Source organism: Pseudanabaena sp. SR411, from assembly GCF_002251945.1.
In the GTDB taxonomy this organism is placed as follows: Bacteria; Cyanobacteriota; Cyanobacteriia; order Pseudanabaenales; family Pseudanabaenaceae; genus Pseudanabaena.
Genome location: NZ_NDHW01000082.1, coordinates 1 through 45,831 on the forward strand (window position 1 = coordinate 1; position 45,831 = coordinate 45,831).

General features: G+C 42.2%; 35 protein-coding genes and 1 pseudogene. 21 read left to right on the plus strand and 15 right to left on the minus strand.

The genetic code is table 11. From position 1 onward, the window contains the following. The first annotated feature begins 242 nt into the window (after positions 1–242). From B9G53_RS07215 to B9G53_RS07265, 11 genes are all read left to right on the plus strand, one after another. Complete coding sequence (locus tag B9G53_RS07215) at positions 243–2,411, plus strand: CHAT domain-containing protein (protein WP_094530666.1); 2,169 nt, start codon at positions 243–245, stop codon at positions 2,409–2,411. A gap of 33 nt (positions 2,412–2,444) precedes the next feature. Continuing rightward, positions 2,445–3,254: a leucine-rich repeat domain-containing protein gene (locus B9G53_RS07220; RefSeq protein WP_094530669.1), complete on the plus strand. Its 810-nt coding sequence runs from the start codon at positions 2,445–2,447 to the stop codon at positions 3,252–3,254. A gap of 311 nt (positions 3,255–3,565) precedes the next feature. Beyond that, the gene (locus tag B9G53_RS07225) at positions 3,566–4,399 is read left to right on the plus strand and encodes an ABC transporter ATP-binding protein (protein ID WP_176453137.1); all 834 of its coding nucleotides are present in this window, start codon (positions 3,566–3,568) and stop codon (positions 4,397–4,399) included. 5 nt (positions 4,400–4,404) lie between these two features. After that, complete coding sequence (locus B9G53_RS07230) at positions 4,405–5,718, plus strand: MlaD family protein (protein ID WP_094530671.1); 1,314 nt, start codon at positions 4,405–4,407, stop codon at positions 5,716–5,718. A 134-nt stretch (positions 5,719–5,852) separates the two neighbouring features. Further along, positions 5,853–6,287 carry an NfeD family protein gene (locus tag B9G53_RS07235; RefSeq protein WP_094530673.1) on the plus strand — a complete coding sequence of 145 codons (435 nt, stop codon included), beginning with the start codon at positions 5,853–5,855 and terminating at the stop codon, positions 6,285–6,287. A 449-nt stretch (positions 6,288–6,736) separates the two neighbouring features. Next, on the plus strand, positions 6,737–6,973 hold the full coding sequence (locus B9G53_RS07240; protein ID WP_094530675.1) for a DUF2811 domain-containing protein: 237 nt from the start codon (positions 6,737–6,739) through the stop codon (positions 6,971–6,973). A 105-nt stretch (positions 6,974–7,078) separates the two neighbouring features. Further along, the gene (gene hemG, locus B9G53_RS07245) at positions 7,079–8,518 is read left to right on the plus strand and encodes a protoporphyrinogen oxidase (protein ID WP_094530677.1); all 1,440 of its coding nucleotides are present in this window, start codon (positions 7,079–7,081) and stop codon (positions 8,516–8,518) included. A gap of 69 nt (positions 8,519–8,587) precedes the next feature. Next, complete coding sequence (gene thrB / locus B9G53_RS07250) at positions 8,588–9,496, plus strand: homoserine kinase (RefSeq protein WP_094530679.1); 909 nt, start codon at positions 8,588–8,590, stop codon at positions 9,494–9,496. Positions 9,497–9,635: 139 nt separating this feature from the next. Continuing rightward, positions 9,636–9,923: a hypothetical protein gene (locus B9G53_RS07255; RefSeq protein ID WP_094530681.1), complete on the plus strand. Its 288-nt coding sequence runs from the start codon at positions 9,636–9,638 to the stop codon at positions 9,921–9,923. Positions 9,924–10,179: 256 nt separating this feature from the next. Then, entirely contained in the window at positions 10,180–11,172 is a 993-nt protein-coding gene (locus tag B9G53_RS07260; RefSeq protein WP_094530683.1) for a Gfo/Idh/MocA family protein, read from the plus strand. 302 nt (positions 11,173–11,474) lie between these two features. Then, a complete protein-coding gene (locus B9G53_RS07265; RefSeq protein WP_094530685.1) occupies positions 11,475–14,534 on the plus strand; it encodes a COR domain-containing protein in 3,060 nt (1,019 codons plus the stop codon). 350 nt (positions 14,535–14,884) lie between these two features. Here B9G53_RS07265 and B9G53_RS07270 read toward each other — a convergent pair. Then, a pseudogene (locus tag B9G53_RS07270) lies at positions 14,885–14,986 on the minus strand (lipid kinase); the annotation flags it as partial. A gap of 182 nt (positions 14,987–15,168) precedes the next feature. Between B9G53_RS07270 and folD the strand changes: the two are divergent. From folD to B9G53_RS07285, 3 genes are all read left to right on the plus strand, one after another. Then, positions 15,169–16,038: a bifunctional methylenetetrahydrofolate dehydrogenase/methenyltetrahydrofolate cyclohydrolase FolD gene (gene folD / locus B9G53_RS07275; RefSeq protein WP_094530687.1), complete on the plus strand. Its 870-nt coding sequence runs from the start codon at positions 15,169–15,171 to the stop codon at positions 16,036–16,038. Positions 16,039–16,187: 149 nt separating this feature from the next. Next, positions 16,188–17,090 carry a geranylgeranyl diphosphate synthase CrtE gene (crtE, locus tag B9G53_RS07280; RefSeq protein WP_094530689.1) on the plus strand — a complete coding sequence of 301 codons (903 nt, stop codon included), beginning with the start codon at positions 16,188–16,190 and terminating at the stop codon, positions 17,088–17,090. A 51-nt stretch (positions 17,091–17,141) separates the two neighbouring features. Next, the gene (locus B9G53_RS07285; RefSeq protein ID WP_094530737.1) at positions 17,142–17,576 is read left to right on the plus strand and encodes a divergent PAP2 family protein; all 435 of its coding nucleotides are present in this window, start codon (positions 17,142–17,144) and stop codon (positions 17,574–17,576) included. A 51-nt stretch (positions 17,577–17,627) separates the two neighbouring features. Here B9G53_RS07285 and urtE read toward each other — a convergent pair whose 3' ends face one another. The 7 genes from urtE to ureG form a co-directional block, all read right to left on the minus strand. Continuing rightward, complete coding sequence (gene urtE, locus B9G53_RS07290) at positions 17,628–18,350, minus strand: urea ABC transporter ATP-binding subunit UrtE (protein WP_254923585.1); 723 nt, start codon at positions 18,348–18,350, stop codon at positions 17,628–17,630. Then, entirely contained in the window at positions 18,350–19,099 is a 750-nt protein-coding gene (gene urtD, locus B9G53_RS07295) for an urea ABC transporter ATP-binding protein UrtD (protein ID WP_094530691.1), read from the minus strand. The genes urtE and urtD overlap by 1 nt, the downstream gene beginning before the upstream one ends. Next, a complete protein-coding gene (gene urtC / locus B9G53_RS07300; protein WP_094530693.1) occupies positions 19,074–20,264 on the minus strand; it encodes an urea ABC transporter permease subunit UrtC in 1,191 nt (396 codons plus the stop codon). Before urtC ends, urtD begins: the two co-directional genes overlap by 26 nt. Before the next feature lie 36 nt (positions 20,265–20,300). After that, positions 20,301–21,470 (minus strand): branched-chain amino acid ABC transporter permease, encoded by a 1,170-nt coding sequence (locus B9G53_RS07305; RefSeq protein ID WP_094530695.1) that lies wholly within the window; start codon positions 21,468–21,470, stop codon positions 20,301–20,303. 139 nt (positions 21,471–21,609) lie between these two features. Beyond that, entirely contained in the window at positions 21,610–22,944 is a 1,335-nt protein-coding gene (gene urtA, locus B9G53_RS07310) for an urea ABC transporter substrate-binding protein (protein ID WP_094530697.1), read from the minus strand. Between the two features lie 574 nt (positions 22,945–23,518). Continuing rightward, the gene (locus B9G53_RS07315) at positions 23,519–26,080 is read right to left on the minus strand and encodes an EAL domain-containing protein (protein WP_094530699.1); all 2,562 of its coding nucleotides are present in this window, start codon (positions 26,078–26,080) and stop codon (positions 23,519–23,521) included. A 284-nt stretch (positions 26,081–26,364) separates the two neighbouring features. Further along, on the minus strand, positions 26,365–26,958 hold the full coding sequence (gene ureG / locus B9G53_RS07320) for an urease accessory protein UreG (RefSeq protein ID WP_094530701.1): 594 nt from the start codon (positions 26,956–26,958) through the stop codon (positions 26,365–26,367). Positions 26,959–27,037: 79 nt separating this feature from the next. Between ureG and ureE the strand changes: the two genes are divergently transcribed. The 3 genes from ureE (at position 27,038) to B9G53_RS07335 (ending at position 29,307) form a co-directional block, all read left to right on the plus strand. Then, entirely contained in the window at positions 27,038–27,508 is a 471-nt protein-coding gene (gene ureE, locus B9G53_RS07325) for an urease accessory protein UreE (RefSeq protein ID WP_094530702.1), read from the plus strand. Continuing rightward, entirely contained in the window at positions 27,498–28,229 is a 732-nt protein-coding gene (locus tag B9G53_RS07330; protein WP_094530704.1) for an urease accessory protein UreF, read from the plus strand. Before ureE ends, B9G53_RS07330 begins: the two co-directional genes overlap by 11 nt. 229 nt (positions 28,230–28,458) lie before the next feature. Continuing rightward, positions 28,459–29,307: a diguanylate cyclase gene (locus tag B9G53_RS07335; RefSeq protein WP_094530706.1), complete on the plus strand. Its 849-nt coding sequence runs from the start codon at positions 28,459–28,461 to the stop codon at positions 29,305–29,307. A gap of 44 nt (positions 29,308–29,351) precedes the next feature. Here the strand turns inward: B9G53_RS07335 and B9G53_RS07340 are convergent, their stop codons facing one another. Both B9G53_RS07340 and B9G53_RS07345 read right to left on the minus strand, forming a co-directional pair. Further along, a complete protein-coding gene (locus B9G53_RS07340; protein WP_094530708.1) occupies positions 29,352–30,365 on the minus strand; it encodes a 2-hydroxyacid dehydrogenase in 1,014 nt (337 codons plus the stop codon). A 190-nt stretch (positions 30,366–30,555) separates the two neighbouring features. Further along, a complete protein-coding gene (locus tag B9G53_RS07345) occupies positions 30,556–33,090 on the minus strand; it encodes a glycogen/starch/alpha-glucan phosphorylase (RefSeq protein WP_094530710.1) in 2,535 nt (844 codons plus the stop codon). A 493-nt stretch (positions 33,091–33,583) separates the two neighbouring features. Between B9G53_RS07345 and B9G53_RS07350 the strand changes: the two genes are divergently transcribed. Beyond that, a complete protein-coding gene (locus tag B9G53_RS07350; protein WP_094530712.1) occupies positions 33,584–35,398 on the plus strand; it encodes a SpoIIE family protein phosphatase in 1,815 nt (604 codons plus the stop codon). Positions 35,399–35,548: 150 nt separating this feature from the next. Here the strand turns inward: B9G53_RS07350 and B9G53_RS07355 are convergent, their stop codons facing one another. Then, complete coding sequence (locus tag B9G53_RS07355; protein WP_094530714.1) at positions 35,549–36,202, minus strand: Uma2 family endonuclease; 654 nt, start codon at positions 36,200–36,202, stop codon at positions 35,549–35,551. Positions 36,203–36,346: 144 nt separating this feature from the next. Between B9G53_RS07355 and B9G53_RS07360 the strand changes: the two genes are divergently transcribed. Beyond that, a complete protein-coding gene (locus tag B9G53_RS07360; RefSeq protein WP_094530716.1) occupies positions 36,347–37,813 on the plus strand; it encodes a deoxyribodipyrimidine photo-lyase in 1,467 nt (488 codons plus the stop codon). Between the two features lie 103 nt (positions 37,814–37,916). On the opposite strand, the gene B9G53_RS07365 is transcribed toward B9G53_RS07360, so the two are convergent. Then, positions 37,917–38,630: a phosphoribosylanthranilate isomerase gene (locus B9G53_RS07365; protein ID WP_094530718.1), complete on the minus strand. Its 714-nt coding sequence runs from the start codon at positions 38,628–38,630 to the stop codon at positions 37,917–37,919. Positions 38,631–38,678: 48 nt separating this feature from the next. Here B9G53_RS07365 and B9G53_RS07370 point away from each other — a divergent pair, with 48 nt between their 5' ends. Both B9G53_RS07370 and B9G53_RS07375 read left to right on the plus strand, forming a co-directional pair. After that, entirely contained in the window at positions 38,679–39,350 is a 672-nt protein-coding gene (locus B9G53_RS07370; protein ID WP_254923586.1) for an SRPBCC family protein, read from the plus strand. Between the two features lie 71 nt (positions 39,351–39,421). Next, complete coding sequence (locus B9G53_RS07375) at positions 39,422–41,158, plus strand: ATP-binding protein (protein WP_094530722.1); 1,737 nt, start codon at positions 39,422–39,424, stop codon at positions 41,156–41,158. Between the two features lie 120 nt (positions 41,159–41,278). Here B9G53_RS07375 and B9G53_RS07380 read toward each other — a convergent pair whose 3' ends face one another. The 3 genes from B9G53_RS07380 to B9G53_RS07395 form a co-directional block, all read right to left on the minus strand. After that, the gene (locus B9G53_RS07380) at positions 41,279–43,510 is read right to left on the minus strand and encodes an NADP-dependent isocitrate dehydrogenase (protein ID WP_094530724.1); all 2,232 of its coding nucleotides are present in this window, start codon (positions 43,508–43,510) and stop codon (positions 41,279–41,281) included. Positions 43,511–44,028: 518 nt separating this feature from the next. Next, positions 44,029–44,295 carry a hypothetical protein gene (locus B9G53_RS07390; protein WP_094530728.1) on the minus strand — a complete coding sequence of 89 codons (267 nt, stop codon included), beginning with the start codon at positions 44,293–44,295 and terminating at the stop codon, positions 44,029–44,031. A 212-nt stretch (positions 44,296–44,507) separates the two neighbouring features. Beyond that, complete coding sequence (locus tag B9G53_RS07395) at positions 44,508–44,942, minus strand: transposase (protein WP_176453138.1); 435 nt, start codon at positions 44,940–44,942, stop codon at positions 44,508–44,510. Positions 44,943–45,831: the final 889 nt, after the last annotated feature.

Consider the following 45,831-nt stretch of genomic DNA (forward strand, 5'->3'; position numbering starts at 1 on the left):
ACTAATCAGCTAGAGCAGTTTTTTGAATCCAGTCAATTTCTCTCAAAAATACAATTACGAAAAACACTGGATTTTATCTTTTCATTAATTCACTGATCTTATAGCGGGAAGGGAGTAGACTAACGAGCCAACGTGAAATCAATTTTGATAAAGCTGGACTTTCTTCTGCTGGTGCTTCTGGTTCTATTTATGATGCTGGGAATATCATCGTTAAAGCGGGTACTTTCATTGAAATAGGGATATTGAATGCTTCTGGCAATGAAAATGGGGGCAATATTAACCTATCTGCCAATGGAGATATACAAACGTTAGGTATTCGCTCTACTTCATATGGAAAAGCAGGCAATATCACACTAGTAAGCACTCAAGGAAAAATCAACACCACAAATAATACGGTTATTCCTGATAACAGTATATATATCAGTGCCATTGGAGCGAATGGAAATGGAGGATCAGTAATTCTGAGTGCGTATGGTGATATTGTCACGAATGATATATATGCTGAATCTTATGCAGGAGGTGTGGGTGGTTCGATTAAACTTACAAGTGAGACAGGCAAGATTGATACTAATGGTAAGCAAATCTCAACCTATGCTAATAACGGTAAAGCTGGCAATGTCACTCTTAAATCCGTAGAGGATATTAAGGTGGGTGATATTGTTGCTAATTCGAGAATGGGTGGAGATATAGTTGGGAATGGTGGTGTTGTCAAACTAACTTCAACATCTGGCAATATTGAGTCAGGGAGTATCACTACTTCATCTCAAAATGGCGCGGCTGGTAATGTCACGATTGATGCGGGTGGTGAGTCAATCAAAATTGTTAATTCGCTTTCACAGAATGGCACTGATTATAGTATCTATTCTGCTGGTGCAACTAAAAATGGCGGAATTACAATTAACCGCAAGTCTGGATCGACTGGTACTTTCTTTGCAGTGGGTGATGCTACTTACAATGGGACTAAGGGTGCGATCGGTGGTGGGAAGGATGCGAATGGTGTTGAGAATAGTCTGCTCACTACAACTATCGTCACGGGAACCTATGTTGATGGCAATATCAGAATTTTGACTCCAGATATTCCTGCGTCGAGTCTCTCAAAACCTAGAACCATTCCTGCTGAAACTCCAACTACGACTAACAGTTTTGCTCCTGTTGATTCAAATAAAGTTCAAAACTTAATTAATTTAGGAAAGTATGAGCAGGCAATCGTTGCTCTGGACAATTTGCGAACAATTGAGTTCTATCAGAGTCAAGGCAATACTAGTCCCACAGTGCCACAGCTAAATTCTGTAAATCCAATCAAGAATTTCTTGAATGCTGGTGATACTGCCACAGGCTCAAAGTCAGCGATGATTTATACCTTTTTGTCAGGCACAACGCTAAATAACCCGTCAGGTACAAGTCTACATCTGTTTGCTGTCACTTCAACAAGCGATGTTATCTACAGAACTATTCCATTAATTAACGGTCAATATCAAGGTCTTACTGTAAAAGATACTGCTACTGACTTTAAGACCGATTTACAAGATTTTAGTAGTGAAGATTACAAAGATTCGGCCTCACGTTTATATGATTTGATCTTCAGACCGATTAAAGATGCTTTATCTCCATATCAGGTCAATAATTTAATCTTCTCAAATGACAGTCTATTTCGCACTATACCTTTAGCTGCTTTATACGACAAGCAGACTCAGACGACTGGCAGGCATTTAGTGCAGGACTTCAGCAGTTCTGTTACTCCCAGCTTTCAAGTTATTGAAAAAGATAAATATACCTCTCTTAAAAGCGCTAATGTTCTAAAAATGGGTGCTACATCGTTTGGATTTGTAAAAGATCAAATACCAACATCTTGGTCAGCTTTGCCGGGTACTAGAGCAGAGCTTGAGAATATTGCTCAGATTGAGTTGCAAACTTCCCCTAATGTTAGACACAGTCCAATTTATTTGAACAGTCAATTCTCTAAAGAAAACTTCCAAACATTAATATCTAAAAATGATGCACCCATAATTCATCTTGCCACTCATGGACGAAAAAATGCTGTTGTTTTGGGAACAATTAACTCTAGTAAAGAGTCCAATGAAATATCTGCATCAGAACTTCGACAGTTGAAAGGATTGAGTAATAAAGATCTACTCGTATTTAGCGCATGTCAGACATTCCTAGATGATAATTTTAGTTATGGAATGGCTGGAGCAGCATTGGTTGCTGGAGTCAAGTCAACGATCGCTTCTTATTGGGATGTAAGCGATGATGGCACAGTGCCAGTCATGACAGGCTTTTACCAACAACTACTTGGGAATGGCTTGCCAAAGACAAAGGCTTTACAAACAGCACAAATTGCTATGCTAACAAGCAATTATAATCATCCTATGTACTGGGCATCATTTGCTTTAGCTGGTAATCCTTGGTAAATTCAGTAAAAGTTAATTCATATATAGCAAACTATGATTAAATCAATTGCCAAATTTATTCTTTTTAGTGGCTTCAACTATTTTGCGATATCATCATCGGCTTTAGCTATCAGTTTTGTCGATCTTTGCCAGGAAAGAAACAATTTGTCCCCAGAGGTGAAACTTACGATTGAAAGCATACTAAAATATGCTCAAACATCTAGTTGTTCTCAAGCAGAGACAAATATCATGCGTTCCAAACGACTGGAAATTAGAGCCGTAGGGATCCAAAATTTGAGTCCAATCAAATTGCTACCTAGTATAGAAGTTCTATCCCTACCTAAAAACAAAATTTCTAACATTGCAGATTTGCAATACCTAACAAATTTAAAAACTCTTGAACTTAATCACAATCAGATCTCAGACATTAATCCATTGAGTTCTCTCTTAAATTTAAATAATCTTAATTTAGATAAAAATAGGATTTACGATACTACTCCACTGCAATCACTGACAAAATTAACTGATCTTTATCTTTCTGACAACCTGATCACAGATATTAAGCCACTAGGAAGTCTGACAAAATTAACTATTCTTGGACTTACTGGTAACCGTATTACTGATATCAGTTCTCTAAGAAATATGACAGATTTAATTGCGCTAAGTGCCAATCGCAATCAAATCTCTAATATAAGCCCTTTAAGGTTTCTGACAAAACTTGAAAAACTCTTTCTAAAATATAATCAGATTACAGATATTATGACGTTACAATCTTTAATAAATTTAAAAGTTGTTTCATTTAGAGGTAACCCAATAGCTAATAAAACTTGTCCATTTACTGATAAAGACTTTTGTAGATTCTAATGTGAATAATCGCTAATCTCAGACCAAATTATAAGGAGTACATCTAAAAAAAGGTGAGTTTGTGGATCATGCTTTAGCCCTTATGAAAGATTGCAGACACATTTCAAAAAGCAGTGATCGCAACTTAGACGATCACTTGTTTAGTAGGTAAGACTGTTGTATGGAAATGTATAGAGAGATTTTGCCACGTTTAGATTTTTTGTCTTTGGGCTTTGTAATGCAAATTGCTGATTTAGAGTTTTTTTAGGAAAAGTTTCTGAAAAAATGTTAGTTTTTGGTAGAGCGATTTTTTCAATCAGAAATACATGTCGATGGAGCCAGTCCGATCTCTGATCAAAAATAGTAGCAATGTGGTCACACCCTTGCTAGAACTGCGTGATATTCATAAAAGTTTTGGATCTAATGCCGTATTAAATGGTGTTGATCTCACTGTGCATACAGGTGAAGCGATCGCCATCATTGGCCCCTCTGGTACTGGTAAATCGACAATCTTACGCATTATTTGCGGACTACTTGCCCCTGACCAAGGTGAGTTATACATCAATGGCAACCTTGTTTCATCTGAAGATGATATCCAAGAAGGAGGTTACGGCTTAAGTATTGGGATGGTATTTCAAAATGCCGCCCTCTTTGACTCGCTTACGGTTGCCGAAAATGTGGGATTCTCGTTATTTGAGCATTCCCGCTTGTCACGCCGCGAGATTTATCGACTGGTCGAACATAAGCTTGCCATGGTGGGTTTAGATAACATTAGTGATCGCTATCCGAGCCAACTGTCAGGCGGGATGAGAAAACGGGTGAGTTTTGCCCGTGCGATTATGGATGACCCCACCGCCAAAACGCAAACCAAAAAAGTGCTGCTCTATGATGAACCAACCGCAGGACTTGACCCTGTGGCTTCGACCATTATCGAAGACCTAATGCGATCGCTCCGAGAGCAACAGGTCTGTGATAGCTATATTGTCGTTACTCACCAAGACAGCACGATCCGCCGTACAGCCGATCGCTTGATCGTTCTTTATCGTGGATCGGTGCGCTATGCAGGAAACGTGAGTACAATTGATACTGCCGACAATCCGTATGTCAGACAATTTTTTAGTGGCAGTACTGAAGGTCCAATTCAACTTTTGACTAGGGAGGTATAAGGCTCGTGCAGCGAAAAACATTACGCGACGGTGCGCTTGGCTTATTTATCATTGGTGGAGTAGTGGCGCTTGGGGGCGCATTGCTATGGTTGCGCGGGTTGCAACTCAGTAGTTCTAAGTTTACGTTTACGATCAAAATAGCTGATGCAAGTGGATTAAATACTGGCTCAGTGGTTCGATTTCGTGGTGTGGAAGTGGGACGGGTAACAGCTCTGACCGCTCAAACTGAAGGCGTTGATGTGCAAGTAAGTATTGAAAATCCTAAATTGATTATTCCTAAGCAATCGGTTGCTGAGACTAACCAAAGTGGTTTTCTGGGCAATACCAATATTGATATTTTTCCGCCTCAAGATAAAGTAGCCATTGATCCACAGATGAATCCGATCGCTAAGGATTGCAATGCTGATTTGATTATTTGTCAGGGTGGGCAGATTGACGGTGTGCGTGGTGTGAGCTTCATTGCTTTACTTAAGGATTCGAGTGCAGCCTTACGCAAAATCAATGATCAAAATCTCGTCGATAACCTCAATGAATCCTTAATTGCGGCTAAAACAACAGCTAAAAGCATCCAAAAACTGACAGATTCAGCGAATCGATTAGTTGGCAATTTTGAAAATCAACTTACTAAGTTTGGCGACACAGCCGACGCAATTAGTGGTGCGGCGACTAAGGTGGGCAATGTGGCAAATAGCGCCCAAGACTTGATTGAGGTTAATCGCGAAAAACTAGCCCAAACCCTTGATGGGATTGCGGCTACTTCCAAAGAAGCACAATCGCTGCTAGCCAGTGCCAAACCTTTATTAAATGATGGCAAGATGATCGCCAATTTACAGCAGCTAGCTGAAAATGCTGCTGAAACCTCGGCGAACCTCCGCAAAGTATCGGGTGAACTAAACGATCCTGCTACCATCACAGCGTTACGCGAAACTCTAGACTCGGCTAGGGCGACTTTTGCCAATGCCAAGAAAATTACCGCTGATCTCGATGAACTGACAGGAGATCCGAAACTGCGTAGTAATATTCGCAACTTGATTAATGGTTTAGGTGGGTTGCTATCCAATGCGCCAAATTTGGACTCAATTGCACCAACGGCAACTAATTCACGTCCTAGCGAACCGACAGCAGGCGATCACCCTAAATTACCAGAAACGGTAGAAGTCGCTCGCAATAAAGTGATTAAATCTGCGCCAGAAGATGCTCGCTTCAAACGCGAAAAAGAACTGGACTCTCAAAAAATCAAAATCAATAGCCCCAAACCCAGTAGCACGATTGTTAAATCAGAAATAGCCCCTGAGACAGAGGCTACAGTTAAGAATTAGTAGCGCGCGGTGAAGCTACGCATTACTAATTCCTGTGGTAGGAAGAAAGTAAAATAAAGAACAGTTTTTGTGGCGCAACGAATTTGCGCTAAAAAAACTGTGTTTTGGGATAATTCTGATAAATCAGGTGTGCAATGAATTTACTACCTAGTCAAGTCTGGCTACTGATCGGTATTGCCCTTTGCATTATTGAGTTGCTAGTGCCATTGCCAACCTTTTTGATTGCTGGGGCAATGGGCTTAGCTGCGTTACTAGTAGGTTTGATCGCGCTGATTTTGCCGATTCCTGCCTTGCAAATCCTTGCTTGGATGCTGATCTCAGCAATGTTAGCAGTGGCTTCACGACGATTTATTCCCAAGGATTCACACCAACTGAAAGAGGCGAGTGAAGGGGTTACGCTTACGGAAATCCCCGCTGGAGAAACGGGAAGAGTCCATTATGAAGGCGGTTCGTGGAAAGCAAAATGTGATAATCCACAAATCGCGATCGCGGCTCAACAAAAAGTCATTATTCTGAGGCGACAAGGCACAACATTAATCGTTGTTCCTGAAAATTGGCTGAGTCATTAGCGGCAAAAAACGTAAAGTAACGTAAATTGTCGGTTTTTGCTGATGTATAAATCGCCATAAATATTAAGAAAAAAATAATTTTCAACTTAGATCCCCAAAAGTTTTCCACAGACTTTTCCACAGATATCGCGACTTTTTCCACAGATAACTGTTAGTTTTCCACAGGTGCTTTTGACGATAAAAATACTGCCGCCTTACTGGTTAAGGATTCGTTAATAGAATGAGCATTTCACTTGGGAAAACTTTTAAGACCCTTTAACTATTAAGATATGTAAATCAAATCACCCTAAAATACTGATTCTATCAAGCTGGTTTCATTTATTTATCATCAATACTTAACACTTCGTTACGTTGACAAGAACAGCTAGTTGCACGCACAATTAAAGCCCGACCTCTGAAAAATGGTTGCGTCACTTCTATCAAACTTGTTTAAGAGTTGAGGTTTCAGCATGAGTACGACCGTCAGTATATTGGCAGAGATTCCTGAAGAATTGCACGAAACCCTCAAAAGTTACCTAGAGTCACATCCTGACTGGGATCAGGATCGTGTATTTGCTGCTGCTTTGTCTTTGTTTTTGTTGCAAAATGGTGGTAGCGATCGCCACGGCACATCCCACAATGCATCCCATAGCTATCGCAGTACTGCCAAAGTGTATTTAAACGCTTTATTTCAGCACTCAGTATAAACAAGCCGCCTATGGCGGCTGCACAATTCTAAATAAAGCTTTTACCGAACTATAGGAGCTTTGTTGTACTAGACTGAAAATTGCTGCCTTTAAGTCCTTTTAGTTATGTCCCTAACACCTTCCTCTGCAACCAATCAACCCTTAGATGTTCTTGTCGTTGGCGCAGGGATATCAGGCTTAACGATCGCCCATGAACTGGCGATCGCCAAAAAATATCGCGTCTTGGTTGCGGAAGCACAGGATCGGGTGGGCGGTGCGATCACCAGCGCTAAAAATGATGAAGGTTATCAATGGGAAGAGGGTCCAAATAGTTTTCAGCCTGCGCCTGAGCTATTGCGTTTAGCAGTACAGGTGGGACTAAAGGACGAATTGGTATTAGCTGATGGCAAATTGCCCCGTTTTGTCTTTCTCAATGGCAAGTTAAACGCTTTACCCATGAGTCCACCGACAGCGATCGCCTCCAAAATTTTGACTTGGGGAGGCAAAATTCGTCTGGCTTTAGGTGCGATCGGCTTTGCGCGTCCCGCAATGGCTGGCGAAGAATCCGTTGATCAATTCTTTTCGCGCCTTCTAGGTAAACAAGCGGTTGAAAGATTAGTTGCACCGTTTATCTCAGGTGTATACGCAGGTGATCCTAAACGACTCAGTGCCAAGGCAGCCTTTGCCAAAATCTTTCGGTTAGAAAATAGCTATAACGGTTTGCTCGCAGGCGCGATTCTTTCGGCAAAGGAACGTAAAGCCCAAAAGCTGAGTGATCCCAATATTCCTAAAGTTAAAGCTGGTGAATTGGGTTCATTTCGGCAAGGGATTAAGATGTTGCCTGAGGCGATCGCCACGAAATTGCGAGATCAAGGTACAGCCGTCAAGCAGCAATGGACTTTGCGATCGCTAGAAAAGCAAGACGAAATCTATATTTCTAAGTTTGATACGCCTACGGGTGAAGAAACGGTGCGATCGCGATCGGTAGTACTCAGTACCCCCGCCTATGTCACTGCTAAGCTATTGCAAGACTATCTACCAGCAGCTAGCCAAGCCTTAAACGAGATTTTTTATCCGACTGTAGCCTGTGTAGTGATGGCATATCCTAAGAGCGAATTTGCCTATGACATGAAAGGATTTGGCAATCTCATTCCCCGCACTCAAGGCGTGAGAACTCTAGGCACAATCTGGTCATCCAGTCTATTTGCAGGACGCGCCCCTGAAGGTTGGCAACTGTTATTAAACTTTATCGGCGGCACGCTCGATCCTGCTTTAGCTAAGCTATCAGAACCTGAAATCATTGCTGCCGTTCATCAAGATCTCAAGAAAACCATCCTGCGTCCTGATACAAAAGCCGAACCGAAGGCGATCGCAGTCCATGTTTGGGATAAAGCCATTCCTCAATACGAGATTGGACATTTAGACCGCCTTGCGACGGTAGAAAAAGAATTACAAAAATCTCAAGGCTTGTATATCAGTGCCAACTTTATTGGCGGTGTGGCTTTAGGTGATTGCATCAAGCGGAGTTTGCAAGAAGCTACTAAAATTGATGCATTCTTAAAATAAAGAGCAGTTTTTTGTGGTTCGGCGAAGCCGAACCACAAAAAACTGCTCCACATATTCTAGTTGTTCAATATGACCATTTTTGAAGTTTCCGTTCCCGCCACCACTGCTAATATTGGTCCTGGATTTGACTGCCTTGGGGCAGCCCTATCGCTCTATAACCGTTTTGAATTTTCCCTCGCTGATCGTTTAACCATCACTGCATCGGGGGAAGGCGCAGACAAGGTGGAACGAGACGAAACCAACCTTGTATATCAAAGCATAGCTAAGTTTTATCAGCATATTGATCGCCCCATTCCAGCGATCGCCTTTCATACAGATACAGCCATCCCACTGTCGCGAGGTTTGGGCAGTTCCGCAACAGCAATTGTGGGCGGCATTTTTGGCGCAAATCTGTTAGCAGGATCGCCCCTCGATCGCATGGCTTTATTAGATCTTGCGATCGAGATGGAAGGACATCCTGATAATGTGGCTCCTGCGATGTTGGGCGGATGTCAACTGATGGCTTCCAATCAAGTGGGGGGATGGGAATTTTGTGATTTGCAATGGCATGAAGATATTGCGATCGCCGTTGCCATACCTGCCTTCGAGTTATCGACCGCCGAAGCACGCAAGGTTTTGCCAAAACAATTTTCCATGCATGACGCAGTTTTTAACGCTTCACATTTGGCATTGTTAACGCACGGGATTCAGTCAGGAAATGCTAGTTGGATCAAGGCTGGACTACAGGATCGTCTGCATCAACCCTATCGCCAAAGTTTGATTACAGGTATGGCGGATGTGCAGGGAGCCACGATCGCCGCAGGAGCCTATGGCACAGTGATCAGTGGTGCGGGGCCAACACTACTTTCTTTAGCCCCAATGGGTACAATAGAGTCAGTCGCCCAAGCTATGCAACAAGCATGGCAATCAATAGGTGTTACGGCTATAACTAAATGTCTAGCGATCGCTAAAGATGGTACAACGTTTAAAACTCGTTAGGTACAGTGCTTTGCGCTCAACCCAGAACCAAGAGGTTTTTTGAAAGTGTTGCGAAAAATCTCTTGTGGTTGGTTTGGTCGGTAATTGCTGTAAATGGCGCTTTGCGCGATTTATTTAATAGAAATACTGTAGGAAATATATGTCTAAATTTCAATTTTTACTGATCTCTGCACTGATTTCCGCAGTTGTGCTGCTATTTGTGGGTAGCCGCGATGGAAATCCCTTTGATTCAGTATTCCCGATCGCTGTCGTTATTGGTCTAGCGATCGTTGCTCAGAAATATCTATCTGAAAAAGTGTGGAGTCGCTTTGCCCGTTGGGTAAATGAGACGACAGGACGCAAAATCTTTTATGTGCGATCGCCAAGGCAAAAAGTTGTCCCAGAACGCAAACTATTACCACCGTCTAAACTGCATCGCCTCAAGTAAAAAAAGGCGGCGCAATACGCCGCTTTTTTTATAAAGTGAAAAAATAAAAGCGGTGCATCGCGACGCCTTTATTATGTATAGGACTTATGCAAATAAACCAAAAACTCAAGTTCTTGGCTAAAAGCTCAAGTCCACTGAATTGGACTACAGAATACTATTAATTAACCCGTTTCAACGGGTTTGAGCTTTTAGCCCGCACTTGAGTGCAGGGCTACTGCGTAAGAATGTATTTACATAATTAGAGAACTTCCAAATCATGACTAGTTACGCGATCTCTCATCAACCTTTGCGAGTTGGTATTGTTGGATCTGGCTTTGTTGCCAAATTACGCGCTGAAATATTCAGTCAAGATCCACGTATTACGGTGGTGGCGATCGCAGGTAATCCCGAAAAAACACAGGCGATCGCCCAAGAATTTGCGATTCCCCATGTGTATCAATATTGGTCAGAACTAGTTGTGCGTTCTGATATTGATCTAGTAGTGATCTGTAACGTCAATCGCGATCATGGGGCGGTAGTGGGACAAGCCCTGCGATCGGGTAAGCACGTAATTGTCGAATATCCTCTTTCTTTTAATCTGGCTGAAGCTGAGGAATTAGTAAAACTTGCCCAGCAACAAAATTTGATGCTCCATGTCGAACATATTGAACTATTGGGCGGTGTGCATCAATTAGTAATGGAGCATCTAGCTAAAGTTGGTAAGCCTTTTTATGCTCGATATTCCACCAAAAGTCCACAGCGTCCTGTCCCAGATAAATGGACATACAAGCCAGATTTGTTTGGATTTCCTCTAACTGCGGCAGTTTCACGACTGAATCGAATAATTGTTCTTTTTGGGAAGGTGAGGGCTGTATCTTGTCAGTTGCGCTATAGGGGTGATCATCTACCACGTCATTTTACTTCCTGTGTCTGCAATGCTCAACTTCAGTTTGAGAATGGAGTTCTGGCTGATGTTAGCTATAGTAAAGGTGAAGACTTTTGGCATCCAGAGCGAGTTATGGAGTTGCAGGGCAGTCAAGGAGCGCTAATTTTTTCTGGTGATAAGGGGAAATTAGTTACAGCAGATGGAGAAATGGAACTTGATGCAGGAACAACGCGAGGTTTATTTAAGAAGGATACTGAAAATGTTCTCTCGCATCTGTTTACAGGTACGCCACTCTACACTAGTCATGAGAGTATTTTGCATTCCCTTGCAGTTGCTAATGCTGCCGAAAAGTCAGCGAACACCAATCAAATAGTCACTCTCTAAACATCAATTTTTACTTTATACTGACATTACTTGGTAGTTTCTAAAGTAGGGGCAATCCCCCCGTGATTGCCCTTCTCGGCTATCCCAATTTTTTCCTTGTTTCCTATCGCCTTTTATGGCGGAAATGGCAGAAGATTTTGCAAATAACAAATAAATCATAGATAATTACCTAAAAGCCCAGATCCCCGACTTTTTTGTGAATTTGTAAATTCCTTTTGCTTGAGTAGAAAAAGTCGGGGATCTCAATCTCCCAACCCTAATCCAATTTTCTCCTTTTACCTTTTTACTTTTTCCTTGAAATTATGTTGCCATCGGAATTAGAAGAACTTATTGAACAGGCGGCGCGGGAGGAGTGGGAAGAACTCGATCTGTCGGGGAAGGGGATTGAGGTATTGCCAGCAGCGATCGGAAATTGCAAAAATTTAAAGAAATTGATTTTAGGAAAAATTACTGAAAAAACAATTCACTTCTCTCATGCGCGCTTTATTACTGAAGAAAGATATCGCTTGTCTCATGCAGATTTTATTACTGAAGGAACTGTTTTAGGTAATCGTCTCAAGACTTTACCTACTGAACTAGCAGAATTAACCAATCTCCAATCCCTTGACCTTAGCTCTAACAGTCTCAAAACTTTTCCCAACTCGGTCACTAGACTAACCAATCTCCAATCTCTTAATCTTAGTGGCAACCGTCTCAAAACCTTTCCCAACTCGGTCACTAGACTAACCAATCTCCAATCCCTTGACCTCAGATCCAACAGACTCAGCGCCATTCCCGAATCGATCGCCAGCTTAAACAATCTCCAATCCCTTGACCTTAGCGACAACATTCTCAGAGCTTTCCCCCACTCGGTCACCAGACTAACCAATCTCCAATCCCTTAACCTTAGCGCCAACAGTCTTATAGCTATTCCCAACTCGATCTCTAGTCTAACTAATCTCCAGTCCCTTATACTTATTTACAATAGACTCAGCGCTATTCCTGATTTGATCGCCAGCCTAATCAATCTCCAATTCCTTTCTCTTAAATTCAACAATCTCAGCACCATTCCCGATTCGATCACCAGCCTGATCAATCTCCAATCCCTTGACCTTGGATGCAACAGTCTCAGCACCATTCCTGACTCTATTATAAGGTTAACCAATCTTCAATCCCTTGACTTGGGAGGCAACAGTCTCAGCGCCATTCCTGACTCGATCGCCAGTCTAACCAATCTTCAATCCCTTGACCTTAGCGACAACAGTCTCAGCGCCATTCCTGACTCGATCTCCAATCTAACCAATCTCCAATCCATTGACTTAGGAAATAATCAAATAACTAAAGTGCCAGCAGCGATTTGTCAGCTAATTAAGTTATTCAATCTAGATTTAAGTGGAAACCCGATCGCAGAACCACCCTTAGAAGTAGTTGAAAACGGTATCGAAGCTATTCGTACATACTTCCAACAACTAGAAGCGGAAGGCGTAGACTATCTCTACGAAGCAAAACTCCTAATTGTCGGCGAAGGCGGAGCAGGCAAAACTTCCCTTGCTAATAAAATCATTAACCCCGATTATCAACTCTGCGAAGAAGACAGCACCAAAGGCATCGAAGTATTACATTGGTCATTTCCCCGCACCGATCGCAAGCAATTCAATGTCAATATCTGGGACTTTGGTGGACAAGAAATCTATCACTCCACCCATCAATATTTCCTCACCAAGCGCTCCCTCTATCTCCTCGTTGCCGACACCCGCAAAGAAGACACCGACTTTTACTATTGGCTCAACGTCATCGAACTCCTCAGCGACAACAGCCCGATCCTGATTATCAAAAACGAAAAACAAGACCGTCAACGGGAAATTAATGTCAACCAATTGCGCGGAGAATTTGGCAGTTTTAAAGCAGTCTTTGCCACCAATCTCGCCACCAACCGCGATTTAGATAAAATCCTGAGCGAAGCCCAACATCAACTCAGTCAACTCCCTCACATCGGTCAAACCCTACCCAAAACATGGGTCAAAGTCCGCCATGCCCTAGAGAACGAGCCGCGCAACTACATCAGCCTCAATGAATATCTGCAAATCTGCAAGGACAACGGTTTTAAAGAGAGTAAAAACGCATTGCAACTTAGCGAATATCTGCATGACCTCGGCATCTGTCTGCATTTCCAAGACGATGAAATGTCTCCCCTTTATCAAACCGTGATCCTCAAACCCAAATGGGGAACCGATGCTGCCTACGCCGTTCTCGACAATTCCGAAGTAATCCGTAACTATGGACGCTTCAGTAACAAAGAACTTGCCCAAATCTGGAGCGCAGACGAATATACAGGAATGCATAGCGGCTTATTGGAACTAATGAAAAAGTTTCAACTCTGCTACGAAATCCCACAAGAAAAAGGCAGTTACATCGCCCCCCAACTCCTCACCGAAAACCAACCCGAATATACTTGGGATGAATCCGAAAACCTGATCCTGCGCTATACCTATGACTTCATGCCCAAAGGGCTTGTACGCCAGTTCATCGTCGCCATGCACGAAAGCATCGAATCCCAAATCGTCTGGCGTAGCGGTGTAATCATTCATAAGCGCGAATATGCCAACAACCGCGCCGAAGTCATCGAAAACTACGGCAAACGCGAAATCAAGATCCGCGTCTCTGGCAAAAACAAGCGCGACCTGTTAACCATCGTCACCCACGAACTCGACAAAATCCACAACTCCTACAAACGCCTCGCCGACAAATATCAAAAGCTCATCCCCTGCAACTGCAACACCTGCGGAGGTAGTCAAAATCCCCATTTCTACGAATTCACCAACCTCAAACGCCGCTACGCAAACCGCAAATACACCGTTGAATGTGACATTAGCTATGAAGATGTCAATGTATTAGGATTAATCGACGATGTAGGCGAAAAGCCAAATCTATACGATAGAGATGAAGATAAACGTTCTGAACTCCAAAGATCAAATTCAGCATCTGTTAACATTTACGTTAATCAAAATCAAGAGGAAACCGTGAGCAATTCTGAAACCACTTTAAACTTCCACAACTCAGTCGGACAAGTTAACACAGGCAATCTAACAGTTGCAGGTGACAACATCGGCATACAGAACAACTATTCTCCAAACCTTGCCCAAGCCGCCAAAGAAATCAAAGAGTTACTTGAGCAACTTTCTGATGAATATAATCCCAACACCGAAAAGGGACAAAACTCTATAAAAAATGAAGCTCTCAAAGTCATCAAAAATGATTCCACACTTCAACAAAAAATAGTCAATGCTCTCAAAGAAGGCGGCGTTACCGCACTAGAAGAAGCCATCAATCATCCAGTTGCAAAAATTGTAATTGCTGCAACCAAAGGCTTTCTAGAAGGTTAGAGATTGAGATCCCCGACTTTTTTATGAATTTATAGCTCCCTTACGATCGCCAAGAAAAAGTTGGAGATCTGGACATTTACAGGTTTGTTGAGCGATCGCCTCTCCGAGAAAAAATTTATCGAATTAATTAAACCTGTTATTGCCTAACTTCCATTAATCACCAATAGTAGCGCTAACTCAAGGATGGTTATAGCTAGGTATAGGCACAGAGGATTCAATGTTTAATTTTTAAGAATCTCAACGTTTTGCAGCGATCGCCTTGTAATTAAGCTTTACTCAAGATATAGCAAATTTTTAAAGATCTAAGATTATGTTCCAACAAGTTTTATTAGCTGTCGATGGTTCGGGGCGATCGCAGGTTCGAGAATAGACTTAATTAGTGCCAAATCTTGTTCGGGGTTGCCTTGACCAGCGACAGGATTAAAAATCAAACACATAGATTCTAGCTTCATTTTTATCAACCTAATTAATTAACTTAAATACCATCAAAACTAATGTTGAAGTTTGCAGCGCTGCAAACTTCAACATTGGCTTTATACAGGAATTGCTATCGCGATCGCCATCATTTCACATCAAGCGATACAATCGTTTAGATAGTAGGTAACGATCGCAAAGTAAAACTTTATAGCAGTCTATGGCAATAATTATTGATGGCAAAGCACTTGCAAAGAAAATGCAAGCGGCGATCGCCGAAGAAGTCGCGCAGCTACAACCAAAGTATGGTCGTCCTCCGGGGCTAGCAGTGTTGATGGTGGGGGACAATCCTGCTAGTGCAGCCTATGTCAAAAACAAAGAAACAGCCTGTCATAAAGCGGGGATTACCTCCTTTGGCAAACATTTTCCTGCAAGCGTTACTCAGACTGAACTAGAGCAAATTATTGATGAATTAAATGCTGATGATCGCGTCGATGGTATTTTGATTCAGTTACCTTTGCCCGATAAATTTGATGCGATCGCCCTCCTAAATCGCCTTGATCCCGATAAAGATGCCGATGGTTTGCACCCAAATAATTTAGGTAAACTGGCGCGGGGTGAATCAGGTTTGCGGAGTTGCACACCTGCGGGAGTGATGGAGTTATTAGCCGAAGCTAAAATTGATATTGCTGGTAAAAACGCTGTGGTGATCGGTCGGAGTATTCTGGTGGGTAAGCCTGTTGCCTTAATGCTTTTGGAAGAAAATGCTACCGTTACGATCGCCCATTCCCGCACTAAAAATCTTGCCGAAATTACCCGCAAAGCTGACATTTTAATTGCGGCGATCGGTCGTCCTGAATTTGTGACAGCCGAGATGGTCAAGCCAAACGCAGTAGTAATTGACGTGGGCATTAACCGTATTACTGACTACGAAGGCAAATCACGCTTAGTAGGCGATGTAGACTATGCTAGCGTCAGCGAAGTCGCCTCCCACATTACCCCCGTCCCTGGAGGTGTTGGTCCCATGACCGTGACTATGCTGCTGCACAATACTCTCTGGAGCTATAAACAAAAGTTTTTTACCTCCTAAGATTTTATTGATTTCACTGCATACGGCAGTGAAATCAATAAAATCTTAGGGTAGAGATCGCAAGACATTGCATAATATACATTCTGGATATAGTCAGAAATTCTGCCCCAACTTCTGTGCCTATTTATTGTCGAAATCATTGCTAAGCCATGCCATCACCAACAGTTGCATTCAATTTAGATAAGTATTTACGCGATCTCAAGCAAGAGGTTGAGGCGGCTCTTGATGCCTCGATCGCTGTTACCTATCCCGAAAAAATTTACGAATCCATGCGCTACTCGCTGATGGCTGGTGGCAAGCGTTTACGTCCGATCCTTTGTCTTGCCGCTTGTGAATTGCTTGGTGGTGAGCGTTCTTGGGCAATGCCCACAGCATGTGCGATGGAAATGGTACATACCATGTCCTTAATCCATGACGATTTGCCCTCCATGGACAATGATGATTTCCGACGCGGCAAGCCGACTAATCACAAGGTTTATGGCGATGATATTGCGATTTTGGCGGGGGATGCTTTACTTGCTTATGCCTTTGAATTTATTGCTGCTCAAACAAAGGGTGTACCTGCGGAGCGTGTTTTAAAGGCGATCGCGCATTTAGGTCATGCTGTAGCTGCGACGGGGTTGGTTGGCGGTCAAGTTGTTGATCTAGAATGTGAAGGTAAGGCAGATGTTACTGCTGACACGCTCACGTTTATTCATATTCATAAAACAGCCGCTTTACTGGAGTCCTGTGTTATCTGTGGAGCATTGCTAGCAGGTGCAAATGATACCGACATTAAGCGTTTATCCACCTATGCTAATAATATTGGTTTGGCTTTTCAAATCATTGATGACATCTTAGATATCACAGCCACTTCTGAAGAGCTTGGCAAAACTGCGGGTAAAGATATTGCTGCCCAAAAAGTTACTTATCCTAGTTTGTGGGGTATTGAGACTTCACAGCAAAAGGCTCAGGAACTGGTAGAACAGGCTAAGGCTCAACTTGTCAGTTATGGTGATGCGGCTCAGCCACTGATGGCTCTTGCTGATTACATCACTTCTCGAAAAAACTAAACTCTAAATTTTCAATCCTATTTTCTTCTAATTCTTGCAATTGATATGAACATACATCCTGTTGGCGAAATCCTCGATAACCAAGTTCTGCTAATTGCTTTATGTTCTAGCCTAACTGCTCAGATGCTCAAAGTGTTTATTGAGCTTGCCCAATTTGGCAAAGTTAGACCAAAGGTGATTTTTGAGACAGGTGGTATGCCAAGTTCCCATTCGGCGTTAGTATCAGCATTAGCGACTGGGATTGGTCGCACTCAAGGATGGGACACCCCACAATTTGCGATCGCGACAGTTTTCGCTTTTATTGTGATGTACGATGCCGCAGGTATCCGCCGCGCCGCAGGTAAGCAAGCCAAAGTTCTCAATCAAATCATGGTGGAAGTATTTGAAGAAGAACATGATCCACTTAAGGAGTTATTAGGTCATACCCCAGCCCAAGTCGTCGCTGGTTCTATCTTAGGTATCTTGCTGATGTGGTGGTTCTTATAGAATTCACAAAAAAAAGAGGACTGCATAGCAGTCCTCTTTTTTTTGTGAATTCTACACAGCTAGGAATTTCTGAATAACTTCGTTACTTAGTTCTGCTGTTTTGCCCGAAGCGACAATACCGCCTTTTTGCATGGCGTAATACCAATCTGCTTGGCGGACAAAGTGCAAATGCTGCTCTACTAACAAAATCGAAATTCCAGTAGTTGCCACAATATGCTTAACTGCCGATTCAATTTCTAAAATAATTGATGGCTGAATTCCTTCTGTCGGTTCATCGAGAATCAATAATCTTGGTTGTCCCATTAAAGCACGGGCGATCGCTAATTGTTGTTGCTGACCGCCGCTAAGGTCGCCACCCATACGATTTAGCATCGATTTCAATACTGGGAATAGCTCATACACCATATCTAACAGGTTTTGGCGCACTGCAGGACTGACAGGACGTGATTCTAAACCAAGTAAAAGATTTTCTCTGACGGTCATACGGGGCATTACTTCCCGACCTTGAGGTACATAGCCCACACCCATTCTGGCGCGTTGATCGGGAGTAAGTTGGGTGATATCTTTCCCAAAGAAAGAAACATCCCCTTGTCTAGGTTTTAGCAATCCCATGATCGTTTTTAACAGAGTTGTCTTACCTACTCCATTACGACCAATTAGACAAACCATTTTGCCAGAAGCCACACCCATATCCACATTGCGGAGAATATGGCTTTCACCGTAATAAACATTGAGATTATTAATTTGTAAAATCGGATCGTAAGTATCTTCCACTATTCTTCCTCCTGATGACCAAGATATACTTCAATTACTCTTGGATCGTTCTGCACTTCTTCAAAATTGCCTTCACAAAGTACACTGCCTTGATGTAAAACGGTAACCTTGCGCGCAATTTGACGCACAAACTCCATATCATGCTCAATGACAATAATGGAATGGGATTCCGCTAACGACATCAAGAGTTCACCAGTTTTTTCGGTTTCTTCGTCAGTCAAACCTGCAACAGGTTCATCCACTAATAACAGATCTGGAGACTGAGCAATTAACATGCCAATTTCTAGCCATTGTTTTTCACCGTGGGAGAGATACTCTGCTTTCATCCCCGATTTGTGGCTGAGTCCGATGGTTTTCAAAAGATCATTGACTTTCTGCTTCTCAACGACTGTTGGGGGTTTAAACAATGTTGAGAAGACATTCTTGTTCGGATTACTAGCTAGCTCTAAGTTCTCCCTTGGTGTGAGATTGAGATATACACGCGGTGTTTGAAACTTACGTCCCACACCCATTCTGGCTATTTTATGCTCAGAAAGCGATCGCGTATTTTTGCCTTTAAATCTGACTTGCCCTTGGGTAGGTTTCACTTTGCCCGTAATCACATCTAGGAATGTGGTTTTACCCGCACCATTAGGTCCAATAATGACTCTTAGCTCACCTTGTTCCATATCAAAGTTCAAGTTATTAATGGCTTTAAAACCATCAAAACTAACTGTGACATCTTCAATTTCTAGGATTTTCCCTTTCACTTTGCACCTCTGGATCTAACTCAAGACTAGGATATGTAACCGTCGGTCTGCCAAAAAAGATTCTCTTAAAAAGCAATACGCCGCTTGTGCGACACCAACCAACTAAACCATCGGGTAGTACCATGACCACAATCAAGAACATTGCTCCCTGAAAGAATAGCCAAATTTCGGGGAATTGCTCACTCAGTAAGCTCTTAGCAAAGTTGACTAAAATTGTGCCAATTAATGCACCGATCAATGTAGCGCGACCGCCCACAGCTACCCAAATTACCATTTCAATGGAAAGAGCGATATCCATTGATTTGGGGGAGATGATTCCAGTTTGCGGCGTAAATAATGCGCCGCCAATGCCTGCTAAAACGGCTGAAATCGCAAATACTAATACTTTAAATCCCGTGGGATCATAGCCAGAGAAGCGAGCGCGGTTTTCATCATCTCTCAAAGCAACTAACAAGCGCCCAAACCTGCCACTAGTCAGCCATCGGCAAAGCGCATAGGCTAGTCCTAAAAAGACCACAGTTAAAATATAGAAAACTCTTTGGGTTTCAGGAGCATTGATATCGTAGCCAAAAATGGTCTTGAAATCAGTTAGTCCATTTGTGCCATTAATCAGTTGCTGCTGACCGTTGAAGAAGTTGAAAAAGATGATCGTAGTGGCTTGGGTGAGAATCGAGAAATACACACCACGAATCCGATTTCTAAATACTAAATATCCTAAAATTGCACCGACGATCGCAGGAATAAGGACGATCGCTAAAACCGTAAATTGGAAAGAATAAAATGGTTCCCAAAGGGCGGGAAGTTTATTAATGCCATAGAGAGGCATAAATTCAGGCAGCTTTTGCGTAGACTCAGCAGGGAATTGCAGTTTTAAGTGCATGGCAAGGGCATAGCCTCCCAAGCCAAAAAACACCCCGTGACCTAAACTTAAGAGTCCAGTAAATCCCCAAATTAAGTCAATTCCTAGTCCAACGATCGCTAAAGCTAAGAATCGACCTAACATGGTAATTCTGAAAGCTTGACCAGTTGCTGTAAAAATTGCGGGGATCACAAAAACAAGGATCAGAGCGATCGCTAAGCCGACACCAACTTCAATCCCTAGCGATCGCCAATTTTTCTGAGATGTCGATGGAGTTGGAATAGTTTGAGAAATATCTTCTATCATGCTCATTTGTCTATTACATACTGATGTTCAGGACACTTACAACTCTACTGATCGACCTTTTTGAGGGAACATGCCCGCAGGCTTATACTGTAAGAATGCAACAATCGCAAGGAAAAGCAGTACTTTTGCCATGCTGGTAGTACCAAAGAAAGTGAAAAATCCTGCTACGGGACTTGTGGGGCCAAACAAAGTGACAAAGGTTTGTGAACCAAATAGATAGCTGGTGATCCCAATCGCCATCGCTGCCGCAATACTGCCAATTAACTTACCGACACCGCCAACTACTACCACCATAAAGGTATCAACGATATAGTTCTGTCCAGTATTTGGTCCAACCGATCCAAGGAAGCTAACTGCACAGCCTGCAATTCCTGCTAGTCCTGAACCAAGAGAAAAAGTAAGTGCGTCAACGGTTTTGGTAGGAATGCCCAAACAAGAACTCATTTGACGGTTTTGCATAACCGCACGGATGCGTAAACCCCAAGGTGATTTCTCTAGAAATAGATAAATACTAATTACGCAAACAATTGTGAGAACAATGATAAATAAACGTACATAGGGAAACTGGATTGAGCCAATCTCCATACCACCGCGCAACCATTTCGGAGCAGTTACATCTACGTTTTGCGCTCCAAACCAAGGTTGAGTCACCGCAATCTTATAGGTTTGAGCCATCAATACAGCTACAGTACCTGAAATGGCTAGGGACAGGGGTAAGAGAATCGCGATCGCCCAGTTACGAATAGATTCCCAATTTGGTCTTTTCTGGAGAATCCACACCCCCACAAAATACAAAATGCTAAAAACTACTAAACCAACTAAGATGACCCAATTGACGCTACGGACAAATTGTTGAAAAATCAGGCTCACGCCCCAAGTTGCCAAAAGCGTCTCAAGCGGTCGTCCATACAGATGGCGAATTACTCCTTTTTCTAAAAGGAAGCCAATCCCTGCGGTCACGAGAAAAGCAGCAATTAGTGCGGCAAAAACATAGAAATCTGTCCAAGGTTCTCCCAACTTTTTGAAGCCATTCTGCACCACAAAAGTTGTATAGGCTCCAAACATCATCAGTTCGCCATGAGCCATATTAATTACGCCCATCAAACCAAAGACGATCGCTAAACCTAGTGCAGCCAGTAACAAAACAGAACCTGTACTGATGCCGTTAAATACTCCTTGAAGAAGTTGAAGAAGATTCTCTGTCATGTTTCTATCAACATTATTTATCAGTATTCGGTATTGAAATCAATAGTACAAAGTGTAGAGGCAGTTCATGAACTGCCTCTACACTTTGTACTTAATGCATAAGTCTTAAGCGTTTAAATACACTTAAGCAAACAGAAGCTTATGCCTTCTTAAATTTGCCACCTTTAGCTTTATCAGAGTAATCACAGTAGTAACCTTTAGTTTCGGCAACAAATTGGTTCCAAGGTAATGGAGCAACTGCTTCTTTAGTCTCGTTAACAACCTTAAACTGACCATCGGCTGTAACTTCGCCAATACGCACAAACTTGGAAAGGTGATGGCTGTTTTCCATTGTCACCTTACCTTCAGGAGCATCAAAGGTTTGACCAAGAGCAGCCATTCTTACAGCTTCGAGATCATCAGCTTTACCTGCTTTCTTGACAGCTTGCGCCCAAATGTTGACGGCAATATAACCAGCTTCCATGGGATCGTTAGTAACGCGATCTGCGCCATACTTAGCTTTGAAAGCTTCCACAAACTTCTTGTTAGCAGGGTTATCAACAGTCATGAAGTAGTTCCAAGCTGCATAGTGACCCTTCAGGAATTCAGGACCGATCGCCTTAACTTCTTCTTCAGCGATACTGACGGACATCGAAGGATATTTATCAGCAGTTAGCCCAGCACCTTGCATCTGTTTGAAGAAGGCAACGTTACTATCACCGTTGAGTGAGTTGTAAATTACACCACCATTTGGCAAAGCTTGCTTGATCTTGGCGATGATTGGAGTTACTTCAGAGTTGCCCAAGGGTAGGTAATCTTCGCCAACTACCTTACCACCAGAAGCTTCTAATTGAGCCTTGATGATGGTATTAGCTGTACGAGGGAATACATAGTCAGAGCCAACTAGGAAGAATTCTTTGCCCTTGTTCTTGAGCAACCATTCTACAGAAGGTTCAATTTGTTGGTTAGGAGCAGCACCAGTGTAGAAGATATTCTTCGAGCATTCTTGTCCTTCATATTGGACAGGATAGAAGAGTAAATGATCCTTGGATTCAAATACTGGTAGTACGGCTTTGCGACTTGCTGAAGTCCAGCAACCGAAGACAACTACAACTTTGTCTTGGTCAATTAATTTCTTGGCTTTCTCGGCAAATGTTGGCCAGTCAGAAGCGCCATCTTCAACGATCGCTTCAATTTGCTTGCCTAGTACACCACCAGCCTTGTTAATTTCTTCGATCGCAAGTTGGGTGGCATCTACGAGGCTCTTCTCGCTGATCGCCATAGTGCCACTCAAAGAGTGCAAAATACCAACCTTAATCGTGCCACCACTAGCTGCGGCTGTGCTTGTGGCTGTAGGTGATGCAGCAGCAGTAGTTGCGGCAGTGGTTGTAGTGGCTGGGGGAGTAGCTGGCGCACAGGCTTTAATTAAACTACTAATTCCAAGGGCAGCAGAGCCATAAACGATAAACTTACGACGATTCATTTGACTGCTCATTAAACTTTAACGCCTCCAAACTATTGAATTCTATTTAAAAAAATTGACTTAACAATCTAGGATGGAGGTTAAACCTCACTCCTCTCACACTGATCAATCAAAGATGATAGCTTCACAATCCTGATATAGTTAATCTCAACAGGTTGTATCGCAGGATACTTTTTTTGACCATTGCTTTTCTCATAATTCACCTCTGACAGCAATTTGCGATTGCATAAAACAACCAAACTTTTTGTTAACAACTTTGCTATACAGCGCTCTTTTTTGTCTTTTAATGAAAAACTAAGTTTTTCGTCAGAATTAATGCTACAGCTGTAGTCACTTGATATTAGGAAAAATCAAAACCCAAGAAGCGAGTAACGGTGCTTTGCGCCGCCATTTGTCTTCTGGGTTTATGTACTAACAAGATTGGCGACAGCTTCCCACTAAAGAAATAGGCATATAAAGCCAAGAAATAGCGGGGCTTTGCCCCGCTATTTCTTGGCTGTGAAGGGAGTAACTACTAATTTGGTATTGTTACTACTTTTCCACTCAAGAAGTTAGTGCGTGGGAAAGTAGTAAATGATGGTGATATTTAGGGAAATAAATATAGATTAGTAGCCTCTAGTAGTTCTTCCACTTCATCTTGACTAAGAGGCTTTGAGAATAGATATCCCTGACCAAATTGGTATCCAAGTTCTTGTAACCGTTTTAATTGCTGCAATGTTTCAATACCTTCAGCGATCGCCTCAAGCTCTAATTGTTCACTGAGAGTGGCAATTGTTTCTACAATTCGATGATTTTTTTTGCCTTCTTGTATTTGGTTTACAAATGAGCGATCAATTTTTAAGTTATTCATTGGTAACCGATGGAGGTAATTTAGCGATGAATAGCCTGTACCAAAATCATCCAGACTAATTTGGATGCCTTTTTCTTTCAATCGCGTCAGTATCATAATTGTTGATTCGATATCTTCAATTAACATACTTTCAGTAATCTCTAAGGTTAGACAGCTTGCTTTTAATTGGGTTTGAGCAAGAATGTCACCAATTTCCTCAACTAGTTCTGATCTTCGTAAATCCTGAGCTGAAAGATTAACACTGATCTTTAAATCCGAGATATTAGGAAAAGTAGTTTGCCATTTTACAAGTTGCTGACAGGCTGTCTGTAATGCCCAATAGCTTAGACTTGTAATCAATCCAATCTCTTCAGTTACGGCAATGAATTCTAGAGGATATCGCAAGCCTTGATTGGGGCGTTGCCAGCGAATCAGAGCCTCAAATCCCATCAGATATCCATTACTCAGAGACACAATTGGCTGATAGTGCAGTATAAATTCTTGGCTATCGATCGCCCGACGCAAATCATTTTCTAGATGCATTCGGTTGAGAGCTTGCTTGTGCATCTCTACATCAAAAATTTCATACCTTGCTTTTCCTTTTGTTTTGGCTCGATACATGGCAATGTCGGCATCTCGTAGTAGGTGAGATGCTTGTTCATAATCTTTAGTGCTGACTACAACACCAATGCTAGAGGTCGTATATACATTGCGATCTTCAATGATGGTGGGGATTTTTAACTCAGCAAAGATCCTTTCCGTAGCATTAATAACTTCTTGAATATCCTTAATTTCTTCGAGTAGAATAACAAACTCATCGCCCCCTAAACGTGCCACAAGATCAATCTCACGAAATGTTGCTTTTAGTTTCTTTGCGATCGCAATTAGCAACTTATCGCCTGCTAAATGCCCTAGGCTATCGTTAATGACTTTAAAGCGATCTAGATCGAGAAATAAGACTGCAAAGTGATAATTTTCAAGACGTTTAGAGCGATGAATTGCTAATTCCAATCGTTCTATCAACAGATGACGATTAGGTAATCCTGTTAAGGAATCATGGAGAGCATTGTACTTTAGCTTGGTCTGGACTTGAATCCGTTCAGTAACATCACGGGAAGTCGTTTGGAGTTGGACAACTTGTCCTGTTGCATCAATGATGGTCTTGGTGAGTGTCTCAAACCAAATATAATTACCAGATTTCTGGCGCATTCGATAGGTAATCGGGATTGGGTTGCCACGGATTGCCGATTCATGGGATTCATGACGAATGCGATCTCGATCATCGGGATGAAAAAAACTATAGGGATCTTGATCGAACATTTCACTGTAATGATAGCCAAGCAAAGGCTCACAGGAAGGACTTACATAGAGGTATCGACCATCGGGATAATGAAGACAGACCAAATCATTAATATTTTCTGCTAGTAATCGATAGAGTCTTTCACTCTCCCGCAAGCCGATTTCTGCTCGCTTACGGTTCGTAATATCACGAATTAAGATAATCGCTTCGTTATCGCCACTGACCACAATACGAGCTTCTTCGTAGCGACATTCACCATTAATTAAAATTTGATATTCATGAAATTGGATTTTCCCCGTTTGAAACGCCTGCTCGACATAGTACATGCGTTGTGGTCCAAGTTCTGGTGAAAGAACATCCAATATACATTTGCCAATCAATTGATCGGGTGGAATCTCAAACTTGAGTTCATCAGATGAAATTGCATCTAGATAAACCCCATCGCGAGTTACACGCAAAATCAGATCGGGGATTGCATCGAGCAAAGCTTGATTGGTAGCAACAGCTTGACGTAAGTTTTCTTCAGCTTGCTTGCGATCGCTGATGTCCTGAAAAGTAGCGATCGCATAAATAACTTGTCCTTGATTATTAAAGATTGGAGTTGCTGTCACCTCCAAAGGAACTACCTGATCAAGACGATGAATTTCTAAATCTCTGACCTGAACCGTTTCACCAGCAAAAGCACGATTACTAGGTAAGTTTTGAATGGGATAAGGTTCTTGACTATCCACATGGTAAATCTGGAAGGCTTCAGAAAGGCGATCGGTTTCCGACTCTGAGAAACGATTTGTGCCTAGTAATGCTCGACCAATATTATTAATATAAATTAGTTGTCCCGTTGAGTCATGGACAGCAATCCCAATAGGTGTAGCATCTAAAAATTGAACCAGACGGCTTTCACTTTCTAATAAAGCCACATTCGCCAGTAGTGAATCTACAAGCTGCTTAACTTTAATCGGTGTGTTTTCCCAATCTTCTGGAGAAACTTGCTCAAGCAATGAAGGAGACTGTTTTTCCATAAACACAAAATTGATAAAATCTAGTAATTTAGATGTCTATCAATTGTATATATTTTATAAGCTAATAGTTTTTAGATTATCACTTTATTGTTAGTTCTAAAAAAGTGATAAATTGCTGAGTAGCGCAAGGTAATTCATTACTCCTTTAAAGACTTTTTCGTAAAGTATGTAATCAAGCAAAAAATTTACTAAATTTAAGAGATATTATGAAAGGATACTCTCTAAAAGTCAGCTCTTCATCAAATTTAGGATTACTATACGAGTTCACCTCAAAGTCATTAAAATTACATTCTCTTGATAATAAATTCTGTAATTTTGACTAATCCTTCTTGAGTTTTAAGATTACTAAATATAAAGGGTTTATCACCTCGCATTTTTCGAGCATCGCGATCCATGACACTTAGATCTGCACCAACATAGGGGGCAAGATCAATTTTATTAATTACTAATAAGTCAGATTTTGTAATCCCTGGCCCACCTTTGCGAGGGATTTTGTCACCTGCGGCAACATCGATCACATAAAGCGTCAAATCTACAAGTTCAGGGCTAAAGGTAGAAGCGAGATTATCACCGCCGCTCTCAACAAAAAGTAAATCTAAATCGGTAAAGCGAAGTTCTAATTGCTCGATCGCCGCCAGATTCATCGAAGCATCTTCACGAATAGCGGTATGCGGACAACCACCTGTCTCTACTCCTACAATGCGATCGCGGGATAGAGCCTCACTGCGAACTAAAAATTGCGCGTCTTCTTGGGTATAGATGTCATTGGTGACAACAGCAATCTGGAAATGCGATCGCATGGATTTACAAAGAGAATCAACAAGAGCCGTTTTTCCAGAACCAACGGGACCAGCTACTCCAACACGAAATGGTGACATGGGGATTTATCCTGCTTATATATGAGGTAAAGTAGAGACGACGCTTTGCGTCGTCTCTACTTTACTGTAATTTTAGCTAATGCACATTGTTACACAACGTTTATCAAGAACGGGTTTATCGACAGAAGCAAAGCAATTGGTTGATCGCAATTCTCTCTTAACACTTGCACTCATTGCTGAAGATAGAACCCGCAGCCGTCAACGATTTACGACTGTTGAAGGAGAAGAGATTAATTTACAGCTTCAGAGAGGCACAGTGCTTAGAGAGGGTGACATTCTTACTGATGAGCATAATCAAGCGATCGCCATTGTCGTCGCTAAGCCTGAGCCAGTGATTACGGTTACCGCGAAGCATCCCCTCGAATTTTTAAGAGCCGCCTATCATTTAGGTAATCGTCATATTTCCTTAGAAATTACGGAAACCTATCTACGCCTATCACCCGACTCAGTTTTAGAAGATATGGTTTTACAAATGGGATTGACCGTAACTCACGAAACTCAACCTTTTCAACCTGAGTCTGGTGCTTATCATCATCACCATGATCATTAATCCCGATTCTTGGCAATTATTACGACTATTGCAACTCACTAGCCCTGCTTTACCAGTTGGTGCTTACAGCTATTCTGAAGGAATTGAATACCTTTGCAGCAATGGCACTATTCAAACTGAGTCAGATCTGTGTGATTGGTTAAAAAGAGAGATGCATTCTGGATTTGTGACTAACGAAGCGGCGATCGCCCTACGCGCTCATCAAGCCATGCTGTCTAACGATATTACCGCTCTAAACTATTGGAATAATTGGTTGTCAGCAACTAGAGAAACGGAAGAAGTCCGTCTCGCCAGTTGGCAAATGGGGCAGTCCTTAATGAAATTATGGTGGCAACTTCCAGATCATCAAGATGATCAATTAGCGATCCGTAAATCAATCAATGAACTTTTACCAACCGCCAAGGATAATGTTCAAGGGAAAGGTTGTAACTATGCGATCGCCTTTGGAATTGTCGCCGCAAGTTTAGGAATTGACGCTAGCAATACAACGGTTGGCTATATGTATAGTTGGCTATCTAATCTCGTCAGTGCGGCAGTTCGGTCGGTTCCCTTTGGACAAACTACAGGACAACAAGTCATATTCAGGCTCAGCCCTGATATTCTTCGTAGTTCTCAATTAGCCTTAAAACGTTCAGACGACGAATTGGAATGGTGTGGTTGGGGTGCGAGTCTAGCTTGTGCTAACCACGAGACTCAATATTCGCGATTATTTCGTAGCTGAAGCAAACCACTAATAATTTATTAAAACTGTCGTAAAACAACAGTTTTAATAAATTATTAGTGGTTTATTGGCTTATATATAGCTGTCACCCAAAAGTGAGTAGCGGCGCATTGCGCCGCTACTCACTTTTGGGCTTTATGTCCTGATACACTAGGCGACAGCTATAGTGTAAGTTTGGCAATTTCTTAAAGCTGTTCTAGAATTGCTAAAGCCAATCGATTAGAAAAGTATGGAAACTGAAAACCCCCAACGAGTTACTAATGAACAACTTTTCTTGGCTAAAGTTGAATGCTTGGAGCAAGAAATACAAGTACTGCGAACGCAGAATATTATTTTAAGAGAGCATTTGGATGCAAAAATTACGCAAGGAGAACAACTAACGCAAGCTAATCATCGTCTACAAACGGAAATAATTGATCGTCAACAGACAGAGACTGCTCTGAGATTACTTTTAGATCGGCTTTCCAGTGAAATGAATGATCTCGAAATCATTCTTGATACCACCACATCCCATAGTGATACGATTGAAGCCTTACTTTACGACCGAGCTTTATCACTAGCCCGCGAAGTCACTATCGACGGTTTGACCCAGATTGCTAATCGACGAGCCTTTGATCAAAGATTAGAAATAGAATGGCAACGCTTAGCTAGAGAACATTTGCCATTGTCTTTGTTACTATGTGACGTGGATTTCTTTAAGCGCTATAACGATCGCTACGGACATCCTGCGGGAGATGATTGTTTGCGGACAGTTGCTAAGGCGATCGAGGCTTGTATTCGTCGTCCTGCTGATCTTGCCGCTCGTTATGGTGGTGAGGAGTTTGCGGTGATTTTGCCGAATACTCTAAAAGAAGGGGCTACCTTTATTGCTGAAGAAATTTGTCATGCTATTGATAGTTTATGTATTCCCCACGAAGCTTCCTTTGTCAAAGATCGAGTTTCCGTTAGTATTGGCATATCCACAACCTTGCCCGAAAGGACTGTACATCCAAGAAGCATCATTGAATCTGCGGACAAGGGTTTATATCTAGCCAAAAATCAAGGACGCGATCGCGCTGTATATAGTAGTAACTATTAATGTGATGTATTGATGTGATAAAGCTAGATCCCATTAGAGTTTGTTTATTTTGAGGCGATCGCCTTTTCGATCTTGACTGCATTTACACAATTTCCACTTTGCTCAAATTCAGTAATGTTGGCAAGTGTAGTTTCGGCGATATTTGCTAAAGCTTGGCTGGTAAAGAAAGCCTGATGTCCCGTCACAATCACATTGGGGAACGTTAACAAGCGCTGAAATGTATCATCTTGAATAACTTCGTTGGATAAGTCTTCAAAAAATAAGTCTGCTTCCTGTTCGTATACATCAATGCCAAGATAGCCAATTGCACCTGCTTTCAGCCCATCAATCGCGGCTTGGGTATCAATCAAACCACCACGACTAGTATTAATCAGCATTGTGCCAGCTTTCATTTGAGCGATCGCTTCTGTATTAATTAAATGATGTGAATCGGGAGTCAGGGGACAATGGAGCGAAATAATATCTGACTGGGCAAATAATTCTGATATTTGCACATAGGTCATTCCCATTTCTAAGCAAGCAGAATTCTGATAAGCATCATAGCCGATTAATTTACAACCAAATCCCCGCATAATCTGGGCAAAAATTGCTCCAATCCGACCAGTTCCAATTACACCAACCGTTGCCCCATGCAGATCGAAACCAAGTAATCCTTCGATGGAGAAGTTGCCTTCTCTAACACGGTTATAGGCGCGATGGACTTTACGATTAAGCGATAAAATTAAAGCAACGGCATGTTCGGCTACTGCATAGGGAGAATAAGCGGGAACACGCACAATCGTCAGCCCTAAATGTGATGCAGCAACTAAATCCACATGATTAACCCCCGCTGATCGCAGCGCAATTAACGATGTCCCACCTTGGGCAAGCTTCTCTAACATTTCCGCATCAAGGTAATCATTAATGAAAATGCAGACTGCGGAATATCCTACGGCTAGGGAAATAGTCTCATGGCTGAGATGACATTCAAAAAAATTTATTTCATGTTGATGCTGCTCATTGGCTACATTAAAAGACTGGCGATCATAGGGCTTGGTATTGAAAAAGGCGACTTTCATGTTTTTTTTGTGAATAATGCCAAGCTAAGTAATGGTGTAGCCATTTCTTAGCTTGAAAACTCTTACTGGGTTTGATTTTTAGTTCACAAAAGTATGGTGACACTTTTGTGAATTGGGATAAAGTGAGCGGAATTTTGCCGCAAACAATAAAGGCTCGCTAAGCGAGCCTTTATTGTTTGCGGTTTAGAGATTAACCACCGACATTGAGAGTCGCCCTTGCAGGATCATAGGGTTCCAACTCCACCTTAACGGGTTTCACCTTCCAGATCTCATCACAGTATTCTTTGATTGTGCGATCAGAAGAGAACTTACCAGAACGGGCCACATTGAGAATGCTCATAGTCGTCCACCGTTCCTTATCCTTGTATGCTTGGCTGACCTTTTCTTGGCAGTCGGAATAGGATTGATAATCAGCCAAAAGCATATATTCATCATGGTACTTAAGCGAGTCAACCAAAGGCTTGAACAAGTCCTTCTCACCAGGAGAGAAATATCCCATCGCTAGGCGATCGAGAATATTACGAAGTTCCTCATGGCTATTGTAGTATTCCATTGGATCGTAACCATTGGCTTTCATTTGATGCACCTCTGGAGTCGTCAACCCAAATAGAAAGAAGTTGTCATCACCAACTTCTTCACGAATTTCGATATTCGCTCCATCAAGAGTACCAATGGTCAAAGCTCCATTCATGGTGAACTTCATGTTACCAGTTCCCGAAGCTTCTTTACCTGCGGTAGAGATTTGTTCAGACAGATCAGCAGCAGGATAGATCAACTGACCGAGGGAGGCACTGAAATTAGCAAGGAATACCACCTTGATGCGCCCATGCACATCAGGATCACGGTTGACCACATCGGCAACTGCATTGACAGCCTTGATGATTAGTTTCGCCATAGTATATCCAGGGGCAGCTTTACCACCAAAGATAAAAGTGCGCGGTGTGATCTCAATGCTTGGGTTTTGCTTGATACGAAGGTACAACCCGATTACATGGAGTAAATCTAGGTGTTGACGCTTGTACTCATGGATCCGCTTGACTTGGATATCAAAGATAGAGTTGGGATCAACTTCCACACAATTGTGCGCCATGATGTAATCGGCAAGTTTCTGCTTATTTGCTTGCTTGATGTTCCACCAGCGATCGCGGAAGTCTTTATCGTCTATAAAGGATTCTAGTTTGCGAAGTTCATCAAGATGCTTGAGCCAAGTATCACCAATTTTTTCGGTAATCAATCCTGATAATGCAGGATTAGCTAACAGCACCCAACGGCGAGGGGTTACGCCATTTGTTTTGTTGTTAAATTTCTCTGGGGATAACTTGTAAAAGTCCTTGAGAACGTCTTGCTTTAATAGTTCGGAGTGCAGAGCCGCTACACCATTGACGGCGTGACTGCCAATGGTAGCAAGGTTAGCCATACGCACTTTTCTGTTGCCACCTTCTTCAATGATTGAGAGACGGGTAAGTATCTCTTCATCATCAGGAAACCAAGTTTGGACATCCTGCAAAAAGCGGTGATTGATTTCGTAAATGATTTCTAAATGACGAGGCAACAGTTCCTCAAATAGTGATACTTCCCACTTTTCAAGAGCCTCAGGGAGTAAGGTGTGATTGGTATAAGCAAAGGTGCTTTGGGTAATCCGCCAAGCCTCATCCCAGAACATATGATGATCATCTACCAATAAACGCATCATTTCAGCAATGCTAATCGCAGGGTGGGTATCATTTAGCTGAACAGCGGCATGATCGGCAAGGTTATCTAAACGACCATATTTTTTGAGATGGCGACGAATGATGTCTTGGAGGGAACAAGATACAAAAAAGAACTGCTGCTCTAGACGCAACTGACGACCTTGGGGGGTGTTGTCGTTGGGGTAAAGAACTTTAGAAATGGTTTCCGATTTGATCTTGGTAGCCACCGCACCGTCATAGTCGCCAGAGTTAAAGGCTTGAAAGTTAAAGTCTTCGCCTGCTTCGGCTTTCCAGAGACGGAGAGTATTGACGGTGTTAGTTTGATAGCCAGGGACAGGAGTATCGTGGGGAATACCTTCGACAGTAAAGCTAGGAATCCAACGGGTATGAGGACGACCGCGATCGTCGTTGTAGACTTCAGTATGTCCGCCAAATTTAACTTGGACAGTGGATTCGTAGCGCACGACTTCCCAAGGGTTGCCACATTTTAGCCATTTGTCAGGGATTTCAACCTGCCAGCCATGTTGAATTGATTGATTGAAAATCCCAAATTCGTAGCGAATGCCATAGCCCATAGCAGGAATTTCTAAGGTGGCAAGGGAATCAAGGAAGCAAGCCGCTAGACGACCAAGACCACCGTTACCAAGTCCGGGATCGGGTTCTTGCTCTAGTACTTCGGTTAGGTCTAGTCCAGATTCTTTGACGGCTTGTTCGATCGATTCGTACAAATCAAGGTTGATCAGGCTATTACCAAGATGTCGCCCCATCAAAAACTCGGCTGATAGGTAGTAAACGGTCTTGATGTCTTGTTCGTGGTAGACCTTGAGTGTTTGTAGCCAACGTTGCAATAGGCGATCGCGGGTGGTGTACGACAACGCCATGTAGTAATCAGTGAAGTTGGCGAGAATCGCTAGTTTGCCTTGTATGTAGAACAGGTTGTCGGCAAAGGCTCGCTTAAGGGTTTCGATACTTAGACCTGTGCGATCGTCTTCTACCGTAATATTGCTGGTTTGATTAGCAACATTTGTTTGCATAGAATTATTCCTGAATGGTTACTTTGTCTTATTGCCGTTCTGCTGACCCTAAGGCGGAGGGTAATGCCCCTGTCCTATCCAAGCATAAACTTTGAGTTGTTGGTCATTTATTAACTGATAATTTATGTTTGAGAGGCATAATATTCACGGTTTCCTGACAATAGCTTAAATTTTTATGAAAAATCTACCTCGATAAGCTCGATAAGCTTTTAGGGATCACATCCAAGGATTCGACTAGATCGCCGCCCCAGCTCAGTATCATACCTAATCACAAAACGCCCCCCCTTTTTGAACAGCGATCATTCGTCGCAATTTTCATTATGAAACTGATTTTGGTATTGCTAGTCCCGAATGGGCTGGGAATACCAAAATCAGTCCTTGAGAGTAATGCTTAGGCTTGCTTTCAAAAAATGATTTTTGTAATGAGAATCGCTGGAGCATTCGCCCAAAAACATTTAGGGTTGCTATCAGAAAATTTTGACATTGTAACCAAATGAAATTATTTCTAAAGACTAAAAAAACAATCAGTACCGCTTGGTGGATTGATAACTTAATTATTGCAGTGGTTTACTTTGTATTGAGTGCATTAGTTTTGCAATTACCGCAGTCACAGCTAGGTTCTCCAGTTTGGCCCCCTGCTGGGCTTGCGGTTGGGGCTTTATTGGCAAGGGGGCGATCGCGATGGATAGGAATATTTTTGGGAGCAGCTTTAAATAGTTTTTTTACTTCTAAAGTTCCTTTGCCTTTTGCTATTTTTGGTGGGCTTGTACCTGCGATCGGTGCGTTAGTCTCCACCACATTAGTCATATATTTCAACAAGACCAATGATTTCTTAGGATACGTTAAACGTTTTGTCATGTTTGCTCTTGCAGTCACTTTTAGTGGCACTCTTTTACAAGCTTTGTTAGGAACTTTAATTGTATTTTGGGCTGGGTTAATTCCGTGGAATATTTATTGGAGTGTTACTTGGGGATGGTGGGTTGGCGATGCGATCGGGGTGTTGCTATTTGCACCTTTAATTTGTGCATGGTGGAATGAGCAATCAAGAATAAAATTTGACCATAAGCCAGACCATAAATTCGACAAAAAAGAACTAATTGTATGTTTATTAATTTTAGCAATAATCTTCCGTTTAGTACTGATAGAAAATCAACCAATAGAGTATTTTTTATTGCCGCCATTACTATGGTCGGCTTTTCGATTTGGGGCAAAAATTACAACCTTAATTACGATGGTTGTTGCGATGGCTGCTGCCATAAGCACTGCCTATAAATTTGGGGTTTTTTATAAGGTTTCTCAAGAGAGTAACTCTCTCATATTCTTGCAACTATTTATGGGGGTAATGCTAATTACTACAATTGCTGTCTTAGCCTTAGTTGCTGAAAATAATCGAGCCTCAGAAAAACTACAAGAACAAGTTATTCTCAAAGATAAAGCTTATACTCAGTTGGATCAAGCCAACAAGAATCTAGAAGATATAATTGATGAGCGTACCAAAGAATTAATAGAAGCTAATCAAGAAATTAATTCTCTAAATCAACGATTAACTGTAGAAAATTATCGGATGAGTTCAGAGTTAGCAGTTACTCGAAAACTACAAGAGATGATCTTACCAAGAACAAAAGAATTAAATAGTATTAAAGAATTAGATATTGTGGGATTTATGGAGCCTGCGGATGAAGTGGGCGGCGATTATTATGATGTTTTACAGCGAAATGGGCGAATCAAAATCGGAATTGGGGATGTTACAGGACATGGTTTAGAGAGTGGCGTAATCATGATCATGGTACAAACTGCGATCCGTACTTTACTAATTAATGGAGAAGGAAATCCTGTTAAATTTTTATCTACGGTTAATCAAACGATTTACGAAAATCTTCAACGCATGAATTGCGATAAGAGTTTGAGTCTGATTCTTATGGATTATCATGACCATAAACTCTATATAAGTGGACAACATGAAAGTGTAATTGTGGTTCGGACAAATGGTGAAATAGAAATTATTGATACAGACTCTCTAGGATTTCCCATTGGCTTAACTGATGAGATTACCGAATTTATCTTTGAGTTAGAAATCCACTTAGATTTGGGAGATATAGTCTTGTTATATACTGATGGTATTCCTGAAGCTGAGAACCAAAATAAACAACATTATGGGCTAAAACGGTTAATTCAAGTAATCAGTGAATCCCATGAAAAACCTATTGATCAAATCAGAGAAATTGTAATTAACGATGTTCGTGAATTTATCGGCTCTCACAAAGTCCATGATGATATTACTTTTATGGTTATAAAGCGTAAAATCTAATCTATAAGCCCAAATACAAGTAGCGGCGCTTCACGCCGCTACTTGTATTTGGGGCTTATAGATACCTGTACAAAATAAATTACTAAAACCCGTAAAGTTGCGCCCCAAAGGGGCGCAACTTTACGGGTTTTTCTTTATAATTAATTATGCTTAGCTACTTATGGATAAGGTTTGTAGCCATTGCCGAAACTCTCGTCGCAATGCACTCATTGGCAGATCCTTACTTTTTTCTAAAAATAGAGAAATTCCTTCTACGACTGGCACTGATGGGAAAGCTTTACTAACAGAGGAGTTAAGGTATTTACCATCTTCAAATAGGCTAATCTCTAATTTCCCATTTTTATATCGCCAGATTTCTGGTACAGCCAAAGCTTCATAAGCACTGATCTGTGTAATTGAAGTTAAGTCCACCTCGATCGCTAAGTCAGGTACGGGATCAATATCAAGATTTAGGCGTAGTTTACCAATCATCGCTTGGTAGTTTTGAATATAAAAGCAGTCGTCAGGCTCGATCCCCGCTTGCATTTTTTTACTTTTAAAAGTCGTCGATCCTAAAGATTCCCACTCCCAATCTAGTTCTTCTAACAAAACAACTAATAAATTTGAGATCAAAACCTTAGCGCGTTCATGCTCTGGTAACGGCATCCGAATTTCCAATACTCCTTTGTAATAAGCAATTAGTGAGTGACGATGCTCGCCTAAATCTTCGAGAATGTCTTCAAATTCTTGCCAGTTAATATCTTCGAGGGTGACTCGTTGCCCTTGATCTAGCTGAATTTGCGCGATCGCAATTTTGACTGGCATGACAGAAATCTCCAAACCATGAATTTTGAGCGCGTGTAGCGTTTTGCGCTTCCCTCAGTTTAGCAAAAGCCAAGCACCACTAAGCTTTTGCTAAACTGACTCATATAGAAAAATTTTTAGATATTTTTAAAGACATTGATATTTATGCCTAAAACAGCCAGTAATTTGGGTAATCCGATCGCCCAAAACCCGATCGCTTTAGTCTGGCATCGCCGCGACCTACGTATTGATGACAATCCTGCGCTGAATGAGGCGATCGCGCAAGTAGGCGATCGGGGGATCGTGCTGGGGGTGTTTATTTTTGACCCTGATATTCTTGATGATGGAGTAACGGAGGGGAGCAAGGTTGACTTTATGCTGGGTTGTTTGCGGGAGTTGCAAGCTAACTATCGGCGATTGGGCAGTGATTTGTTATTCATGCTTGGTCAGCCTGTTAATTCGATTTGTGAATTAGCTAAGGCAGTTAAGGCAAGTCATGTATTTTTTAATCAGGATGTCGAACCCTTTGCGATTAAACGCGATCGCGAAGCAACAAATGCTCTGCAAGAATTAGGAATTAAAGTTCAGAGTTTTATTGATATTGGTTTGATTGCTCCCGATGCGATCGCAACCCAAGCGGGTGAACCTTATAAGGTTTACACTCCTTTTTGGCGCAATTGGCTGGCGAAACCAAAGCCTAAACCATTTGATGCACCTCAGAAATTAACGGGTTTAGCGAGTTATGAGAATTTACCTGTAATTTCTTTACCAAGTTTGCGCGAACTTAAATTTATCAATGACATTACTTTGCCAAAAGCTGGTGAAGCCGCAGCTATAGAGCTTTTAGAAGCTTTTTGTGATGGCAATGGGATCTTGCGCTATCAAACTGAACGGGATTTTCCTGCCCATGCGGGTACATCGACTCTTAGCCCACATTTGCGGTTTGGAACTGTGGGGATTAGGAGGGTTTGGGACAAGGCGATCGCGGCTGAGCAACTTGTCCGTAGTGAAGAGGAAGCCACGGGGATCACTACATGGAAACAAGAACTGGCATGGCGCGAATTCTATCAGCATGTGCTGTTTTATTTTCCTGAACTCGAAACGGGAGCCTATCGTCCGCAGATGCGAAATTTCCCTTGGGATGATGATGAGGAGAAATTTGTGGCTTGGTGTGAGGGGCGCACAGGCTATCCGATTGTCGATGCTGCCATGCGTCAGCTTAATCAAACAGGCTGGATGCATAACCGTTGTCGGATGATCGTTGCTAGTTTTCTAACCAAAGATTTGATTATTAATTGGCAATGGGGCGAGCGCTATTTTATGCAGAAATTACTAGATGGCGATCTGGCGGCAAATAACGGTGGATGGCAATGGAGTGCCTCTAGTGGCATGGACCCAAAACCTTTGCGGATTTTTAATCCTGCTTCGCAAGCCCGTAAATATGATCCTGAAGGTGAGTATATTTTGCGCTGGTTGCCTGAATTGCAGGGATTAACTACTGCCGAGCTATTAAGTGGCAATATTCCACCACACCAGTGCAAGAAACGTGATTATCCTTTACCAATAGTCGATCACAGCATTCAACAGCAAAAGTTTAAGCAGCTCTATAAAGATTGCAAAGCTAGCCCCTAAGCTCGCACTCAAGCCCTGCACTTAAGTGCGGGCTAAAAGCTAAAACCCGTTGAAATGGGTTACGAAAAATTATTTTTTAGTCTGCTGAAGCAGACTTGAGCTTTTAGCCAGCACTTGAGTGCTGGGCTAATGCTGTGCGATCGCAAATGCATCTCTGCACAAATTGCTCAACTTTCGACAAATCTTTATCCCCAGCAGTCCGTTCGACCCCACTTGATACATCTAAACCATGTGGATTTACCAAAGCGATCGCCTCGGCAACATTTTCAGGTGACAAGCCTCCCGCTAACCACCAGTCACAGTTTGGGCGAAAATCTCGCAACATTTGCCAATCAAGAGTTTTACCAGTACCTCCCGCCATGTGTGGATCGTAAGCATCAAGTAAAATTGCATCAACAACATTGCTAAAAAGATGTGCTTGCTCTAAACCAGCTTGATCCTTGACTCGTAATGCTTTAATCAGCTTGATTTTCGGGTTAATAGTGTTGAGATGCGATCGCATCTCAGTACAAAATTCTGGAGATTCATTCCCATGTAGCTGCACAGCATTCAGTCCAGCTTGCGTAACGGTTTCACAAATTTCACTCAAACTGGCATTCAGAAATACACCAATCAAGTCTAGCTTGGCAAATTTGGGACTACCCGCCACAATCTCTGACTGAGCAGCGAGTAGACTAGAGGTGATTTGACCGATCGCAGATGCACTAATATATCGTGGTGAAGAGGATACACAAATAAACCCAAGGGCTTCGACTCCCATTTGAGCGATCGCTTGTGCTTGATCGAGTTTCGTAATCCCACAAATTTTGATATACATACACAAGAACTTAATTCCATGACAGAGTATTCATCCTATCTAAAGTCTATGCAGTCTCATCAAAAACTAGGTCAGAAATTAGGCAAGAAAATAGTGACAAAACTTTCAGCAGGTTCGGCAATGTTTATGGCGATCGCGATCGCTTGCTGCACACCAACGCTCCCCGTCCGTGCCGCCCTATTTGATGGGCCAGTTGATCGTTTGCCTTCGATTCAGCGTGATTCTCTGCGTAAGGGGCAAACTGTAGTCACAGGTAGTAACGGTAAATATGTAGCGCGTGTATTAATCACCGCCTCAACTGATGCAGTTTGGCGAGTTTTGACCGACTATGCTAATCTCTACAAGTTTATTCCCAACATGACTTCTAGTAAAATTCTTGAAAGTCGTGGTAACCGCAAGGTGATCGAGCAGGTAGATTCGCGTCAAGTCTTCTTAGTTTCGATTGTCTCGCGCACTAAACTTGCCATTCAGGAAACCGATCGCAAACAAATTGATTTTCGACTTGTTGATGGTGATCTCGCCAAAATGGAAGGATATTGGAAAATAGAACCTGTCTCCACCGTGCCACGTCGTCCTCCCACGCAAATTTTGATTACTTATACTGTTAATGCTCAGCCTAATAGTGGTACACCTACTGACGCTTTTTATAGCATTTTTAAAGAAGCTTTAGGTGACACCTTGCAAGCCATTAAGCAAGAAGTCGCAAGTAGAAATAGATAATCAAAACAAGACAGAATTTGCTATGCAAATTCTGTCTTGTTCTCAAATCATTAATCTCCATAATTAATTACATGATCGAGCCGATTGGATACATATTAGGAACCAAAGATGCAACCCCGCTTGAGTTTTGGGTAGCCGTAAGTGATGGCAAAGTCCTTCGTCTCGATGATGTTGTGCAGGTCAAAACCGATCGCCCTGATAAAAAGGGAATTGTCAACTTTTATGGTGTAGTCGATCATGTGAGAACTATCCATGAAGGAACTCAGTTTGATACGGATACATTTCTAGTTACTACTGGCAGTATGCCTGTGAATGTTTCCTACGCCGCCCATATCCAAGTCACGCGCATTGAGCCTGAAGAATATTTACCACCACAACCAAGCGATGCTGTTTATTTAGCTGAAGATGAGAATCTCCGATTTGCGCTCAATTTCGATGGCATGGAACAGCGCATCTCCGCAGGAATTATGCGAAATGGCAGCCCCGCCTATTTGAACTATGAATTTATTGATGGCACAAAGGGCGCTCATGTCAATATTTCAGGGATTTCGGGGGTAGCAACGAAGACTTCCTTTGCTTTGTTTTTATTGCATTCTATTTTCAACTCGGCGGCTTTGGGTTCTAAGAGAGCAAATACGAAAGCACTCATTTTTAATGTCAAAGGGGAAGATTTATTTTTCTTAGATAAACCCAACAATAAAATGCGTGAGGAAGATCGCCATACCTATCATGCCCTTGATTTGCCTGTAGAGCCATTTAGGGATGTAAGATTTTGTGTTGCGCCCAAGAAAAATACTCAAGAAATAGAACCGCATCTCGATCAACGTTCCGATAACATCTCCGCTTATGTTTGGGGTATGCGCGAATTTTGTCGCGATCGCCTGTTTCGTTTCTTATTTGCAGGTGATGATCTTGAGCGTGGAAATATTGGCTTCTTGGCAAGCATTGTCGAAGAACGTCTAGCCAGATTGGCAATGGATAATGATAAATATGATAAGAAGCTAGGATTTTTGCCTAGAGCTAGTCTGGACTTAGATGATGCCTATGGTGAAGATGGCAAAGATAAGGTAGAGACATTTCGGGATTTGATTGAATTTCTCGAAGATAAGTTAGTGGAGAATCCCGATCAAAAATGGCTAGGGCGCAATGCTCCTGCGACTGCGGAGGCTCTAACCCGTCGTCTATGGGGGATTGCTGATGAAATGGGACATCTCATTCGAGGCGATCTTCCACCCGAAGAATTACAAAAATATAAGCTCGATCCGCTAGCGGCGGAATATCAGTTAACGATCGCGGATATCAACAAGCTTGGCAGCAAAGCCCAAAAGTTTGTGGTGGGTGTGCTGCTCCAAAAGCTCTTTATGGAGAAAGAAAAGCGTGGTCAATATCCCGTTGTGTTTATTGTGCTTGATGAGTTGAATAAATATGCGCCTAAGGAAGGTCGTAGCCCCATTAAAGACTTGCTAGTGGAAATCGCCGAACGAGGGCGATCGCTAGGTATTATCTTAATCGGCGCACAACAAACTGCTTCAGAAGTAGAACGTCGCGTGGTTGGTCAGGCTGCCGTGCGGGTAGTTGGTCGTCTGGACTCCGCCGAAGTGGAACGCCCTGAATATAATTTCTTGACGGGTGCTTGTCGGAAGCGATCTCTTTTACTAAAATCGGGCAGTATGTTTATCCATCAGCCCGAAGTTCCATCACCTTTGCTGGTTGGATTTCCTTTCCCAGCCTATGCAACGAGATTGCGAGAAGTCCAAATCAATGAAGTGGAAGAGAAAATCCTAAAGAGTAAAGTGAAGCGACTTTAAGCCATTGCTGTAGTCCACTTCAGTGGACTACAGCAATGGCTTAAAGCCCAAACCCGTTAAAACGGGTTTGGGCTTTAAGCCCGCACTTGAGTGCAGGACTACTGACTTCGGGAATTGGTATTAATGGAGCGAATTAATCACCTCATTTAAAGTTTGGCTAGGACGCATCGCTTGACTAGCCTTATCACAATCAGCGAAATAATAGCCGCCAATATCAACGGATTTACCTTGAGCAGCACTCAATTCTTGAATAATTTGGCTTTCCTTCTCCGCCAAGATCTGTGTTAACTCAGCAAATTTAGACTTTAGTTCCAAATTCTGATTCTGCTCCGCTAGAGCCTGCGCCCAGTAAAGTGCGATATAGAAATGACTGCCACGATTATCAATGCCACCAATCTTGCGGGAAGGGGATTTATCGTTATTGAGATAGAGACTGTTCGCTTGATCGAGAGCCTTTGCCAAGATCATTGCGTTCTCGTTATTAGTTTTGTGTCCGAGGTCTTCTAGCGTAACTGCGATCGCTAAGAATTCTCCGAGCGAATCCCAACGTAAATGCCCTTCCTCAAGGAACTGCTGAACGTGTTTAGGAGCAGAACCCCCCGCACCCGTTTCAAACAGCCCACCACCAGCCAGCAATGGCACGATTGAGAGCATTTTGGCACTCGTACCGAGTTCGAGAATTGGGAATAAATCCGTGAGATAGTCCCGCAAGACATTACCAGTTACGGAAATTACATTTTTACCCACCTTAATCTGTTCGCAGGTAAATTTCATCGCCGCTACAGGTGACATAATCTGGATATCTAGCCCTGTGGTGTCATGGTCTTGCAAATAGGTCTTGACCTTAGTAATCAGATTTGCATCATGGGCGCGATGTTCATCTAGCCAAAAAATCGTCGGATTACCCGTCGCTCTCGCCCGATTCACTGCCAATTTCACCCAATCTTGGATCGGTAAGTCCTTGGTTTGACACATCCGCCAGATGTCCCCCTTGGCAACAGAATGCTCAATCAGAACAGTTCCCGATTCATCACTGACGCGCACCACACCATCCGCAGGAATCTCAAAGGTCTTGTCATGGGAGCCATATTCCTCAGCCTTCTGCGCCATCAAGCCCACATTGGCGACATTGCCCATTGTGGTGACATCAAAGGCTCCATTTTCTTGGCAAAACTCGATACAGGCTTGATAAATCGTGGCATAACAGCGATCGGGAATCATCGCCTTAGTGTCGTAAGCCTTGCCATCCGCGCCCCACATCTTGCCAGATGTACGAATTGTCGCCGCCATGGATGCGTCAATAATCACATCGCTGGGAACATGCAGATTGGTAATTCCCTTATCAGAGTTGACCATCGCTAAACGTGGTTGCTTCTCATAAACTGCTTGCAAATCTGAGGCGATCGCTTCTTTTTGTTCAGCAGGTAAATATTGAATCTTAGCGTAAACATCCCCTAAACCATTATTCGGATTGATGCCTAATTGCTTGAAGGTGTCAGCATACTTCTTAAATACAACTTGATAATAGACCGTCACCGCATGACCAAAGAGAATCGGGTCAGAGATCTTCATCATCGTCGCCTTGACATGGAGAGAAAGCAAAATATCTTCTTCCTTCGCCTTAGCAATTTCCTGAGCGTAAAACTCTCGCAGAGCCTTGACACTCATCACCGAAGCATCAATGACCTCGCCTTCCAATACAGTAGTTTTCTGTTTGAGAACTTGAGTGGAACCATCGGCTGTGGTTAATTCAATTTTGACTACACCTGCGTTGGGAATTACCACCGATTTCTCGCTACCGTAGAAATCCCCCTCAGTCATATGGGCAACATGGGATTTAGAATCCTTTGACCATGCGCCAACGGAATGGGGATGCTTTTGAGCAAATTCTTTAACGGCTAAAGCCACACGGCGATCGCTATTTCCTTCGCGCAATACTGGATTAACCGCACTGCCCAACACCTTGGAGTATTTAGCTTTTATCGCTTTCTCTTCTTCAGTTTGCGGATCAGCAGGATAGTTGGGGATGTTGTAACCCTTTGCCTGTAATTCAGCGATCGCTGCCATTAACTGTGGCAGGGATGCGCTAATATTCGGGAGCTTGATGATATAAGCATCAGGAGTTTTTGCCAAAGATCCCAGTTCATCAAGGGCATCGGGTTGACGCTGAGATTCGGTTAAATATTCAGGAAAATTCGCAATAATCCGCCCAGCTAGAGAAATATCTTTGAGTTCAACCTCGATGTCGGCGGCTTTCGTAAATGCTTGGACTATGGGCAGTAGAGAGTAGGTGGCTAGGGCTGGGGCTTCATCGGTAAAGGTATAGGTAATTTTTGAGGTTTGATTGCTCATGTCAATGGGGCGGATTTCTTGCGGATCAATATACAGCTTAGATGATACATGGCTTAGTTAACCCGATTCGTATCGGTTTTATCCAGAAAATAGTATTATCCCAAAGCACAAAATAATGAAGGTTATCGGGGATTACCTCAATGATCTATCTGCTAAAGGTTTGCTAAAGGCGATCACTTTTAACAATCGTTTCTACTTTATTGATAGGGAATGCATTCTACAAGATAGCGATACACTTCACTACTATACTAGAAGCCTGGCAGCTTGCCGAAATAGACTAGCAACAGAAGTGCTGAGATAGATAGCCATAGGTTCTTTGTGAGTTCTTTACCATATTTAAACTTCTCGAAATCATTTGAAAACTGGGTTTTGTCATTATCAAATAAGAAACAGAACTCAAACCACAGCCATAGAGGTGGAACAATAATCCAAAATCCTAGCAATCCCTTGTTAATTCCATCTTCCCAGTTTCCAAAGATAGTACCTATAACCGAAATTAGAAGCAAAATGATAGATAGCTATTTTAGCAAAATTTTCTGTTGATATAAATCGCCAATTTCAACTTTTTCGTCATTATCTATTCTTCGTGCGATAGCTAGTTCTTGCTCTACTTTTGCTTGTTTCTGAAGCACCGACGATTTTATTTCTTCTCTTAGAGCATCTTCTTTAAGTTCTTGAAGTGTCGATTTTTCGGAATTTGTGCTAAATACATTTCTGTTCATCATCTTTTCGATGAGGTAACCAGTAGGATTTAGCTCGATCTTAACAATATCAAAAGTATCCATTTTTTCTTTGTGAGTTTAACTAGAATTTTTAGCACAACTGAGGTTTAGTTTCGATATTTACAGCAAATTCCGATCAAAGCAGACACAAAAGAAGCTACCTAAAAGGCTCAAAGCAGAGGTCACAATGGTGGAACCAATTAAGAGCATCTTCATCAGTAATAGCATTAATAGCCATAGTGATAGCTGTATCAAGAGCCTCAACTGTACGAGCTTTAGCTGAGCGAAAATTCTTTCAACTTTGACCAACATAGCTCAATAGGTGATAAATCAGGGGAATAAGGAGGTAGAAACTTGACCTTAGCAATTAGAGTTTTCGCAATTTCTGCGTAATGTAGTGGCAAATTGTCCATAGCAACAATTGCTCCAACCCATAATTGAGGCAATAATATTTTCTCTATGAAAACTAAGAAACTTGCAGTGTTTAGACCGCCTGCAAAAGTCATCGCTGCTATCAAACCCTCATCACTCATCGCGCCAATTAAAGTAATGTTTTTATCTTTGTTAGTGGGGCAATCATCATATACTCTCCCTCCCCCTTCACATTTGCCATAGAACCTTGTCATTGATAGATTCAGCCTTTTCTCATCAATGAATACAAGGTTTTTCACATCTATCTTATCCAGCCAACACCGAAACTCATAGCGCAATTTTTGGACTCTCTCGGTGGCTTGTTCACTGGCTACTAAAGTTTTTTTTGCGTCCTAAATTCAATCGCTTAAGAGTACGGCTTAAACTCGATACACTCACCTTGATTTCTTTAGTTTTTTGGAGCGTTTCTTTTATCTCTCGCAGATATATATCGTTTTGTTCCCTCACAATTGTCTTCACTAATTCTTCATCTTTGCCTTTGATTGTGGATCGTCGATCTCCTCCTTGCGGTTTTGCTGCGATTTCATTTGTTTCTCGATACCGACGCAAAAAATCTCGCACAAAAGATAGACTTAGGGGCTTGCTAAAAAATTAAGATACTAATCCAGATTTTCCAGAATCATTGGGGCGGCGAAGCCGCCCCAATGATTCTAGTTTTATATTTGGTGCTTTATTAAATCGCAAGTCCCTTACTTTAAGATGAGTTAAGTCAGATGTTGCATGAGCAGACTGGAGTGCTGATTAGCCGAGTCACTGTAGATAGAATGCTCAAAAAGCTAAATATAACCTTCAAAAAAAACGTTGCATCCAACCGAAAAAGAGAGTAAAAGAGTCCAACAGCAGCGATATGATTTCTGGCAACCAGTGTGAGGAATTCTCGCTAAAAATTATGATCTTTATTGATGAATCAGGAATAAATTTAGCGCTTACTAGATTGTTTGCTCGTTCATCCAAGGGCGAAAGAGCAAGAGACTCAAAACCGATAAAACGGGGTAAAAATGTTTCTGTGATTAGAGCTACTAAGGATCACGGCACTGGTGAGTTAATTAGTGAGGCAATGAAATCCACTTGAGGATAATAATTCCAGCATAGAAACGGGACGATGAAAAAGTCTGATCGCCATAGCAGGAGTCTTATTCTTACCCAAGCCCACATGAGGTCTCACCC

Bases quoted from the DNA above. Each gene is read 5' to 3' on its own strand.
- B9G53_RS07220 (WP_094530669.1), top strand. From the start codon at position 2,445: ATGATTAAATCAATTGCCAAATTTATTCTTTTTAGTGGCTTCAACTAT.
- B9G53_RS07225 (WP_176453137.1), top strand. From the start codon at position 3,566: ATGGAGCCAGTCCGATCTCTGATCAAAAATAGTAGCAATGTGGTCACA.
- B9G53_RS07235 (WP_094530673.1), top strand. From the start codon at position 5,853: ATGAATTTACTACCTAGTCAAGTCTGGCTACTGATCGGTATTGCCCTT.
- B9G53_RS07240 (WP_094530675.1), top strand. From the start codon at position 6,737: ATGAGTACGACCGTCAGTATATTGGCAGAGATTCCTGAAGAATTGCAC.
- hemG (WP_094530677.1), top strand. From the start codon at position 7,079: ATGTCCCTAACACCTTCCTCTGCAACCAATCAACCCTTAGATGTTCTT.
- thrB (WP_094530679.1), top strand. From the start codon at position 8,588: ATGACCATTTTTGAAGTTTCCGTTCCCGCCACCACTGCTAATATTGGT.
- B9G53_RS07255 (WP_094530681.1), top strand. From the start codon at position 9,636: ATGTCTAAATTTCAATTTTTACTGATCTCTGCACTGATTTCCGCAGTT.
- B9G53_RS07260 (WP_094530683.1), top strand. From the start codon at position 10,180: ATGACTAGTTACGCGATCTCTCATCAACCTTTGCGAGTTGGTATTGTT.
- B9G53_RS07265 (WP_094530685.1), top strand. From the start codon at position 11,475: ATGTTGCCATCGGAATTAGAAGAACTTATTGAACAGGCGGCGCGGGAG.
- folD (WP_094530687.1), top strand. From the start codon at position 15,169: ATGGCAATAATTATTGATGGCAAAGCACTTGCAAAGAAAATGCAAGCG.
- crtE (WP_094530689.1), top strand. From the start codon at position 16,188: ATGCCATCACCAACAGTTGCATTCAATTTAGATAAGTATTTACGCGAT.
- urtC (WP_094530693.1), bottom strand. From the start codon at position 20,264: ATGATAGAAGATATTTCTCAAACTATTCCAACTCCATCGACATCTCAG.
- B9G53_RS07305 (WP_094530695.1), bottom strand. From the start codon at position 21,470: ATGACAGAGAATCTTCTTCAACTTCTTCAAGGAGTATTTAACGGCATC.
- urtA (WP_094530697.1), bottom strand. From the start codon at position 22,944: ATGAGCAGTCAAATGAATCGTCGTAAGTTTATCGTTTATGGCTCTGCT.
- B9G53_RS07315 (WP_094530699.1), bottom strand. From the start codon at position 26,080: ATGGAAAAACAGTCTCCTTCATTGCTTGAGCAAGTTTCTCCAGAAGAT.
- ureG (WP_094530701.1), bottom strand. From the start codon at position 26,958: ATGTCACCATTTCGTGTTGGAGTAGCTGGTCCCGTTGGTTCTGGAAAA.
- ureE (WP_094530702.1), top strand. From the start codon at position 27,038: ATGCACATTGTTACACAACGTTTATCAAGAACGGGTTTATCGACAGAA.
- B9G53_RS07330 (WP_094530704.1), top strand. From the start codon at position 27,498: ATGATCATTAATCCCGATTCTTGGCAATTATTACGACTATTGCAACTC.
- B9G53_RS07335 (WP_094530706.1), top strand. From the start codon at position 28,459: ATGGAAACTGAAAACCCCCAACGAGTTACTAATGAACAACTTTTCTTG.
- B9G53_RS07340 (WP_094530708.1), bottom strand. From the start codon at position 30,365: ATGAAAGTCGCCTTTTTCAATACCAAGCCCTATGATCGCCAGTCTTTT.
- B9G53_RS07345 (WP_094530710.1), bottom strand. From the start codon at position 33,090: ATGCAAACAAATGTTGCTAATCAAACCAGCAATATTACGGTAGAAGAC.
- B9G53_RS07350 (WP_094530712.1), top strand. From the start codon at position 33,584: ATGAAATTATTTCTAAAGACTAAAAAAACAATCAGTACCGCTTGGTGG.
- B9G53_RS07355 (WP_094530714.1), bottom strand. From the start codon at position 36,202: ATGCCAGTCAAAATTGCGATCGCGCAAATTCAGCTAGATCAAGGGCAA.
- B9G53_RS07360 (WP_094530716.1), top strand. From the start codon at position 36,347: ATGCCTAAAACAGCCAGTAATTTGGGTAATCCGATCGCCCAAAACCCG.
- B9G53_RS07365 (WP_094530718.1), bottom strand. From the start codon at position 38,630: ATGTATATCAAAATTTGTGGGATTACGAAACTCGATCAAGCACAAGCG.
- B9G53_RS07370 (WP_254923586.1), top strand. From the start codon at position 38,679: ATGCAGTCTCATCAAAAACTAGGTCAGAAATTAGGCAAGAAAATAGTG.
- B9G53_RS07375 (WP_094530722.1), top strand. From the start codon at position 39,422: ATGATCGAGCCGATTGGATACATATTAGGAACCAAAGATGCAACCCCG.
- B9G53_RS07380 (WP_094530724.1), bottom strand. From the start codon at position 43,510: ATGAGCAATCAAACCTCAAAAATTACCTATACCTTTACCGATGAAGCC.
- B9G53_RS07390 (WP_094530728.1), bottom strand. From the start codon at position 44,295: ATGGATACTTTTGATATTGTTAAGATCGAGCTAAATCCTACTGGTTAC.